55 protein-coding genes and 1 other RNA gene (1 of these 56 cut by a window edge) are annotated in these 54,967 nt (G+C 69.1%); 31 read left to right on the plus strand and 25 right to left on the minus strand.

All coding sequences use genetic code 11. The annotated features are described in order from the left end of the window. Positions 1-155: 155 nt before the first annotated feature. Entirely contained in the window at positions 156-2,222 is a 2,067-nt protein-coding gene (glyS, locus tag IBX53_RS01330; RefSeq protein WP_290904157.1) for a glycine--tRNA ligase subunit beta, read from the minus strand. A 2-nt stretch (positions 2,223-2,224) separates the two neighbouring features. Continuing rightward, complete coding sequence (glyQ, locus tag IBX53_RS01335) at positions 2,225-3,205, minus strand: glycine--tRNA ligase subunit alpha (RefSeq protein WP_290904161.1); 981 nt, start codon at positions 3,203-3,205, stop codon at positions 2,225-2,227. Positions 3,206-3,303: 98 nt separating this feature from the next. Here glyQ and rfaD point away from each other — a divergent pair, with 98 nt between their 5' ends. Together rfaD and waaF are read left to right on the plus strand one after the other, a co-directional pair. Next, positions 3,304-4,260 carry an ADP-glyceromanno-heptose 6-epimerase gene (gene rfaD / locus IBX53_RS01340; protein WP_290904163.1) on the plus strand — a complete coding sequence of 319 codons (957 nt, stop codon included), beginning with the start codon at positions 3,304-3,306 and terminating at the stop codon, positions 4,258-4,260. Next, positions 4,253-5,350, plus strand: a complete 1,098-nt coding sequence (gene waaF / locus IBX53_RS01345) for a lipopolysaccharide heptosyltransferase II (RefSeq protein WP_290904166.1) — start codon at positions 4,253-4,255, stop codon at positions 5,348-5,350. The genes rfaD and waaF overlap by 8 nt, the downstream gene beginning before the upstream one ends. Before the next feature lie 6 nt (positions 5,351-5,356). Here the strand turns inward: waaF and IBX53_RS01350 are convergent, their stop codons facing one another. After that, a complete protein-coding gene (locus IBX53_RS01350; RefSeq protein ID WP_290904168.1) occupies positions 5,357-7,054 on the minus strand; it encodes a sulfatase-like hydrolase/transferase in 1,698 nt (565 codons plus the stop codon). Positions 7,055-7,185: 131 nt separating this feature from the next. Here IBX53_RS01350 and IBX53_RS01355 point away from each other — a divergent pair, with 131 nt between their 5' ends. Further along, a complete protein-coding gene (locus IBX53_RS01355; RefSeq protein ID WP_290904170.1) occupies positions 7,186-7,968 on the plus strand; it encodes a glycosyltransferase family 2 protein in 783 nt (260 codons plus the stop codon). Here the strand turns inward: IBX53_RS01355 and IBX53_RS01360 are convergent. Then, positions 7,919-9,013: a glycosyltransferase family 9 protein gene (locus IBX53_RS01360; RefSeq protein WP_290904173.1), complete on the minus strand. Its 1,095-nt coding sequence runs from the start codon at positions 9,011-9,013 to the stop codon at positions 7,919-7,921. The genes IBX53_RS01355 and IBX53_RS01360 overlap by 50 nt on opposite strands. A gap of 38 nt (positions 9,014-9,051) precedes the next feature. Between IBX53_RS01360 and IBX53_RS01365 the strand changes: the two genes are divergently transcribed. Beyond that, positions 9,052-10,191 (plus strand): glycosyltransferase family 4 protein, encoded by a 1,140-nt coding sequence (locus IBX53_RS01365; protein WP_290904176.1) that lies wholly within the window; start codon positions 9,052-9,054, stop codon positions 10,189-10,191. Here IBX53_RS01365 and IBX53_RS01370 read toward each other — a convergent pair. Then, complete coding sequence (locus IBX53_RS01370) at positions 10,176-10,886, minus strand: 3-deoxy-D-manno-octulosonic acid kinase (RefSeq protein WP_290904179.1); 711 nt, start codon at positions 10,884-10,886, stop codon at positions 10,176-10,178. The two genes, IBX53_RS01365 and IBX53_RS01370, sit on opposite strands and share 16 nt — an antisense overlap. Between IBX53_RS01370 and IBX53_RS01375 the strand changes: the two genes are divergently transcribed. From IBX53_RS01375 to waaA, 3 genes are read left to right on the plus strand one after another with little or no spacing between them, the layout of a single operon-like run. Continuing rightward, positions 10,885-11,988: a glycosyltransferase family 9 protein gene (locus IBX53_RS01375; protein WP_290904182.1), complete on the plus strand. Its 1,104-nt coding sequence runs from the start codon at positions 10,885-10,887 to the stop codon at positions 11,986-11,988. The genes IBX53_RS01370 and IBX53_RS01375 overlap by 2 nt on opposite strands. Then, complete coding sequence (hldE, locus tag IBX53_RS01380; RefSeq protein WP_290904185.1) at positions 11,978-13,408, plus strand: bifunctional D-glycero-beta-D-manno-heptose-7-phosphate kinase/D-glycero-beta-D-manno-heptose 1-phosphate adenylyltransferase HldE; 1,431 nt, start codon at positions 11,978-11,980, stop codon at positions 13,406-13,408. Before IBX53_RS01375 ends, hldE begins: the two co-directional genes overlap by 11 nt. Next, positions 13,408-14,709: a lipid IV(A) 3-deoxy-D-manno-octulosonic acid transferase gene (gene waaA / locus IBX53_RS01385; RefSeq protein WP_290904187.1), complete on the plus strand. Its 1,302-nt coding sequence runs from the start codon at positions 13,408-13,410 to the stop codon at positions 14,707-14,709. The genes hldE and waaA overlap by 1 nt, the downstream gene beginning before the upstream one ends. Positions 14,710-14,734: 25 nt before the next feature. Here the strand turns inward: waaA and rpiA are convergent, their stop codons facing one another. Then, positions 14,735-15,424 carry a ribose-5-phosphate isomerase RpiA gene (gene rpiA, locus IBX53_RS01390; RefSeq protein ID WP_290904190.1) on the minus strand — a complete coding sequence of 230 codons (690 nt, stop codon included), beginning with the start codon at positions 15,422-15,424 and terminating at the stop codon, positions 14,735-14,737. Positions 15,425-15,615: 191 nt separating this feature from the next. Here rpiA and ilvA point away from each other — a divergent pair, with 191 nt between their 5' ends. After that, positions 15,616-17,130 (plus strand): threonine ammonia-lyase, biosynthetic, encoded by a 1,515-nt coding sequence (gene ilvA, locus IBX53_RS01395; RefSeq protein WP_290904192.1) that lies wholly within the window; start codon positions 15,616-15,618, stop codon positions 17,128-17,130. A 340-nt stretch (positions 17,131-17,470) separates the two neighbouring features. Here ilvA and IBX53_RS01400 read toward each other — a convergent pair whose 3' ends face one another. The 3 genes from IBX53_RS01400 to IBX53_RS01410 form a co-directional block, all read right to left on the minus strand. Continuing rightward, on the minus strand, positions 17,471-18,103 hold the full coding sequence (locus tag IBX53_RS01400; RefSeq protein ID WP_290904195.1) for a 5-formyltetrahydrofolate cyclo-ligase: 633 nt from the start codon (positions 18,101-18,103) through the stop codon (positions 17,471-17,473). A 20-nt stretch (positions 18,104-18,123) separates the two neighbouring features. After that, positions 18,124-18,308, minus strand: a non-coding RNA gene (gene ssrS, locus IBX53_RS01405) — 6S RNA. A 51-nt stretch (positions 18,309-18,359) separates the two neighbouring features. Next, positions 18,360-18,659 carry a cell division protein ZapA gene (locus IBX53_RS01410; protein WP_290904198.1) on the minus strand — a complete coding sequence of 100 codons (300 nt, stop codon included), beginning with the start codon at positions 18,657-18,659 and terminating at the stop codon, positions 18,360-18,362. A gap of 176 nt (positions 18,660-18,835) precedes the next feature. Here IBX53_RS01410 and IBX53_RS01415 point away from each other — a divergent pair, with 176 nt between their 5' ends. From IBX53_RS01415 to IBX53_RS01430, 4 genes are all read left to right on the plus strand, one after another. Continuing rightward, positions 18,836-19,414 (plus strand): UPF0149 family protein, encoded by a 579-nt coding sequence (locus IBX53_RS01415; protein WP_290904201.1) that lies wholly within the window; start codon positions 18,836-18,838, stop codon positions 19,412-19,414. A 49-nt stretch (positions 19,415-19,463) separates the two neighbouring features. Then, positions 19,464-20,801 carry a Xaa-Pro aminopeptidase gene (pepP, locus tag IBX53_RS01420; RefSeq protein WP_290904204.1) on the plus strand — a complete coding sequence of 446 codons (1,338 nt, stop codon included), beginning with the start codon at positions 19,464-19,466 and terminating at the stop codon, positions 20,799-20,801. A gap of 152 nt (positions 20,802-20,953) precedes the next feature. Then, the gene (gene ubiH, locus IBX53_RS01425) at positions 20,954-22,141 is read left to right on the plus strand and encodes a 2-octaprenyl-6-methoxyphenyl hydroxylase (protein WP_290904354.1); all 1,188 of its coding nucleotides are present in this window, start codon (positions 20,954-20,956) and stop codon (positions 22,139-22,141) included. A gap of 26 nt (positions 22,142-22,167) precedes the next feature. Beyond that, positions 22,168-23,469 (plus strand): UbiH/UbiF/VisC/COQ6 family ubiquinone biosynthesis hydroxylase, encoded by a 1,302-nt coding sequence (locus IBX53_RS01430; RefSeq protein WP_290904206.1) that lies wholly within the window; start codon positions 22,168-22,170, stop codon positions 23,467-23,469. On the opposite strand, the gene IBX53_RS01435 is transcribed toward IBX53_RS01430, so the two are convergent. The 3 genes from IBX53_RS01435 to gpmI all read right to left on the minus strand — a co-directional run bounded on the left by IBX53_RS01435 (position 23,466) and on the right by gpmI (position 27,609). Next, positions 23,466-24,761: a S41 family peptidase gene (locus IBX53_RS01435; protein WP_290904210.1), complete on the minus strand. Its 1,296-nt coding sequence runs from the start codon at positions 24,759-24,761 to the stop codon at positions 23,466-23,468. The genes IBX53_RS01430 and IBX53_RS01435 overlap by 4 nt on opposite strands. A 74-nt stretch (positions 24,762-24,835) precedes the next feature. Then, on the minus strand, positions 24,836-25,996 hold the full coding sequence (locus tag IBX53_RS01440) for a peptidoglycan DD-metalloendopeptidase family protein (RefSeq protein ID WP_290904213.1): 1,161 nt from the start codon (positions 25,994-25,996) through the stop codon (positions 24,836-24,838). 14 nt (positions 25,997-26,010) lie between these two features. Continuing rightward, positions 26,011-27,609: a 2,3-bisphosphoglycerate-independent phosphoglycerate mutase gene (gene gpmI, locus IBX53_RS01445; RefSeq protein WP_290904216.1), complete on the minus strand. Its 1,599-nt coding sequence runs from the start codon at positions 27,607-27,609 to the stop codon at positions 26,011-26,013. Positions 27,610-27,882: 273 nt separating this feature from the next. On the opposite strand from gpmI, the gene IBX53_RS01450 reads away from it, so the two are divergent. The 8 genes from IBX53_RS01450 to ruvX all read left to right on the plus strand — a co-directional run bounded on the left by IBX53_RS01450 (position 27,883) and on the right by ruvX (position 33,418). Continuing rightward, positions 27,883-28,305, plus strand: a complete 423-nt coding sequence (locus IBX53_RS01450) for a rhodanese-like domain-containing protein (RefSeq protein ID WP_290904219.1) — start codon at positions 27,883-27,885, stop codon at positions 28,303-28,305. 48 nt (positions 28,306-28,353) lie between these two features. After that, on the plus strand, positions 28,354-28,869 hold the full coding sequence (gene secB / locus IBX53_RS01455) for a protein-export chaperone SecB (protein ID WP_290904221.1): 516 nt from the start codon (positions 28,354-28,356) through the stop codon (positions 28,867-28,869). A gap of 24 nt (positions 28,870-28,893) precedes the next feature. Then, positions 28,894-29,643, plus strand: coding sequence for a 16S rRNA (uracil(1498)-N(3))-methyltransferase (locus tag IBX53_RS01460; protein WP_290904225.1), 750 nt, complete (start codon positions 28,894-28,896; stop codon positions 29,641-29,643). 28 nt (positions 29,644-29,671) lie between these two features. Further along, on the plus strand, positions 29,672-30,376 hold the full coding sequence (locus IBX53_RS01465; protein ID WP_290904229.1) for a S1-like domain-containing RNA-binding protein: 705 nt from the start codon (positions 29,672-29,674) through the stop codon (positions 30,374-30,376). Between the two features lie 67 nt (positions 30,377-30,443). Then, entirely contained in the window at positions 30,444-31,412 is a 969-nt protein-coding gene (gene gshB / locus IBX53_RS01470; protein ID WP_290904232.1) for a glutathione synthase, read from the plus strand. A gap of 23 nt (positions 31,413-31,435) precedes the next feature. After that, positions 31,436-32,359 carry a TonB family protein gene (locus IBX53_RS01475; protein WP_290904235.1) on the plus strand — a complete coding sequence of 308 codons (924 nt, stop codon included), beginning with the start codon at positions 31,436-31,438 and terminating at the stop codon, positions 32,357-32,359. Between the two features lie 18 nt (positions 32,360-32,377). Next, complete coding sequence (locus tag IBX53_RS01480; protein WP_290904238.1) at positions 32,378-32,941, plus strand: YqgE/AlgH family protein; 564 nt, start codon at positions 32,378-32,380, stop codon at positions 32,939-32,941. A gap of 33 nt (positions 32,942-32,974) precedes the next feature. Then, positions 32,975-33,418 carry a Holliday junction resolvase RuvX gene (gene ruvX / locus IBX53_RS01485; RefSeq protein WP_290904240.1) on the plus strand — a complete coding sequence of 148 codons (444 nt, stop codon included), beginning with the start codon at positions 32,975-32,977 and terminating at the stop codon, positions 33,416-33,418. A gap of 9 nt (positions 33,419-33,427) precedes the next feature. Here ruvX and IBX53_RS01490 read toward each other — a convergent pair whose 3' ends face one another. The 5 genes from IBX53_RS01490 to serA all read right to left on the minus strand — a co-directional run bounded on the left by IBX53_RS01490 (position 33,428) and on the right by serA (position 38,369). Beyond that, positions 33,428-34,057, minus strand: a complete 630-nt coding sequence (locus IBX53_RS01490; RefSeq protein ID WP_290904245.1) for a hypothetical protein — start codon at positions 34,055-34,057, stop codon at positions 33,428-33,430. 65 nt (positions 34,058-34,122) lie between these two features. After that, positions 34,123-35,151 carry an aspartate carbamoyltransferase gene (locus IBX53_RS01495; protein WP_290904248.1) on the minus strand — a complete coding sequence of 343 codons (1,029 nt, stop codon included), beginning with the start codon at positions 35,149-35,151 and terminating at the stop codon, positions 34,123-34,125. A 78-nt stretch (positions 35,152-35,229) separates the two neighbouring features. Next, positions 35,230-36,057, minus strand: coding sequence for an IclR family transcriptional regulator C-terminal domain-containing protein (locus IBX53_RS01500; RefSeq protein ID WP_290904253.1), 828 nt, complete (start codon positions 36,055-36,057; stop codon positions 35,230-35,232). Between the two features lie 106 nt (positions 36,058-36,163). Then, positions 36,164-36,949 carry an enoyl-CoA hydratase gene (locus tag IBX53_RS01505; protein WP_290904256.1) on the minus strand — a complete coding sequence of 262 codons (786 nt, stop codon included), beginning with the start codon at positions 36,947-36,949 and terminating at the stop codon, positions 36,164-36,166. Positions 36,950-37,118: 169 nt separating this feature from the next. Then, positions 37,119-38,369, minus strand: a complete 1,251-nt coding sequence (gene serA, locus IBX53_RS01510; protein WP_290904258.1) for a phosphoglycerate dehydrogenase — start codon at positions 38,367-38,369, stop codon at positions 37,119-37,121. Positions 38,370-38,598: 229 nt separating this feature from the next. On the opposite strand from serA, the gene IBX53_RS01515 reads away from it, so the two are divergent. The 3 genes from IBX53_RS01515 to dxs are packed head-to-tail and all read left to right on the plus strand — an operon-like array spanning position 38,599 to position 41,705. After that, the gene (locus IBX53_RS01515; RefSeq protein ID WP_290904260.1) at positions 38,599-38,889 is read left to right on the plus strand and encodes an exodeoxyribonuclease VII small subunit; all 291 of its coding nucleotides are present in this window, start codon (positions 38,599-38,601) and stop codon (positions 38,887-38,889) included. Then, on the plus strand, positions 38,879-39,763 hold the full coding sequence (locus IBX53_RS01520; RefSeq protein ID WP_290904263.1) for a farnesyl diphosphate synthase: 885 nt from the start codon (positions 38,879-38,881) through the stop codon (positions 39,761-39,763). The genes IBX53_RS01515 and IBX53_RS01520 overlap by 11 nt, the downstream gene beginning before the upstream one ends. 16 nt (positions 39,764-39,779) lie before the next feature. Next, entirely contained in the window at positions 39,780-41,705 is a 1,926-nt protein-coding gene (gene dxs, locus IBX53_RS01525) for a 1-deoxy-D-xylulose-5-phosphate synthase (protein ID WP_290904266.1), read from the plus strand. A gap of 94 nt (positions 41,706-41,799) precedes the next feature. On the opposite strand, the gene IBX53_RS01530 is transcribed toward dxs, so the two are convergent. Further along, positions 41,800-42,471, minus strand: coding sequence for a hemolysin III family protein (locus IBX53_RS01530; RefSeq protein WP_290904269.1), 672 nt, complete (start codon positions 42,469-42,471; stop codon positions 41,800-41,802). A 52-nt stretch (positions 42,472-42,523) separates the two neighbouring features. After that, complete coding sequence (gene ribA, locus IBX53_RS01535; RefSeq protein ID WP_290904272.1) at positions 42,524-43,159, minus strand: GTP cyclohydrolase II; 636 nt, start codon at positions 43,157-43,159, stop codon at positions 42,524-42,526. A gap of 158 nt (positions 43,160-43,317) precedes the next feature. Between ribA and hemE the strand changes: the two genes are divergently transcribed. From hemE to IBX53_RS01565, 6 genes are all read left to right on the plus strand, one after another. Beyond that, the gene (gene hemE / locus IBX53_RS01540) at positions 43,318-44,394 is read left to right on the plus strand and encodes a uroporphyrinogen decarboxylase (protein WP_290904275.1); all 1,077 of its coding nucleotides are present in this window, start codon (positions 43,318-43,320) and stop codon (positions 44,392-44,394) included. Beyond that, a complete protein-coding gene (locus IBX53_RS01545) occupies positions 44,387-44,764 on the plus strand; it encodes a VanZ family protein (protein ID WP_290904277.1) in 378 nt (125 codons plus the stop codon). The genes hemE and IBX53_RS01545 overlap by 8 nt, the downstream gene beginning before the upstream one ends. 222 nt (positions 44,765-44,986) lie before the next feature. Continuing rightward, a complete protein-coding gene (locus tag IBX53_RS01550) occupies positions 44,987-46,015 on the plus strand; it encodes an amino acid ABC transporter substrate-binding protein (protein ID WP_290904280.1) in 1,029 nt (342 codons plus the stop codon). Between the two features lie 113 nt (positions 46,016-46,128). Continuing rightward, a complete protein-coding gene (locus tag IBX53_RS01555; RefSeq protein ID WP_290904284.1) occupies positions 46,129-47,322 on the plus strand; it encodes an amino acid ABC transporter permease in 1,194 nt (397 codons plus the stop codon). 10 nt (positions 47,323-47,332) lie between these two features. Next, positions 47,333-48,433, plus strand: coding sequence for an amino acid ABC transporter permease (locus tag IBX53_RS01560; RefSeq protein ID WP_290904287.1), 1,101 nt, complete (start codon positions 47,333-47,335; stop codon positions 48,431-48,433). 79 nt (positions 48,434-48,512) lie between these two features. After that, positions 48,513-49,241 (plus strand): amino acid ABC transporter ATP-binding protein, encoded by a 729-nt coding sequence (locus tag IBX53_RS01565; protein ID WP_290904357.1) that lies wholly within the window; start codon positions 48,513-48,515, stop codon positions 49,239-49,241. Positions 49,242-49,255: 14 nt separating this feature from the next. On the opposite strand, the gene IBX53_RS01570 is transcribed toward IBX53_RS01565, so the two are convergent. Both IBX53_RS01570 and IBX53_RS01575 read right to left on the minus strand, forming a co-directional pair. After that, positions 49,256-49,717 (minus strand): hypothetical protein, encoded by a 462-nt coding sequence (locus IBX53_RS01570; RefSeq protein WP_290904290.1) that lies wholly within the window; start codon positions 49,715-49,717, stop codon positions 49,256-49,258. A gap of 140 nt (positions 49,718-49,857) precedes the next feature. Further along, complete coding sequence (locus tag IBX53_RS01575; RefSeq protein ID WP_290904293.1) at positions 49,858-50,448, minus strand: histidine phosphatase family protein; 591 nt, start codon at positions 50,446-50,448, stop codon at positions 49,858-49,860. A 192-nt stretch (positions 50,449-50,640) separates the two neighbouring features. On the opposite strand from IBX53_RS01575, the gene IBX53_RS01580 reads away from it, so the two are divergent. Continuing rightward, positions 50,641-51,069: a host attachment protein gene (locus IBX53_RS01580; RefSeq protein WP_290904296.1), complete on the plus strand. Its 429-nt coding sequence runs from the start codon at positions 50,641-50,643 to the stop codon at positions 51,067-51,069. A gap of 90 nt (positions 51,070-51,159) precedes the next feature. Here the strand turns inward: IBX53_RS01580 and IBX53_RS01585 are convergent, their stop codons facing one another. Beyond that, positions 51,160-52,086: a LysR family transcriptional regulator gene (locus IBX53_RS01585; protein WP_290904299.1), complete on the minus strand. Its 927-nt coding sequence runs from the start codon at positions 52,084-52,086 to the stop codon at positions 51,160-51,162. A gap of 159 nt (positions 52,087-52,245) precedes the next feature. Between IBX53_RS01585 and IBX53_RS01590 the strand changes: the two genes are divergently transcribed. Next, a complete protein-coding gene (locus IBX53_RS01590; protein ID WP_290904301.1) occupies positions 52,246-53,022 on the plus strand; it encodes a ferredoxin--NADP reductase in 777 nt (258 codons plus the stop codon). Between the two features lie 102 nt (positions 53,023-53,124). Here the strand turns inward: IBX53_RS01590 and glnK are convergent, their stop codons facing one another. From glnK to IBX53_RS01605, 3 genes are all read right to left on the minus strand, one after another. After that, a complete protein-coding gene (glnK, locus tag IBX53_RS01595) occupies positions 53,125-53,463 on the minus strand; it encodes a P-II family nitrogen regulator (protein WP_089677271.1) in 339 nt (112 codons plus the stop codon). Between the two features lie 147 nt (positions 53,464-53,610). After that, positions 53,611-54,861, minus strand: a complete 1,251-nt coding sequence (locus IBX53_RS01600; protein ID WP_290904327.1) for an ammonium transporter — start codon at positions 54,859-54,861, stop codon at positions 53,611-53,613. Between the two features lie 27 nt (positions 54,862-54,888). Next, positions 54,889-54,967, minus strand: the 3' end of a protein-coding gene (locus IBX53_RS01605; RefSeq protein WP_119023403.1) for a P-II family nitrogen regulator. Its footprint extends 260 nt past the window's final position; 79 of the gene's 339 nt are visible here — the last part of the coding sequence; its start codon lies off the right edge, out of view; its stop codon occupies positions 54,889-54,891.

Consider the following 54,967-nt stretch of genomic DNA (forward strand, 5'->3'; position numbering starts at 1 on the left):
CAAGCGGCCAAGCGGCCAAGCGGCCAAGCGGCCAAGCGGCCAAGCGGCCAAGCGGCCAAGCGGTTGTGAGCGTTCCACGTGAAACATCGGAACGTGGTTCGGGCATGAAAAAGGCCGGCAGCGCTGGGCTACCGGCCTCCGTTGGCTTGATGTGTTTACTGCTGAAGCTGAGCGATGTCGGCCACTTCCAGGAAGAGTCCACGCAGGCTGACCAGCAGCGCCAGGCGGTTGGCGCGAATGACCGGGTCGTCGGCCATCACCATCACCTGGTCGAAGAAAGCGTCCACCGGCTCGCGCAGGCCGGCCAGGGCGTCCAGCGCCTCGGCGTAGCGGCCCTGGCCGAACAGCGGCATGCACCGTTCTCGCTGGGCGCGGACAGCCTCGTACAGGGCCCGCTCGGCGGCCTCCTGCAGCAGGCCGATTTCAACCTCCTTGCCTACCTCGCCTGCCTGCTTGGCGAGGATATTGGAGACGCGTTTGTTGGCGGCGGCCAGGGCGGCGGCCTCCTCGCGGCCGGAGAAGGCCTGCACGGCACGCAGGCGGCGGGCGAAATCCAGCGGCCGAGTGACCGGGCGGGCGCGCACGGCCAGGTAGGCCTCGGCAGAGATGCCCTCGTCCTGGCCCCAGGCGCGGAAGCGGTCGAGCATGTAGCCGAGCACCTCGTCCACCAGCGTGTCGGCATAGGGCAGCTCCTGGTGCTGGGCGGCGGCCAGCTCGAGCAGCTCGCGCAGGTCCAGGTTGAGCTCGCCCTTGACCAGGATGTTGAGGACACCGATGGAGGCACGACGCAGGGCGAAGGGGTCCTTGGTGCCGGTAGGACGCTGACCGATACCGAAGATGCCGGTCAGAGTGTCCAGGCGGTCGGCCAGGGCCAGGGCCAGGCCGGTGCGGCTGTGGGGGATGGCGTCGGTGGCAAAGCGCGGCAGGTACTGCTCCTCCAGCGCCTGGGCGACGTCGGCGGGCTCGCCGTCATGCTCGGCGTAGTAGCGACCCATGATGCCCTGCAGCTCGGGGAACTCCAGCACCATCTCGGTGACCAGGTCGCACTTGGCCAGCTCCGCGGCGCGGCGGGCATGGCCCACGTCGCCGCCGATCTGGCCGGCGATGAAGGCGGCCACGGCGGCGCTGCGGTGGGCCTTGTCGGCCAGGGTGCCGAGCTGCTTCTGGAACACCACGCCGGCGAGCTCGTCGATGCGCGAGGCGAGGGGCCGCTTGCGGTCCGTGTCGTAGAAGAAGGCGGCGTCGGCCAGGCGGGGGCGGATCACCTTCTCGTTTCCCTCTATCACCTGTTGCGGGTCGGTGCTGTCGATGTTGGCGATGGTGATGAACAGCGGCTTGAGGTGCCCCTCGTCATCCAGCAGGTGGAAGTACTTCTGATTGGCCTTCATGGAGGAGATCAGGCACTCGGCGGGCACGTCGAGGAAACGCTCGTCGAAGCTGCCGGTCAGGGCTACCGGCCACTCCACCAGGCCACTGACCTCGACCAGCAGCGCCTCGTCGATGACCGCGGTGGCCTCCTGGACCTCGGCCTCGGCCAGCACCTGCTCGCGGATGCGCTCCCGACGGCGGTCGCGGTCGCCCAGCACCCAGGCCTGCTCCAGCGCCTCGAGGTAGTCATCGGCATGGGCCAGTTCGATGGCGGCGGGAGCGTGGAAGCGGTGGCCATAAGTGGTGCGGCCCGCCGTCAGGCCCAGGGCCTCGGCCTCGACCACCTCGCCGCCGAACAGCACGACCAGCCAGTGTACCGGACGGGAGAACTCCACCCGGGAGGCGCCCCAGCGCATGTTCTTGGGGACCGGCAGGGCGGCGACGGCCTTCTGCAGGATGGCAGGCAGCAGCGCAGAGGTGGATTCCCCCTGCTGCTGCTCGCGATAGCCCAGCCAGGTGCCCTTGTCCGTCTCCAGGTGGATCAGGTCGTCCACGGTAACGCCGCAGGAGCGCGCGAAGCCCTCGGCGGCTCGGGTGGGTTGCCCATCCTTGAAGGCGGCGGCCAGTGCCGGACCGCGCTTTTCCACCTCACGGTCGGGCTGGCTGTCTGCCAGGGTGTCCACCTGCACCGCCAGGCGGCGGGGTGTGGCGTAGGCGTGCACCTCGCCGTGGGATACCTCGGCGTCGGCCAGGCCGCGGCGCATGCCATCGGCCAGTGCGTCGGAGAGGGCATCGATGGCGCCGGGCGGAAGCTCCTCGACGCCCAGTTCGATCAGTAGGGTGTTGGCAGCCATGCTCAGGCGTCTCCCTGTTCAAGCAGTTCTCGGCGCAGGGCCTCGGGGGCCAGCGGGAAGCCGGCGGCCTTGCGTGATTCAAAGTAGGCGTGGGCAACGTCTCGGGCCATGGTGCGGACGCGCAGAATGAAGCGCTGACGTTCGGTGACCGAGATGGCGTGGCGGGCGTCGAGCAGGTTGAAGGTGTGGGAGGCCTTGAGCACCTGCTCGTAGGCGGGCAGCGGCAGGCCGGCCTCGAGCAGTCGGGTGCAGTCGCGCTCCTGCTGGTCGAAGGCGCCGAACAGGAAATCGACGTCGGCATACTCGAAGTTGTAGGCGGACTGCTCGCGCTCGTTCTGCAGGTAGACATCGCCGTAGGTGACCTTCGAGCCGTCCGGAGCCACGGTCCACACCAGGTCGTAGACACTGTCCACGCCCTGCAGGTACATGGCGATGCGCTCCAGGCCGTAGGTCAGTTCGCCGGTCACCGGGTAGCACTCGATGCCGCCGGCCTGTTGGAAGTAGGTGAACTGGGTGACCTCCATGCCGTTGAGCCAGATCTCCCATCCCAGGCCCCAGGCGCCGAGGGTGGGGGATTCCCAGTTGTCCTCGACGAAGCGGATGTCATGCACCAGGGGGTCGAGGCCGAGTCTCTCCAGAGAACCGAGATAGAGCGCCTGGAAGTCGGCGGGGGAGGGCTTCATCACCACCTGGAACTGGTAGTAGTGCTGCAGCCGGTTGGGGTTCTCGCCATAGCGGCCGTCGGTGGGACGCCTGGACGGCTGCACGTAGGCGGCATTCCATGTCTCGGGGCCGATGGCACGCAGGAAGGTGGCCGGATGGAAGGTGCCGGCACCGACCTCCATGTCGAGGGGCTGCAGGACCACACAGCCTTGTTCGGCCCAGTACTGCTGCAGGGCCAGGATCAACCCCTGAAAGGTCGAGGCGTCAGGCGCCGACCCGGAGGTCGAGGTCGGCGCGGGTGTCGAGGACGAGAGAGTCATTGCGTAAAGCACCGTTGGCCATGAATTCACAGGTCGTCAAGTATACAATCACCGGAAGATCGGTTATAGGCGCACGCCCCAGACAGAGGATTCTCCCCATGATCGTAGTGACAGGCGGGGCCGGCTTCATCGGCTCGAATCTGGTCAAGGCTCTCAATGCCCGCGGCCGTCAGGATGTGATGGTGGTCGATGATCTTTCCGACGGCACCAAGTTCATCAACCTGGCCGATTGCACCCTCGGCGACTACCTGGACAAGGACGACTTTCGCCGTCGGGTGGAAGCGGAGCTGCGCGGCGAGCCTGCCCGGCTGCCCGAGATCGAGGCCATCTTCCATGAGGGGGCCTGCTCGGATACCACCGAGTGGGATGGCCGCTTCATGCTCGACAACAATTTCGAGTATTCCAAGGTGCTGCTGCACTTCTGTCAGAAGCGTGGAATTCCCTTCCTCTACGCCTCCTCGGCGGCTACCTACGGTGGCAGCGAGGTGTTCGTGGAGGCGCCGGAACACGAGAAGCCACTCAACGTCTACGGCTACTCCAAGCTGCTCTTCGACCAGTACGTGCGCGCCCGCTGGGATGAGTTCCAGAGCCAGGTGGTGGGCTTCCGCTACTTCAACGTCTACGGTCCCCGCGAGCAACACAAGGGCAAGATGGCCAGCGTCGCCTATCACCATCACACCCAGATCAGCGCCGGCCAGGACCTCAAGCTGTTCGGCGCCTGGGATGGCTATGAGGCCGGCATGCAGAGCCGCGACTTCGTCTATGTGGGCGACGTAGTGAGCGTGAATCTGTGGTTCCTCGACAACCCCGGGGTGTCCGGCATCTTCAACCTGGGTAGCGGCCGCGCCGAGCCCTTCAAGGCGATCGGCGAGGCGTTGATCGACCACTATGGCCGCGGCAGCATCGAGTACATCGACTTTCCCGAGGAGCTCAAGGGGCGCTACCAGAGCTATACCCGCGCCGATATCGGCAGCCTGCGCCGGGCGGGCTATGACCGTGAGTTTCGCACCGTGGCCGAGGGGGTGCGCGAGTACCTGGAGTGGCTGAATGGCTGAGCGGTCCGCGCCGGACGCCGGCGAATGCATCCCCGCTGGGTCGGCCCCCTCGGGAGAGGAGGGCGGAGAGCGGATCCTGGTGGTTGGCCCCTCCTGGGTCGGCGACATGGTGATGGCCCAGAGCCTGTTCATGACGCTCAAGGCGCGTTACCCAGGCTGCCGCATCGGGGTTCTGGCGCCGGCCTGGTCGCTGCCGGTCCTCGAACGCATGGCGGAGGTGGATGAGGGGGTGGCCCTGGACGTGGGCCATGGCGAATTCGGCTGGTCTACCCGCCGCCGGGTCGCCCGCTCGCTGCGCGGTCGCTTCGATCGCGCCATCGTGCTGCCGCGTTCCTGGAAGTCGGCGCTGGTACCCTTCCTGGCGGGCATCTCGCGGCGGACCGGCTTCACCGGCGAACAGCGCTATGGCCTGCTCAACGATCGCCGGCGGCTCGACAAGGCCGTGCTCGACCAGACGGTGAAGCGTTTCGTGGCGCTGGGGCTGCCCGCCGAGGAGGCGGCCGCGGGGGGCTTCCCGGTTCCGCGACCGCAGCTTGCCGTGGATGGCGGCAATCTCGCCGAGCTGCGCCGGGTCCATGGGCTCTCGTCGCGCTCGGCCATCGGCCTGATGCCGGGTGCCGAGTATGGTCCCGCCAAGCAGTGGCCGCTCGAGCACTTTCGCACCCTGGCCGGGGCGCTGGTGGCCGAGGGGTTCGAGGTGCGGGTGCTGGGCGGCCCCAAGGATGATGAGGCCGGCAGGACCATCGCCGAGGGGCTGGCACAGGTGCACAACCTCTGTGGAAGGACGCGACTGGCCGATGCCGTGGACCTGCTGGCCGACTGCCGCCAGGTGGTGACCAACGACTCGGGGCTGATGCACGTGGCGGCGGCGGCGGGCACCCGGGTGCACGCCCTCTATGGCTCCTCCTCACCGGCCTACACGCCGCCCTTGACCGACAGCGCCGAGATCCATTATCTGGCCCTCGACTGTTCCCCCTGCTTCGCGCGGACCTGCCCGCTGGGCCATACCCGCTGTCTCGTCGAGCTTTCTCCCGAGCGGCTGCTGGCGTCAGTACTGGGCGCCGGGCGGCGCCTCGCCGTCGAGGAGTAGACTGGCCTACTGGACGCTGGCCGGCGTCTCGCCGGTGGCGTCATAGGGCGACTCCACCACCTGCTCGTCGGCCGGTGGCGTTTCCTCCCCTTCGTGATCCTCCGGCCGGTCCGGCACCAGGCCCTCCCAGAGGCGCTGCTGCAGGGCACTCTCCTCGCGCATGCGGGCATTGAGCGACTCCAGCCCGTGGCGCTCCACCAGCGTCTGCTCATAGCGCCCGGCCAGCAGGGAAACGCCCAGGCCCGCCCGGTGCTCGGCGATGGTGAAGCCCATGGCCTCCAGCAGGGTCGGGAAGAGGTCGATCATGGAGGCCTCCCGGCGGGTACGACTGCCGCCCTCGATGCCTGCGCCGAGCAGCATGAAGGTGTTGTCGCGTTCGTCGGCGGTGAGTTGATCCCACACCGAGACCCGCATGGTCAGATGGTCGCTGGCCATCACCACCAGGGTGTTCTCCAGCAGCCCCTCCGCCTCCAGGCGCTCCACCAGATCCCGCGCGAGCCAGGCGGAGCACTCCACCGAGTAGAGGATATCCACGCCATCGAACTCGCCCTGGCGATCGAGGCAGGCCTGGGCCGGGTAGCCGTTGGGAGCATGGCCGGCGATGGTGAGGTTGACGACTCCCCAGGGGCCGTCGCCCTCGGCTTCCAGGCGGCGGATCTCCTCCAGGGTGAAGTCGTAGAGGGAGTCATCGAAGAGTCCCCAGTCGTTGATGTAGTCGGGGTCTTCCAGCCGCGGCTCGAGTTCGGCACGGCCGACCACCTCGGTGAAGCCATGGCCCTCGTAGAACAGCCCCTTGCCGGCGAAGGCGGTGCTGGCGCCCCCCAGGTAGCTGAGCCGATAGCCTTGTTCGTACAGGAGGTCACCCAGGCAGTCCACGCCGGGGACCACGCGGCCAAGCGGCTCGAACTGGCGGTCGTGGAGCAGGCCGGCGGGCATCAGGGGAGTACCGCACTGGCTGGCAATCTTGCCGGCCATGGTCCAGCCGGTGTTGTCGAGCTGGCGCACGCCCTCGAAGACATGGCCGCGCTGGCCCAGGGCATCCAGATGGGCATAGGCGTCGCCGAAGCGCTCTTGGTCGGCATAGGTACGCTCGATGCTCTCCAGATAGAGCACCAGCAGGTTGGGGGGATCCGGCGGGGCCTCCTCAATGACCGGCGCCACGTAGCGGCGATCCAGCCAGGCACCGTCGTCGGTGACGATGGCCGCGCCGCGCTGGGTCATGCCGTAGAGCAGCGGGTTACTGGCCAGCAGCACCAGGGCCAGCACTCCCTCGCCCTGTCGCCAGCGGTGATCGACCCGTACCAGCCAGGTGAAGGACGCGAGCAGGGCGAACATGCTGAGGGTATAGAGCACGGCGGCCACCAGGCGTTCGCCACCGCCGTGGTCGGACATGCCCGCCTGGAGGTGGAAGAAGATCGCCCCCAGGTCGACGATGCCGAAGCTGTCGTTGAGGTAGACATAAATGCCCAGCAGCACGATGGGCAGCAGCGACCAGGGCCACACCCTGGTGCCGGGGCGAGGATGCCGAGGCGCTCCCCAGCGCAGCAGCCAGCCGGCGACGAGCCAGGCGCCGGCGACGGCCGGCAGGGCCCAGACGGACAGCCGACTCACGGTGACGACGGCATAGCCCAGGCATAGCCCGATGGCGAGCAGGGCCCACCAGCGGGGGTGGCGAAGGACAGCGGACACTTGGCGACGGGACATGAGCATCATCGGTCAGGGGGCGATCATCAGAGCTTATCAAGCCTTGGGAAGCGTCACACGCCCGGCCGGGTGGTGCCGGTGGCAGGGCCGCCTTACACTGGGCCACGCCACTTTGCTGACAGGGAATAGCGATGTCGATTGCCGCCGTGCTCATCGTCAAGAACGAGCAGGACCACCTGCGTGCCTGCCTCGAGACCCTCTTCTGGGTCGACGAGGTCGTGGTGGTGGATGCCGGCAGCACCGACGGGACCCGCGAGATCGCCCGCGAGTTTACCGACAGGGTGGTGGTGGAGGATGACTGGCAGGGCTTCGGCATCCAGCGCCGGCGCGCCGAGGCGCTGGTGACCAGCGACTGGATCCTGATGGTGGATGCCGACGAGCGAGTGACGCCAGCGCTGCGAGAGAGCATTCAGGCGGCCTTGTCCGAGGGGGCAATGGCGATCTATACGCTGCCGCGCCTCTCCTGGTGCTTCGGCGCCTTCATCCGCCATTCGGGCTGGTACCCGGATCGGGTGGCGCGCCTCTACCCCCGCAGCCGCGCCGGCTACAATGCAGCGCTGGTCCACGAGAAGCTGGAAAACCCCGAGGACCTGCCGGTACGGCCCCTCGAGGGCGACCTGCTGCACTATACCTACCGCGATCTGCGCCACTACCTCGAGAAGTCGGCCCACTACGCCCAGGCCTGGGCCGAGCAGCGGGCGGCCCGGGGCAAGCGCGGCAGCCTCGCCGCGGGTATCGGTCACGGTATCGGCTGCTTCCTGCGCATGTACCTGCTCAAGGCGGGCTTCCTCGATGGCCGCCAGGGGCTGCTGCTGGCGCTGCTCTCGGCCCACTCCACCTTCGCCAAGTACGCCGACCTGTGGATCAGGACCCGGACGTCACCTCCGCCGGAAGACGGCGTAACAGATCGCTGATCGCCTCGGCCGCCGCGGAGATATCGATAGTCGCCATATCCTGCTCGCCGGCGCCGTCGGGTGGGCAGAAGTCCAGGCGATGCTCGGCGCGGTTGCAGGTCTGCCAGCGCAGTGGGGTGGCGGAACGGCGAGCCGGATAGAAGCCGGCGGTGGCGATATCCAGGCAGCCGGCAATATGCAGCGGCCCGGTGGAGCCGGCGATAAAGAGGTCTGCCGCCGCCAGCCCCTTCGCAAACTCCGCCAGGTTCGCTCGGGGCGGCAGGCGATACGCCGTCACCCCGGCCTCATTGAGCGGCGAGAGAATCGCCGCGGCGGTGGCCTCCTCGCCGGGGCCTGCGGTCAGCACCCACTCGGCTCGTCGCTCCCCCGGCAGGCGGGCGTTCACCTCCTGCACCAGCCGGGCGTAGCGTTCGGGAGAGAGGTTGACCGCCGAGCCGCCGCTGCCCCCGTGCAGGAAGACCCAGGGCCGCGCCGGGTCCAGGCCGAGCTCCTCGGCGAGGCGCCGGCGCTGGGCCAGGCGCTCACCTTCCGGGAGGGGCCAGTAGGGGGGCTCGGGGGCGGTGGCCGGGGCAAGGCCGAGCTCGCCCAGCAGCGCCTCGGCCAGGTCGACGTTGTAGCGGTATTCCGGCTTTTCCGAGCGCGACCTGCGCTGCACGACCCTTCGGTTGTAGAATAGCTGCGCCCACTTGGTGGCCGGGGCCAGGCGCAGCGGGATGCCCGCCCGCCAGCCCAGCCAGCCGATGCGCGGCGTGGAGAAGAGCGTGAGCAGGGCATCGAAGCGCGCCGCCTTCACCTCGGCGAGCAGTCGCCGGCGCGCGTTGCGGTCGGCATCCTCGCCGGGGTCGATCAGCACCCGGTCGATCCAGGGGCAGAGCCGCGCCATGGGCGCCGTATAGGCCGGCACCAGCACGCTGATGTGGGGGGCCGGGCGGGCCGCCTTCAGGCAGGCCAGCGCCGGCCACGCCAGCATGAAGTCGCCAAGCTTGTCGTTGCGAACCACCAGCAGGCGCGAGGACGCGCCCGGGGCAGCGGAAGTAGCAGTCATCCGGGCTCCCGAGCCCCGAGATACCGAAGGAGTCAGCCTTGTCGCACAAGGTCCTGCATATCTGCCTCTCCAGCGGCTGGGGCGGACTGGAAATGTATCCGTCACGGATTATACCCGAGCTGGCCCGCCAGGGGTGGCAGAGCCACGGCCTGGCCCTGGCCGGCTCCCGGGTCGCCGAGAGCTTCCGCGAGGCCGGCGTCGAGCCGCTGACCCTGGCCTCGAAGGGGCGGGCGCTGCTGGCCATGGGCCGCGTGCTGGCCTATCTGAAGGCTCACGACATCGGTGTGATCCACTGCCACAAGTCCAGCGACCTGCGCCTGGGGGCCCTGCTGGCGAGTCTCAGGCCGTCGCTCAGGCTCTTCTTCACCGACCATATGGGGGTCACCCGGCCCAAGAAGGATCCCTACCATCGCTGGGCCTACGGGCGAGTGACCCGGCTCTTCTCCATCAGCGAGGCGACCCGCCAGCGCAACCTGGCGGCCTTCCCGCTGCCCGCCGAGCGCATCCGCCGCCTCTACCTGGGCATCGACCCCGCTCCCTATGCGCCACGCCTCGATGATGAGGCGCGTGCCGCGCTGCGCCGCGAGCTGGGGGTGCCCGAGGGGGCCGTGGCCATCGGCCTGCCGGGGCGGTTGACGCCGGGCAAGGGCCAGGAAGTTTGGATAGAGGCGCTGGCTCGCCTGGCCGCGATGAATCCCGAGCTTGCCTGGCACGGGGTGCTCATCGGCGGCCTGACGGCAGAGGAGGGCAGCGACGAGGCCCATGTGGCTGCCCTGCGCCGGCGCATCGATGAACTGGGGCTCGCGTCACGCATCGCCTTCACCGGCTTTCGCCGCGACCTGCCGCGGCTGTTCGAGGCGCTGGACATCGTCTGCGTGCCCTCGCGCAACGAGGCCTTCGGCCTGACGGTGATCGAGGCCATGGCGGCCGGCAAGGCGGTCATCGGCAGCGACAGCGGGGCGATTCCCGAGCTGCTCGATGCCGAGACGGGGCGCCTGGCGGCCCCCGAGGACGCCGCGGCCTGGGCCGCCGCCCTGGCCGAGCTGGCCGGTGACGACGACCTGCGCCAGCGCCTGGGGCAGGCGGCAAGGCACCGTGTCGAGTGCGACTTTACCCTGGCGGCCCATGTGGCCAGCCTGGTCGAGGAGTATGCCGGACCGGCTCAGGCCTCCCCGTAGCCCCGCCGTATGAAGGTCATGGCATCACTGGCGCCGAACTTCACCAGCGAGCGTTCGAGGCGTGCCAGGTTGGCGGCCTGCCAGGCGCCCTTCGGGCGCAGCCGACAGCGGTCCAGGTCGATCAGCCAGACGCGCGGCGCCTCGTCCACCAGCAGGTTGCGGGCGTTGAGGTCCACGTGGTCGAGGCCGGCGTCGTGAAAGCGGCGGAGCGTCCGGCCCACCTCGGCGAGCAGCGCCTCGCTTGCCCGGCGAGTCTCGAGCAGGTCGGCCAGGGCACGGGCGCCGGGAATGCGTTCGGTGATCAGGGCGGCCTCGTAGGTGAGGCCATGACGGGTGACGGCGGCCGCCACCGGCCGGGGCACCGGCAGGCCGCGCTCGTGAAGGGTGGCGGTCAGGCGCAGTTCGCGAAAGGCGCGGGTCTGCTCGAGACCGGTCCACAGGTAGCGCCTCGCGCTGAGCCGGGCGATCAGGCCGCCGCGGCGGTAGGGGCGCAGCACCCACTCGTGGCCGTTGCCGGCGTCCAGGAAGAGGCTGGCGCCACGCCCCGGCGCCTCGCCGGTGACGCGCCCCTGGCCCTGCCAGTGGTCGGGGTCGGCGAGCAGCGGGCCGGGGGGCGCGTCGGCGGCGGCGTCACATAAACGCTCCGCATCATATAGAATGAAAACCTTTCCCGCTCGACACGTTGCCAACCCCATGAAGCATCCTCTGCCTGCTCAACCCCGGCACATCGGCGTGCTGCGACTCTCCGCTCTGGGCGATGTCTGCAACCTGGTACCGACGGTTCGCGCCCTGCAGCGCCAGTGGCCCGAGGCGCGCATCACCTGGATCATCGGCAAGGGCGAGCACAGTCTACTGGCCGGCCTCTCCGGGGTCGAGTTCGTGGTCTACGACAAGGCCACCGGGCTTGCCGGCATGCGTGCGCTGTGGCGTGAGCTGGCCGACACCCGTTTCGACGTGCTGCTGCACATGCAGCAGGCGCTGCGCGCCAGCGTGCTCTCGCTCGGCCTCAAGGCCGAGGTGCGGGTGGGCTATGACAGGGCGCGCGCCAAGGACGCCCAGCACTGGTTCACCCATCGCCAGCTGGCGCCCCACTCCCGGGCCCACGTGCTGGACTCCTTCCTGGACTTCGCCCGCCTGCTGGGGGTGGAGGACCTCTCCCTGGCGTGGGACCTGCCGGTGCCCGATGCGGCCTTCGACGAGGCCCGGACGCTGACCGGGGACGCCCCCTACTTGCTGATGAGCCCCTGCGCCAACCCGCGGCTGCGCAACTTCCGCAACTGGTCCGCCGAGGGCTATGCGGCAGTGATCCAGCACGCCTGGCAGCAGCGCGGCCTGCCGACCCTGCTCACCGGCGGCGGCAGCACCGAGGAGCGCGAGATGGGCGAGCGGATCCAGTCGCTGTGCGAGCCCGGCTCGGTGATCGACGCCATCGGCGGCACCTCCCTGAAGGGACTGCTGGCGCTGATTGCCCGGGCCCGCGCCGTCATCGCCCCGGACTCCGGGCCGGTGCACATGGCCAACGCCATGGGCACGCCGGTGGTGGGGCTCTTCGCCACCACCAACCTCGACCGTTCCGGACCCTACTGCTGGCGGGAGTTTGTGGTCAATCGCTACCCGGATGCCGTGCGCACCTACCTGCACAAGTCCCTGGAGGAGGTCTCCTGGGGACAGCGGGTGCGCCACCCCGACGCCATGTCGCTGATCCACGCCGAGGATGTGATCGAGCGCCTGGAGGCGGTGCTCGACCACGCCGCCGCCACCCACCCGGAAAGGGAGCTGCCCGACGATGAAACTTGATCTGACCGCCCTGGAGCGCTCACGCCTGCTGGTGGTGGGTGACGTCATGCTCGACCGCTACTGGCACGGCGGCACCTCGCGGATCTCCCCCGAGGCGCCGGTGCCGGTGGTGCGGGTAGAGCAGAGCGAGGACCGCCCCGGCGGCGCCGCCAACGTGGCGCTCAACATCGCCTCCCTGGGCGCCCGGGCCGACCTGGCCGGGCTGGTAGGAGACGACGACAACGCCGACCGCCTGGTGTCCCGCCTGGAAGATGCCGGAGTGGGCACTCACTTCGCGCGCAGCCCCGGCATTCCCACCATCACCAAGCTGCGGGTGATGAGCCGCAACCAGCAGTTGATCCGCCTCGACTTCGAGGAGGGTCTTGGCGAGGTGGATACCTCGGCCCTGCTGGCCCTGGTCGAGGCAGCGCTGCCCGAGGCCGACCTGGTGATCCTCTCCGACTACGGCAAGGGCACCCTGAACCGCGTCCAGGAGCTGATCCGCCTGGTGCGCGCCAGCGGCAAGCGGGTACTGGTGGATCCCAAGGGCAGCGACTTCTCCCGCTACCGCGGGGCCAGCGTGATCACCCCCAACCTGGCGGAGTTCGAGGCGGTCATGGGCCACTGCCGCGACGACGCCGAGCTGGCCGAACGCGGCGAGGCGCTGCGCGTCGAGCTCGAGCTCGAGGCACTGCTGATCACCCGCAGCGAGAAGGGCATGACCCTGATCCGCGAGGGACACGAGCCGCTGCACCTGCCGACCCGGGCACGGGAGGTCTATGACGTCACCGGCGCCGGCGACACCGTGATCGGCGTGCTGGGCCTGGCGCTGGCCGCCGGCCACGCCTTCCCCGAGGCGATGACCCTGGCCAACCTGGCCGCCGGCCTGGTGGTGGCCAAGCAGGGCACCGCGACCCTCTCGATCGCCGAGCTCTACACCGCCCTGCACGGCGACAAGCTGGCCGAGTTCGGGGTGATCGAGGAGGCGCCGCTGATCGAGGCGGTACGCGCCGCCCAGGCCCGCGGCGAGCGGGTGGTGATGACCAACGGCTGCTTCGACATCCTCCATGCCGGCCACGTGGCCTACCTGGAGCAGGCGCGCCGGCTCGGCGACCGGCTGATCGTGGCGGTCAATGACGACGCCTCCATCGCCCGCCTCAAGGGGCCCAAGCGCCCCATCAACCCCCTGGCGCGGCGCATGCAGGTGCTGGCCGGTCTCGGCGCCGTGGACTGGGTGGTGCCCTTCGCCGAGGATACCCCCCAGCGGCTGATCGAGGCGGTGCTGCCCGACGTCCTCGTCAAGGGCGGCGACTACCGCCCCGAGCAGATCGCCGGCGGTGAGGCGGTGCGCCAGGCCGGCGGCGAGGTGAAGGTGCTGGGCTTCGAGGATGGCGTCTCCACTACGGCGATGATCTCCACCATCCTCGACCGCGAGGCCTGATGGGCTGGCCCCGGGCCCTCTACTCGGCGGCGCTGCTGGCCCTGGCGCCGCTGGTCTGGCGGCGCATACGACGTGAGCATGCGCTCACTGACGCCCGCGGGGGGGCTGGCGAGAGTCCCCGGACCCTGCGCCTGGGGCGCATTCCCCCGACGCCGCCCGGCGAGCCCATGCTGTGGCTGCACTGCGCCTCCGTGGGCGAGGTGCTGGCGGCCCGCCCGCTGCTCGAGGCGCTGCTCGAGCGCTACCCCGGGCACCGCCTCACCCTCACCACCATGACCGCCACCGGGGCCGAGCGCGCCCGGGCCCTGGCGGCATCCCGGGACGACGGGCGCCTCGTCCACCGCTTCGTGCCGCTGGACTTTCCCGCCGCGGCGGCGCGTTTTGTCACCCGGCTGCGCCCGGCGCTGGCGCTCTTCTTCGAGACCGAGCTGTGGCCCAACCTGCTCCACGCCTGCCACCGGCAGGGGGTACCGGTGGCGGTGGTCAACGGCCGGCTCTCGCCCGGGGCCTTCCGCGGCTATCGTCGCCTGCGCCCGCTGATGCACGAGGCGCTGGCCTGCGTCGACTGGCTGGCGGCCAAGTCGAGCGCCGACGCCGAGCGCTTCCGGGGACTCGGCATGGCGGCCGAGCGCACCGCCGTGGTGGGCTCGCTCAAGTTCGACATCGGGACGGATGACGTGGCTCGTGAGGTGAGTGAGCGCTTGCGCACCCGGTTCGGCGATCGCCCGGTGTGGGTGGCCGGCTCCACCCACGAGGGGGAGGAGGCGGCGCTGCTGGCCGCCCATGCGCGACTTCGCGAAGCTCATCCCGAGGTGCTGCTGGTGCTGGTGCCACGACATCCCCAGCGCTTCGATGCCGTGGCGGTGCTCTGCGAGCAGGCGGGCATGCCAGCGGCTCGCCGCTCCCGGGACGAATGGCCCACGGCCACCACGGCCGTCTACCTGGGCGACACTATGGGAGAGCTGCTGGCGCTCTATGGCGCGGCGGATCTCGCCTTCGTGGGGGGAAGCCTGGTGCCGATCGGCGGCCACAACCTGCTGGAGCCCGCGGCGCTGGGCGTGCCGGTGCTCACCGGGCCGGCGCTTGCCAACTTCGAGGAGGTGGCCGAGGTGCTGCGCGAGGCCGAAGCCCTGGTGGAGGTGGCCGACGAGGCGGCGCTGGCCGCCGCCCTGGCGGCGCTCTTCGCCGACCCCGCCGAGCAGCGCCGGCTCGGCGAGGCGGGCCGCGCCGTGGTGGCGGCCAACCGCGGCGCGCTGGTGCGCACACTCGAGGGCCTGGCGCGGCTGCTGCCGGTGAAGTGAGGGCTCGCTTCGCCGGCGGGGCAGATCAGGCGGGGGTCAGTCGCTCCACGCCGCTCTCCGCTCCCAGCAGCAGCACGTCGGCGCCGCGGGCAGCGAACAGGCCGTTGGTGACCACGCCGACGATGGCGTTGATCCTGGCCTCCATGGCCACCGGGTCGTCGATCATGAACTCGAAGCAGTCGATGATCTGGTTGCCGTTGTCGGTCACCACCCCCTCGCGATAGACCGGATCGGCGCCCAGCTTGACCAGTTCCCGGGCCACGTAGGAGCGCGCCATGGGGATCACCTCCACCGGGAGCGGGAACTCGCCCAGCCGCTCGACCTTCTTGGAGGCGTCGGCGATGCAGATGAACTTCTCGGCGCAGGCGGCGACGATCTTCTCCCGGGTCAGAGCCGCGCCGCCGCCCTTGATCATGTGAAGGTGAGCGTTCACTTCGTCGGCGCCGTCGATGTAGAAGGGCACGGTGCCCACGCTGTTGAGCTCGAACACCTCGATGCCGTGGCCGCGCAGCCGCTCGGCACTGGCCTCGGAGCTCGCCACCGCGCCCTTGAAGTCGTCGCGCAGGGCGGCCAGCCTGTCGATGAACAGATTGGCGGTGGAGCCGGTGCCGATGCCGAGCACGGTGCTGCGCGAAAGCCAGGGGGTGATCTCGTCGATGGCGGCCGCGGCCACGGCGTCCTTCAGCTGATCTTGGGATAGGCCGGCCTGGGTCATGGGGCGCTCTCCTTGGGTGGGGTGAATCGGCGGAATGGATGGGACAGTAAACCGGGCGCCATTATAGGCCAGCCGAGCCCGTCTGCCGATGGCGCGCGCTGGACGCCATGTGGGCCGGGATGCTACCAATAGGGGTTCTCTGCAGTGCAGCAACCGTCTGGCGCCCCGCGTCACGCCTCTGGGATATCAGGATGCTCGAAGCTACCGTCAAGAAGATTCTCCAGGCCCGGGTTTACGAAGCCGCCCGGGAAACGCCGATCTCCCCGGCTCCCTTCCTCTCCCGCCGCTTCAACAACACCATTCTGATCAAGCGCGAGGACCTCCAGCCGGTCTACTCCTTCAAGATTCGTGGCGCCTACAACAAGATGGCCCAGCTCAGCGAGGCCCAGAAGGCCAATGGCGTGATCGCGGCATCCGCCGGCAACCACGCTCAGGGGCTGGCCATGGCGGCGAAGCAGATGGGCGTCAAGGCGGTGATCGTGATGCCTCGCATCACCCCGGAGATCAAGGTCCAGGCGGTGCGCGCCCGTGGCGCCAAGGTGGTGCTCAAGGGCGATGCCTTCTCCGCGGCCGCCGAGCATGCTCAGGAGCTGGTTCGTGAGCACGGTTACACCTATATCCCGCCCTTCGACGACATCGACGTGATCGCCGGCCAGGGCACCGTGGCCGTGGAGATCCTGCGCCAGCACGCCGGCCCGTTGGACGCCATCTTCGTGCCGGTGGGCGGCGGCGGCCTGATCGCCGGGGTGGCCGCCTACGTCAAGTACCTGCGCCCGGACATCAAGGTGATCGGCGTCGAATCCGAGGACAGCGCCTGCCTCAAGGCGGCCATGGAGGCCGGCCGGCGAGTAACCCTGGAGCAGGTCGGGGTGTTCGCCGAGGGGGTGGCCGTGGCGCAGATCGGCAAGGTGCCCTTCTCCATCATTCGCGACCTGATCGATGATGTCATCACCGTCAACACCGACGAGATGTGTGCCGCGGTGAAGGACATCTTCGAGGATACCCGGGCGGTTGCGGAGACCTCCGGCGCCCTGTCGCTGGCGGGCCTCAAGAAGTACGTGCAGCAGACCGGCGCCGAGGAACAGACCCTGCTGTGCATCAACTCCGGCGCCAACACCAACTTCGACCGCCTGCAGCACATCGCCGAGCGCACCGAACTCGGCGAGCAGCGCGAGGCGATCCTCGCCGTGACCATTCCCGAGAAGCCCGGCAGCTTCAAGAAGTTCTGCAAGATCATCGGCAAGCGCATGGTCACCGAGTTCAACTACCGTTATGCGGACCCGGAAAACGCCCATATCTTCGTCGGTGTCCAGGTCAAGCCGGGAGGCGAGGATCGTCAGGCGGTGACCGACCGGCTGCGGGAGGCGGGCTACCCTGTGGAGGACCTCACCGACAACGAGCTGGCCAAGCTGCATATCCGCCATCTGGGGGGCGGCCGCCCCAAGGAGCACTTCGATGAGGAGGTCTACCGCTTCGAGTTTCCGGAACGCCCCGGGGCGCTGATGAACTTCCTCACCCACCTGCCCCACGACTGGAACATCTCGCTGTTTCATTACCGTAATCATGGCGCCGCCTATGGGCGGGTGCTGGTGGGCATGCAGATCCCCAACGGCGACCGCTCCCACGTCGAGGAGCACTTCGACGAGATCGGCTATCGCTACTGGAAGGAAACCGACAACGCCGCCTACCGGCTGTTCATGGCCTGATCGGGCGTCGCTGCATGGGTAAGCGCTGACTCGCGCCCTGTGCCATGGCCGCCGGGTGTTTCAAACTGTAAGCGTTGGGGAAGGGTGGTTGTCGAGGACGTGGAATGGTCCTATAGTCTCGGCCAGTTCTACCCCCTACGGAGTCGATGATGAAGCGCAAGCCCGATCTGGTCATGGCACTGGTGCTGCTGTTCGGTATCGGCCTGGTGGCAACCGGTTACGCCCAGGCACTGGCGGGAAGCTGAGCCCGGCGAGGCGGCCGTCAGCGCCATGACCCGAGACTGCCAGCAAACGGGGCGATGCCGAGAGGCATCGCCCCGTTTGTCGTTGTGGGGCGGCGTCAGGGCCGAATGACCCGGGCATCGCTGACGATGGCATCCAGCGGCACGTCCCAGGGCTCCACCGGCAGGGAGGCGACCCGCTGGCATTCGTGGGCCAGGCCGATAAGCCTTGGCCGCGGGCCGGGGCGGCGGGTGAAGGCCAGGCTGCGGTCGTAGAAGCCGCCGCCCATGCCCATGCGCTGCCCTGCCTCGTCGAAGCCCACCAGCGGCAGCAGGATCAGGTCCAGAGCCCAGGCGGGAAGGCGCCTGGCGCGGTGGGCGCCGTGGCGTGTCTCGGGCTCCGGGATGCCGTAGCGGTTGGTCGCCATGGGGGTGTCGGGGTGGTAGTGGACGAACCACAGCCGGTTGCGGGAGAGCGGCCGCAGCACCGGCAGGTGGACGCGGGCGCCGCGACAACGCAGCCAGCCGATCAGCGGCGTCGGGTCGATCTCGGCATCGTTGGGCAGGTAGAGGGCGACACGCCGGGCGCGCTGCACCTCCGGCAGCCGGCGCAGCCGGCGGCACAGGCGTTCACTGGCCGCCTGGCGCTGCTGCGGGGTCAGGCCACGACGACGTCGACGTAGCTCGCGGCGCAGGGCCTGTCGAGAACCGTCGAAGGATTCGATAAGAAGGGTTGCGGCTGGTGTCGTCATGAGGTGGGTCATGGCAGACGAGGTTCCCCAGAGTGCCGCTGTCGTTCTGGCCCTTGAACCCAGTGGTTCAAGGTGGGTGGCCGCAGCCGAACCGTCAGGCTTTCCGACGCGCGGACATGCACACGGGTCCGGCTAGCATGTGGCCCCCTGGGTACTGCGCATAGGCTCGAGGGACGATAACGACTGGCAAACACCCCAGGGAACACATTCATCCTAACAGAGCCATTCGACCCGTCCAACGGATTCTGCGGTGGCTTCAGCGCTGAGGGGTATCGGCCAGGGCGCGCTCCAGGCGGGTGCTCAGCGCGTCCAGGCTGCTTTCTGAAGCGCGCTGGGCGTCCAGTGCCTCGAGGAGTTCGTGGGTGATATTGAGGGCCGCCATGATGGCGATGCGCTCGGTACCCAGCAGGTTGTTCTGGGCGTGGATGCCGCCCATGGCGCGATCCAGGTAGCGGGCGGCGCGCTCCAGCTTGTCCTGTTCGTCGGGCGGGCAGGCAATGACATAGCCTCGCCCCAGCAGGGTGATTTCGGTGGTCGGACGCGAGGCGTCGGTCATCGGAAGACTCCGGGTCGGCCTGCCGGGGGGCGCTGCCGCGCGCCCCGGTGGCCCGATGCGTTAACATCCATGGCAGGAAAGGTTTCGGACCTCACTATAAGAGAGCCCTTCCGGGGCGGTCAACGCGCCGCCCTCGGCGAGGCCCTTTCATGCCCGCACCCGTCACGGATCTTCACATGTCACTGATCAACGAACGCCAGGACTTCTCCACCATCGCCGATCTCTTCCTGCTTCACGGCAGCATGCAGTCGCCGGCCTTTCTCGATGGCCGCCTGTGCGCCGGCCTGGCCATGCACGGCCTCTCCGCCGAGGCATGGCTCGAGGAGGTCTGTCTGGCCCTGAGCATCGAGCAGCCCCGCGACGAGCCCAGTGCCGAACGCTTCCTGGGCTGGCGGCGCCAGGCCCTCGACGCCCTGGCCGGCAGCGAGCTCGGCTTCGAGCCGCTGCTGCCCGACGACCTCTTCTCCCTGGCCGAGCGCGCCCGGGGGCTCCAGGAGTGGACCCTGGGCTTCCTGGAGGTGGTCAGGGACGCCGGTGAAGGCCCCCGCGATGGCTGGTCGCCTGCCCTGCGCGAAGCCCTGGACGATCTGGAGGGGGTCGCCGCCATGGAGGTCGAGCTCGAGGAGAGCGCCGAGAACGAGGGGGACCTCTTCGCCCTCACCGAACATGTCCGCATGGCCGCCATGCTGCTCTACACCGAGCAGCATCCCGGCAGGCCCCAGGTCGAGGATGCCGGGAACGACACCCGCCACTGACCCTGTGCCTGCCTGAGCCCAGCCGCCGACCGAACCCAGAGGAGCCTCCATGTTGCCCGAGATCCTGCCCCGCCCCGCCCCCATCACCAACGACGAGTACCTGACGCGGCGCCGCGCCCTGATGGCGGCACTGCCCGCCGACAGCGCCGTGCTGCTGCCCGGCGCCTCCCTGGTCACCCGCTCCCGGGACAGCGAGTTTCCCTTCCGCCAGGACAGCGACTTCCACTACCTGACGGGATTCCCGGAGCCCGACGCCCTGCTGGTGCTGCTGCCGGGGCGCCCCGAGGGCGAGTGCGTGCTGTTCTGCCAGGATCGCCATCCGCTGATGGAGGCCTGGACCGGCATCCGGCTGGGTGCCGAGGGGGCGGTGCGCGAGCACGCGGTGGACCAGGCCTTCGAGAACGCCGAGCGCGACGAGCGGCTCGAGGCGATGCTGGACGGCCGCCGCACCCTCTACCTGCCCCTGAACAGCCCCGAGGCCATGGCCATCGCCGAGGAGGTACGCAGCGCCCTGACGGCCAGGGTCCGCCATGGCGCCTCGCCCCCGACGGCGTTGGCGGACGTGGCGCCGCTGCTTCACGAGGCGCGGCTGATCAAGAGCGAGGCGGAGCTTTCGCTGCTGCGCCATGCCGCGCAGATCTCCGCCAGGGCCCATCTGCGGGCCATGCGGGCGGCGCGCCCGGGGCTCAGCGAGTATCACCTCCAGGCCGAGCTGGAGCACGAGTTCCACTGGCAGGGGGGCAGCGGGCCGGCCTACGCCAGCATCGTCGGTGGCGGCGCCAATGCCTGTGTGCTGCACTATATCGAGAATCGCGGTCTACTGAGAGACGGCGAACTGGTGCTGATCGACGCTGGTGCCGAGTTCGACCTCTATGCCGGCGACATCACCCGTACCTTCCCGGTGAACGGCCGCTTCAGCGAGGCCCAGCGGGCCCTCTACGCCCTGGTGCTGGAGGTTCAGGAGCGGGCCGTGGCGGCGATCGCGCCCGGGGTGACCCTGGTCGAGCTCCATGACGGCGTGGTTCGGGGCCTGACCGAGGGGCTGGTCGGCCTGGGGCTGCTCGAGGGCGAGGTGCAGGCGCGTATCGATGACGAGAGCTACCGGCGTTTCTACCTGCACTCCACCTCCCACTGGCTGGGGCTCGACGTCCATGACGTGGGGGCCTATCGCCAGGCGGGTGAGCCACGCCCCCTGGCGCCGGGCATGGTGCTGACCGTGGAGCCCGGCCTCTATATCCCCGCCGATGATGACATCCCCGCGGCCTTTCGCGGCATCGGTATCCGTATCGAGGACGATGTGGCGGTCACCGCCAGCGGGCACGAGGTGCTCACCGCCGGCGTGCCCAAGGGGGTCGACGAGATCGAGGCGCTGATGGCGGAGAAGTGATCGCTCCATCAGGCGATGAATTCACCGTTATGTAAATTACATTACGCAATATCCTGTCCGGAGGTGCCGTGAACCAACCCCGATCCTCTGCCCGCCCTGGCCGGGCGAGCGAACCCGAGACCGCCCCGGGCGGCGCCCGGACCCCGCGCCGTGTGGATATCGCCATCGTCGGCGGCGGCCTGGTGGGGGCCAGCCTGGCCTGCGCCCTGGCGCCGCTGATCGAGCGGGCCGGCCTGTCGGTCGCGGTCATCGAGGCCGCCCCCCTTCTCGAGGGAACCGATGCCCCCTTCCAGCCCAGCTTCGATGCCCGGGCCAGCGCCATCGCCCAGGGATCGGCAGACCACTTCGCCGACATGGGGCTGTGGCAGGCCATGGCGGAGCATGCCGCGCCCATCCGGCGCATCCACATCAGCGAGCGCGGCCGCTTCGGCGCCACCCGGCTCTCAGGCGAGGAGCTGGGAGTGGCGGCCCTGGGGCATGTGATCCCCAACGGCTGGATGGGCCGGGTGCTGCACCGTCGCCTGGCCGAGCTGCCGATCGCCTGGCACTGCCCGGCCAGGGTCGAGGAGATCGTGCCGGTGGCGAATGGCCACGCCCTCACCCTCTCGGATGGGAAACGCCTCGGGGTCGGGCTCACCGTGCTGGCCGACGGCGGCCGCTCGGGGCTCAAGGAGCGGCTCGGCATCGAGAGCGACCGTCACCCCTATGACCAGGTGGCGCTGATCGCCAGCGTCGAGCTGAGCCGGCCCCACGGTGGCGAGGCCTGGGAGCGCTTCACCGCCGAGGGCCCCATCGCCCTGCTGCCGCTGAGTGGCCAGGCCATGGAACTGGTCTGGACTCATCCGCTGGGGGCGGAGCAGCGTCGAATGGCCCTCGGCGACGGCGACTTCCTGGCCGAGCTGCAGCGGGCCTTCGGTGACCGCGCCGGCCGCTTTCGCCGGGTGGGCAGTCGCCATGCCTATCCGCTCAGCCTGGTGACCGCTCGGGAGACCACGCGCCCGGGCCTGGCGGTGCTGGGCAACGCGGCCCATGCGCTGCATCCGGTGGCAGGGCAGGGCTTCAACCTGGCGCTGCGCGGGGTGATGGACCTGGTGACCGCCATGCAGGCCGGGCGGGAGCGCGGCGAGGCGCCGGGCAGCGCCGGGGTGCTGGCCGACTTCGAGGCGCGCCGCCACGCCGACCGCCGCAACGTGATTCGCTTCAGCGATGGCCTGGTGCGGCTGTTCGGCATCGACAGCGCGCTGCTCTCCCGTGCACGTGCGGCGGGGCTGGTCGGCCTCAATCTGGCCGGCCCGCTGCGCCGGGGCCTGGCACGGCGCGCCATGGGCCTGGAGCGCTAGAGAAAAACCATGATGAGGACGCGACCATGAGTGCAGCGAGCGAGAGCAGGTCGATAGAACAGGCGGCGGAACCTGGCGAGACCCTCGAGCGGCCGGCGGGCATCGAGGAGCGCTCGGAGGTGGTGGTGGTCGGCGCAGGCATGGTGGGTGCGGCCCTGGCCTGCCTGTTGGGCGGGGCGGGTGTCGAGGTGACCCTGGTGGATGCCCGCGAGTCGCTGCTGGACCCCGAAGCGGTGGGTCGTGGGCAGCCTGGCATGCGGGTCAGCGCGCTGACACCGGTCTCCCAGCGGCTGCTGGAACGGCTTGGCGTCTGGGAGTGGATGGCGGCGCGGCGAGTGAGCCCCTACCGCCACATGCAGGTGTGGGACGCCGAGGGCAGCGGCGAGGTGAGCTTCTCCTCCGAGCAGGCCGGGGTGGCGAAGCTGGGCCATATCGTCGAGAACGACGTGACCCAGGCGGCACTGGAGCAGCGACTGGTGTCGCTGCCTTCGGTGCGGCTGCTGCTGGGAGCCCGGGTGACCGCGCTGGAAGCGACCGACGGCCGTCGCTACCTGCGCCTGGCGGATGGCCGCCGACTGGTGGCGCCCCTGGTGGTGGCCGCCGATGGGGCGCGCTCGCCGCTGCGCGAGCTCGCCGGCATCGAGACCCGCGAGCGCGACACGGGCCACCGGGCGGTGGTAACCACGGTGAAGGTCGAACGGCCCCACGGCGAAGTGGCCCGCCAGGCCTTCCTGCCCACCGGCCCCCTGGCCTTCCTGCCGCTGCGCATTGACGGTGAGCGTCATCACTGCTCCATCGTCTGGTCCACCTCGCCGGAGGAGGCCGAGCGCCTGATGGGTCTTGCGCCCGAGGCGCTGGGGAATGAGCTGGCCGGGGGCATCGACCATCGCCTCGGCGAGGTGACGGTGGTGGACAGGGCAGTGGCCTTTCCGCTGGTGCAGCGCCATGCGCAGCGATACGTGCTGCCGGGCCTGGCGCTGGTGGGGGATGCCGCGCACAGCATTCACCCCCTGGCTGGCCAGGGGGTGAATCTGGGGCTGATGGATGCGGCCGTGCTGGCGGAGGAGCTGCTGGCGGCACGCAGCCGAGGCGTGTCGCTGGGTGACGAACGCTGGCTGGCCCGCTACGCACGGCGCCGGCGCGGCGACAACGCCGGCATGCTGGCACTGATGGACGGCTTCCGGCTGCTGTTCGGCGCGAGCCACCCGGCACTGGCCTTGGCGCGCAACCTGGGGCTGGGGGCCGTGGATCGCCTCACCCCGCTCAAGCGCCTGATGATGCAGCAGGCCATCGGCCATCGGGGGCGACTGCCGGCCTCCTGTCGCTAGCGCCTGCTCAGCACGTTGAGCGCCTTGAGCAGGTTGAGCGCCTCGCCGAGTTGGTAGTCCTCGCGCAGGCGTTCGCTCAGCTCGGCGCGCTCCCGCGGCGCCTCCCGCGATCGAAGATGCCCCTCGAGGTCCGCCTCGCGCACCTCGCGGCCCGTCTCCGTCACCTCCACCCGGCCGCGCACCACCTCCACGTCGGGCTCGATGCCCCGGGCCTGGATCGAGCGGCCGTTGGGGGTGTAGTAGAGCGCCGTGGTGAGCTTGAGCCCCTCGCCATTGCCCAGCGGCATGATCTGCTGCACCGAGCCCTTGCCGAAGCTTTCGGTGCCCATCACCACCGCGCGGCGCTGGTCCTGCAGGGCGCCGGCGACGATCTCCGCCGCCGAGGCGCTGCCGCCGTTGATCAGTACCACCAGGGGCACCTCCGGCGCGGCGCTGCCCGGGCTGGCGCTGAACTGCATCTCGGTGTCCGACAGGCGCCCCTCGGTATAGACGATCAGCCCGTCGTCGAGGAAGGCGTCGGCCACGGCCACGGCGGCCTGCAGTACTCCGCCGGGGTTGTTGCGCAGGTCGAGCACCAGGCCGCTCAGCGGGGCGTCGCGCTCCAGGCGGCGGAGCTGCTCGCTGACCTGGTCGCCGGTGCGGGTCTGGAACTGGCTGATCCGTAGGTAGCCGTAGCCCGGTTCCAGCAGTTCGCTGCGCACGCTCTCGGTACGGATCGCCTCGCGGGTCAGGGTGACGGTGCGCGGTGAGCTCTCGCCGCGGCGCAGGATGGTGAGCTCGATGCGGGTGCCCGGCTCGCCGCGCATCAGATTGACCGCTTCCTGCAGCGAGAGACCCTCGGTGGGCGTGTCGTCGATGCGCAGGATCTGGTCACGGGCCTGCAGCCCGGCCCGGGAGGCCGGGGTGTCATCGATGGGGGTGATCACCGTCAATTGGCCGTCCTCCAGCCCCACCTCGATGCCGACTCCGCCGAACTCGCCCTGGGTCGATTCGCGCAGGCTCTGGAACGCCTCCCGGTCCAGAAAGGTGGAGTGGGGGTCGAGCTCGCTGAGCATGCCGCGCATGGCGTTGCGCAGCAGGGTGGCGTCGTCCACCTCCTCCACATAGGCGCGCTTGATGCGCTCGAACACCTCGGCGAAGGTCTGGATCTCCTCGATTGGCAGGTCGTCGTTCACCGCGCCGATGGCGGGAAGGGGGAGCGCCAGGAGGGCGACGGGCAGCAGCGAGGCCAGCAGGCGTCGCGGCGAGAGGGCGAGGCCGGCCCTGCCAGGCATGGGAAGCGCTGGGGTCATGCGATCTCCGCTGTTCCGGGACGGTGGAGTCCCAGCATAGCCCGCCGGCCCCGGGCAGGGAAATAGCGTGCCCCTCAGCGCGCGGCGATCCACGCCTGGGGATCGATGGGATCACCGCCGCGGCGCACCTCGAAGTAGAGCGCCGGGCGCTGGTGGCCGCCGCTGGTGCCCACCGCGCCCAGCACGTCATCCCGGGAGACCGCCTGCCCCACCTGCACGGCGAAGTGCTGCAGATGGGCGTGAAGGGTCATCACCTGGTCGCCATGGTCGATGATCAGCAGGTTGCCGAAGCCGCGCATCCAGTCGGCGAACACCACCCGGCCGGCGTGCACCGCCCGGATCGGCGTGCCCTCGGCGGCCTGGATCAGGATGCCGTTGCGGTGTACGCCGTCGCCGGCACGGAAGCGCGAGGCGACGCTGCCCTGCACCGGCCAGGGCAGGTCGCCCCGGGTCTGCTCGATGGCGGTGGAGGGGGGCGGGCGCTCGAGCCTGGCCAGCTCCTCCTGTACCTGGCGCAGCACCCGCTCGGCCTCGGTGCGGTCCTGCTCCAGCGCCGTCAGGCGGGCCTGCTCGCTGGCGTGGCGGCCGTCCAGGTCGGCCACCAGCGCAGCGCGCTCGCGCATCTGGATGGCCAGGTCGCTGGAGCGCTCGGCGAGCTCCGCGGCCAGGGCGTCCAGGCGCTCGCCGCGGGCCTCGAGCTCACGCCGGGTCTCGCCAAGGGCGGTATCGAGCCTCGCCAGCTCATCGAGGCGCGCGTTGCGGGCCCGGGAGAGCTGGTTGAGGTAGTGCTGCAGGCGGTCGAGGCGGGCGGGGTCGTCCTGGTTGAGCAGCAGCTTGAGCTGGGGGCTCCGGCCCAGGCGGTAGAGGGCATCGAGCTGGAGGCTCAGGGCCTCGACCTGATCGGCGCGCTCCGCCTCCAGCAGGTCGCGGTGCCGCTCCAGGGTGGCGATCTCGTCGCCGAGTTCACTGCGCTCGCCCTGCAGGAGGTCGAGGCGACGATGGGTCTCGGCCAGGGCGGTCTCCACCCGGCGCAGCCCCTCGCTGGCCTCCGCCTGGGCCTCTCGCGTGGTGGAGAGGCGTCGCGCGGCGCCCTGGATCTCGCTGCCGATGGCGTCGAGGCGTTCCTGAGCCGCCCGCTCGCTGGGCTGGGCGGCCAGCGGCGCGGCCAGACAGAGTGCCAGCAGCGCCAAAACGAGCCGGCCTGCCCGCCGGGGCAGGCGGCGTGGGCTGGCCATGGGGCCGACCCGCTTCAGGAGGCCGTGTCGAAATCGACCAGCACCCGCCCGGTCATCTCCTCCGGCACCGGCTGGTCCATCAGGGTCAGCAGGGTCGGGGCGATGTCGCACAGGCTGCCGTCGTCCTCCAGCCGCGCCGGGCGCGGACCCACGTAGACCAGCGGTACCTCGAAGGTGGTGTGGGCGGTCTGGGGGTTGCCGGTCTCCGGGTTGACCATCTGCTCGGCGTTGCCGTGGTCGGCGGTGACCAGGCAGGCACCGCCCACCTTCTCGATCGCCTCCACCACGCGGCCCACGCAGCCGTCCACCGTCTCGATGGCCTTCACCGCGGCGTCGAAGTCACCGGTGTGGCCGACCATGTCGCCGTTGGCGTAGTTGCAGACGATCAGGTCGTAGTCGCCGGACTCGATGGCCGCCACCAGGCGGTCGGTGACCTCTACGGCGCTCATCTCCGGCTTCTCGTCGTAGGTCCTGACCTCCTGGGGGGAGGGCACCAGGATCCGGGTCTCGCCCTGGTACTCGGCCTCGCGGCCGCCGGAGAAGAAGAAGGTGACGTGGGCGTACTTCTCGGTCTCGGCGATGCGCAGCTGGGTCAGGCCGCGGCGCTCCATCACCTCGCCCAGGGTGTTGGTGAGCGCCCCCGGCGGGAAGGCCGCGGGGGCGGGAATGTCGGCGGCATACTGGGTCAGCATCACCAGGCCGTCGGCGGCGAGGCGCGGGCAGACGCGGCGCTCGAAGCCGCCGAAGGCGTCCTCGACGAAGGCGCGGGTCAGCTCCCGGGCGCGGTCGGCACGGAAGTTCATGAAGATGGCGGCGTCGCCGTCCTCGAGCACCACCGGCACGCCGGTGGGGCGGATGCTGGTGGCGGCCACGAACTCGTCGGTCTCGCCGCGCTCGTAGGCGGCGCGCAGGCCCTCCTCGGCGCTCACCGCCTTGAACTCGCCGACGCCCTCGGTGAGCAGGCGGTAGGCCTTCTCGACGCGATCCCAGCGGTTGTCGCGGTCCATGGCGTAGTAGCGGCCGATGAGGGAGGCGACGAAGCCGTTGTCGGCGCCGACCAGCTCGGAGAGGCGCTCGTTGGAGCGCTCGATGGAGGCCAGGGCGCTCTTGGGCGGCATGTCGCGACCGTCCAGGAAGCCGTGGAAGAAGATGCGCTGCGCGCCGCGGCGGGCGGCCAGCTCGGCCATGGCGATGAAGTGGTCGTCGTGGCTGTGCACGCCGCCCGGGGAGAGCAGGCCCAGCAGGTGCACCGCCCGGCCCGCCGCCACGGCGGCATCGATGGGCGCGGTCAGGGCGTCGATGAGATCCAGGTCGCCCTCCTCGATCGCCTTGGTGATGCGGGTGAAGTCCTGGTACACCACGCGGCCGGCGCCGAGGTTCATGTGGCCCACCTCGGAGTTGCCCATCTGGCCCTCCGGCAGGCCCACGTGGCGGCCGTCGGTGTGGATCAGGGTCGCCGGATGCTCCTGCTGCAGGCGATCCATCACCGGGGTGCGGGCGGCCAGCACGGCGTTGTGGGCGGCGTCCGGGTTATGGCCGTAGCCGTCCAGGATGATCAGGGCGACAGGGCGTGGCGCGCTCTGGTTTGCGGGCTGGCTGGCGGGATTCGTCATGGGGCTGTCCTCGAAGCGTGGCTGGCGACACCTTAATGCCCTGGCCGGCTCGCGGCGCAGGTGCGGTACCGGGGGGCTGCTCCAAAGGGGCCGGCGGAGGAGGGCAGGGTCGCAGCAGGTGGCGGTTTGCGGCATGATATCGCATGGCGCCGCCGGGCGTCATTGCCGGCCTCAGCCCTTGGGACGTCGTGTATACTGAGCGGCGTTCAATCGGCGGGCCTGCCTGGCCTCGGCCTTCCCCTTCGTGCACCGAGACAAGAGTTATCTGGACCCATGATCGATCAGCTGTTTGAATTCGTGCAGAACCACCCGCTGCTGGTGGGCGCCTTCCTCCTGGTGCTGACCGCCTGGATCCTCTACGAGGTCCGCAACAGCAGCGCCAACGGCGTGACCGCCAGCGAGGCGACTCAGCTGATCAACCGCGAGGATGCCGTGGTGGTGGATACCCGCGATGCCGACGCCTTCAAGGCCGGCCATATCGCCGGGGCCCGCAACATCCCCCAGAGCCGCATCGATGAGCGCATGGGCGAGCTCCAGAAGGTCAAGGACAAGCCGATCATCGTGGTCTGCAAGTCCGGCCAGACGGCGGGGATGACCGTGGCCAAGCTGGCCAAGGGCGGCTACCCTCGCGTGCTCAAGCTCAAGGGCGGCATGATGCAGTGGCAGGCCGATGGCCTGCCGGTCGTGCGCAAGTAACCTCACTCATCGCTTCAACTTCGTTCATCGAGTCAAAGGACCATTCCCATGGCGGAAGAGAACAACCAGAGCGCCGCTGCCGGCAACCCGGCGGCCGGCCAGCAGGACAAGCCCCAGCTGCAGTTCTCCGTGCAGCGCATCTACGTCAAGGACATCTCCTTCGAGGCGCCCAACTCGCCGGCGGTCTTCCAGCAGCCCTTCAAGCCCAAGGTCGGCCTGGACCTCAACACCTCCAGCCAGCAGGTGGGCGAGGGCCTGTATGAGGTGGTGATCAAGGTGACCGCCCAGGTGACCCACAGCGAGGAGGGCACCACCTCCTTCCTGGCCGAGATCGAGCAGGCCGGCCTGTTCCGTATCGCCGGCATCGAGGGGGCCCAGCTGGAGCACACCCTGGGCGCCTTCTGCCCCAACGTGCTGTTCCCCTACGCCCGCGAGTGCGTCGACAACCTGGTCAACCGCGGTGGCTTCCCGCCCCTGATGCTGGCGCCGGTCAACTTCGAGGCGATCTTCGCCCAGAAGAAGAAGCGCGAGGCCGAGCAGGCCCAGGCCCAGACCACCCAGTAAGGAAAAGCCGGTGGCCCCGTGGTGATGATAAAGAAAGCACCGCGCATCCACGTCGCCGCCGACTTCATCGTCGGCGGCGACGTCGTTCTGCCCGAGGGCCCGGCCCGGCACGTGGCGCGGGTGCTGCGCCTGGGCGAAGGGGCCGCGCTGTGCCTCTTCGACGGCGCCGGTCAGGAAGCCTGCGCCGTGCTGGTGGAAGCCTCGCGCAAGCGGGTGCTGGCGCGCATCGAGTCCGTCGAAACGGGCGGCGGCGAGTCGCCGCTGGCCGTGCACCTGGGCCAGGCGATCTCCAAGGGCGATCGCATGGACTACGCCATCCAGAAGGCCGTGGAGCTGGGGGTGGCGGCGATCACGCCGCTCTACACCGAGCACGGCGACGTGCGCCTCAGGGGCGAGCGCGAGGCGAAGAAGCTCGCCCACTGGCAGGCGGTGGCGGTCAGCGCCTGCGAGCAGTGTGGCCGCGCGGTGGTGCCGCCGGTGCACCCGCCGCTGGCGCTGGCCGACTGGCTCGCCGAACGCGACGAGGCGCTGCGCCTGGTGCTGCATCCGGCCACCGACGCCCTGGGCGGGCTCGAGCGCGAGGCGGCCCCGGCCGGCGTGGCCCTGCTGATCGGCCCCGAGGGGGGCCTCGCCGAGGGCGAGGTCGAGGCCGCCCGGGCCGCCGGCTTCGCCACGCTCACCCTGGGGCCGCGCATCCTGCGCACCGAGACCGCCCCGGTGGTGGCGCTGAGCCTGCTGCAGTACCGCTTCGGCGACCTGTCACCCTCACCCTAGTCCTTTCCCATCTCCCAGGGAGCCCGTCATGTCCGATTCACGTGAACCGCGCACTCCGCGTCCCGCCGCCGGCCGGCGCTACCGTGCCCCGAAGTGTGCGGTGGGCGAGGTGGCCTACCTGGAGGTGGTTACCGTCAACGAGACCGGCGCCTTCCTCGACTGGGGGCATCCCAAGGACCTGCTGCTGCCCTACGGCGAGCAGCGCTTCCGGCCCAGCGTGGGCAAGCGGGTGCTGGTGAGGATCTACGAGGACCAGCAGGGGCGGCCGGTGGCCTCCCAGAAGCTCGATCGCTTCGTTGCCGACGAGGCCGACGGCCTCGCCCCGGGCGATGAGGTGACCCTGGTGATCGCCGAGCAGACCGATCTCGGCCTCAAGGCGGTGGTTGACCATCGCTGCTGGGGGCTGCTCTATCGCGACGACATCACCCGGCCGCTGCGCCGGGGACAGCGCCTCACCGGTTACGTGAAACGCCTGCGCGAGGATGGCCGCCTGGACCTCTCGCTGCTGCCGCCGGGCGTGGCGCGCCTGGATGTGGTGGGCGAGGCGGTGCTCAAGGCGCTGCGCGAGAGCGGCGGCTATCTGCCGCTGGGCGACAAGAGCGACGCCGCCGAGATCAAGGCGCGGCTGGGGGTGAGCAAGAGTGCCTTCAAGCAGGCCATCGGCCGGCTCTACAAGCGTCGCCTGATCACCCTGGAGGCGACCGGTATCCGGCTGGCGCCCCGCGGGGAGTAGCCTGTTGGTGCGCCCGCGGGCCATGCGGCATACTGGCGTCACTCCCCCTAAGCGGATTTTCGACACCATGAGCGAACGCGCCCTGCAGATCGGCGTGGTGATGGACCCCATCGCCGACATCGCCTACAAGAAGGACACCACCCTGGCCATGCTGTGGGCCGCCCAGGACCGCGGCGCCTCGCTGCACTACCTGGAGCAGGAGGACCTCTTCCTGCGCGACGGCCGCGCCTTCGGCCGGCTGCGCGAGCTGGCCGTGCACCGCGACCCCGCCCACTGGTACGACCTCGGCGAGCCCGAGCCGCGGCCCCTGGCCGAGCTCGACGTGATCCTGATGCGCAAGGACCCGCCGGTGGACGCCCACTTCCTCAACGCCGTGCACCTGCTGGGTTTCGCCGAGCGCGAGGGGGTCCTGGTGGTCAACCCCACCCGGGCGCTGCTCGAGTGCAACGAGAAGCTCTTCGCCCAGCAGTTCCCCCAGTGCTGCACGCCGACCCTGGTCTCCTGCAGCGAACCCGAGTTGCGCGCCTTCCATGCCGAGCACCAGGACGTGATCTACAAGCCCCTGGACGGCATGGGCGGCAGCGGGATCTTCCATGTGGGCCCCGATGGCCGCAACCTCGGTGCCATCATCGAGACCCTCACCGAGCGCGGCCGCCGGCAGATCATGGCTCAGCGCTACATTCCCGAGATCACCGAGGGCGACACCCGCATCCTGCTGGTGGATGGCGAGCCGGTGCCCTATGGCCTCGCCCGAGTGCCCATGGCCGGTGAGACCCGCGGCAACCTGGCCGCCGGCGGCACCGGGGTGAGCCGCGAGCTCACCGAGCGCGACCACTGGCTGATCGGCCAGGTGCAGCCGATGATCCGTGACAAGGGGCTGATGTTCGTCGGCCTCGACGTGATCGGCGACTACATCACCGAGATCAACGTGACGAGCCCCACCTGCGTGCGCGAGATCGACGACCAGCGCGGCACCGATATCGCCGGGCTGCTGCTCGACGCCATCGAGCGCCGGCTCGCCGGGCAGCGGGCCTAGCACACGGAGCCGGGAGACCGCCCATGAGCGCCTTTGTCAGCGATCCCATCCAGTATGCGCCGGTGACCCGGCCCTACCGGCGCTGGCTGGCCTGGTCGCTGGCGCTGCTGCTGCATCTGGCGGTGATCGGCGTGGTGGCCAGCTGGCAGTTCGCCGCTCCCCCGGCGCCGCGCTCGAGCCTCGACGTGGTGCTGGTCACCCGCCCGGCCCAGGCGCCGGTGACGGCCGATGCCATCGCCGAGGCCGATCAGCAGGCCGCCGGTGAACAGCAGGAGGAGGCGCCGGCGGAGTCCCTCGCGGCGCCCATGGAGGAGCTGCCGCCGGTGCAGGAGAGCGTCAGCGACGTGGACCCGGCCACCCCGGCCGAGCCGGAGCAGGCCGCCCGGGTCGAGCCCGAGGCGCTGCCCGACGAACGGGCGCCGCCCGCCGCCGAGAGCGAGCAGGCGCTGGAGACGCCCCCCGAGCCCCGCGAGAGCGCCCCCCAGGCGGCGGATGCCGCCGCCCCGCCCAGCGTCACCGCACCCTCCGCCTCGGGTCGCGACCTGCTTGCCCAGGCCACCCGCAGCATCCGTGAGCAGGGCCTCAGTCCGGAGGCGGCGGGCCCCGCAGGCGACAGCCCGCAGCTGGCCGCCCAGCGCGCCGCCGAGGCGCGCTATATCGACGACTGGACCCGCCGGGTGGAGGACTACGGCAACCGCGTGCATCCGGCGCCGCGCCATCTGCAGGGCCAGCTGCGTATCCGCGTGGTGATCGGCCGTGACGGCGAGCTTCGCCAGGCGGAGGTGGTACAATCCTCGGGACATGCCGAACTCGACCAGGCCGCGCTGGATACCGTGCGCGGAGCCGCTCCCTATCGCCCCTTCGATGCGGGCATGGGCAGCCTGGACAGCCTCTCCATCACCCGCGTCTGGCGGTTCGGCCAAGGCAATCACTACGGCGTGCGATAGGACCCGCCGGGGAGTCTCATGCAACATTTCGGTTTGAAGGACCACTTCCTGTTGGCGATGCCGCACCTGGAAGACCCCAACTTCGCCGGTAGCCTCAGCTATCTGTGCGACCATGACGAGAAGGGCACCATGGGGGTGATCGTCAATCGGCCGCTGGAGCTGACCCTGGAGGCGCTCTTCGAGCAGTTGGAGCTCGGCGGCGAGGAAAGCCCCCATCGAAACGCGCCGGTCTATTACGGCGGGCCGGTGCACAAGGATCGCGGCTTCATCCTGCATCGCGGCATCAGTACCCCCTGGGACTCCAGCATCCAGGTCACCGAGGAGCTGGCCCTGACCACCTCCATGGACATGCTCCAGGCGCTGGCCGCCGGCGAGGGCCCCGATGACTTCCTGGTCTGCCTGGGTTGCGCCGGCTGGGAGGCTGGCCAGCTGGAGCAGGAGATCCTCGACAACGCCTGGCTCACCGTGGAGGGGCGCAGCGATATCCTCTTCGAGGTGCCGCCCGAGCAGCGCCTGGGGGCAGCCGCCGGCATCCTCGGCGTCGACCTCAACCTGATGACCCGCGAGGCGGGGCACTCCTGATGCAGGGGCGTGGGTGATGGAAGGCCAAGCCTGATGGCCAGGGCAGGCGAGCGGCTGGTGCTGGGCTTCGATTTCGGCACCCGGCGCATCGGCGTGGCGGTGGGCAACGAGCTGCTGGCCAGCGCCCGTGAGCTCGCCCCCCTGCCGGCCCGGGACGGGATCCCTGACTGGACCCGGGTGGCGCGGCTGGTGGAGGAGTGGCAGCCCGACCTCTTCGTGGTGGGGCTGCCGCTGACCGCTGCGGGCGAGGAGCAGCCGATGAGTGCCCGCGCCCGCAAGTTCGGCAATCGTCTGTTCGGGCGTTTCGGCGTCCCCTGCGAGATGGTCGACGAGCGCGGCTCCACCGGCGAGGCCAAGGTGATCGCCCGGGCACTCGGGCATCGCGGCAACTACCGGGAGGAGAGCGTCGATGGCATCAGCGCGGTGCTGATCGTCGAGCGCTGGTTCGCCTCCCGGGAAGGGCTGCCTGGCCGCTGAGCGGTAGTCTCAGGCCGGATCGGCCCGGTTGAAGTCATCGACCGAGAGGTCGGTGAACTTCTCCAGGAAGTACACCAGGGTGGCCGGGTGGTGGAAGCGCTCCTCGAAGCTCTCCTGCTGCCCATCGCGGCGGCGCGTGACGCTGGCGCGATACTCGCTGCCCGCCTTCACCACCTGCGCAGTGTCCTCCCGGCCATCCTTGCGCTTCTGCGCCGCGAGCCGTGGCTGCCCCTCCAGCAGTGTCTCCAGCCGTCGACCGGCCTCGAGCTCCTCGGGCGTGGCCCAGTGTGCCTGGTCGCGGTCACCGTAGTGGTACAGAAGCACCGCCAGCAGTGCCGCGAAGACGGCGCTGGTCAGCATCCAGGTCAGGGTGACGCCGTCCAGGGGGGTCGACAGCAGCGCGACCAACTGCACCACTGCTCCTACGGCGAGCGCGACGGCCAGCGGCCGCCACATCCGCGGCCCCATGAAGCCACGCCCCAGGAAGTATCCCCACAGCCCCAGCACCCCCAGCCCCCCCACCACCAGGTGCACCAGGGCCAGGGCAGTGCCGCCGCCGGCGAGCAGGGCGATCACCCCGATCAGCAGCAGCAGGGTATAGAACACCGCCAGAAGGCGGTAGGCGCGTTGCAGGTTCATGTGTCTCTCCTTCGGGACTGATATCAGACATCAAGCATAGGCGAAGCACGCCGAAGCGCATCCCCTCATGGCTCGCGGTCGTCAACGCCTACGCGGGTCGGCACGAACCAGCGCACCGGGCGCAGCTCCTGTTCGATCAGCTCGTCCACCTCGAGCAGGGTGGCGAAGATTGCCATGCGCACCGGAATGCCGTTGTCGGTCTGGCGGAAGATCGCCAGGCGCGGGTCACCGTTGAGGTCCACGTCCAGGTCGTTGGCGTCCGGGCGGCTATCCCGGGGCAGCGGGTGCATGACGAGGGTGTCGCCACCGCAGCGCCGGTCCAGGAAGGCGCGGTCCACGGTGAAGTCCCGCGACAGGCTGAAGCCTTCGCTCATCTCCTCGGTGAAGCGTTCCTTCTGGATGCGGGTGGTGTAGACCACATCCACGTCGCTGAAGTCGTTGGCCAGGCTGTCACGCTGTTCCACGCGGTGGCCGCGGGAGGTCACCAGGTCGACCAGGTGGCCCGGCATCTCCAGCCCCGGCGGGGCCACCAGGGTGATGCGCAGGGGCTCGTAGAGGGAGAGCAGCTTGATCAGCGAGTGCACGGTGCGGCCGTACTTCAGATCGCCGGTCATCAGCACGTGGGCGCCGGCCAGCCGCTTGCCCTGCCGGATGAACTCCTTGTCGATGGTGTAGAAGTCGAGCAGCGCCTGGCTGGGGTGCTCGCCGGGGCCGTCGCCGCCGTTGATCACCGGCACGTTGGTGGCGGCGGCGAACTCCGCCACCGAGCCCAGCTCGGGATGGCGCATCACGATGGCGTCGCAGTAGCCGCTCATCACCCGGCTGGTGTCGTAAAGCGACTCGCCCTTGGCCATGGAGGAGAAGGTGAAGCCGGTGGTGTCACAGACGCTGCCGCCCAGCCGGCAGAAGGCCGCGTTGAAGCTGACACGGGTGCGGGTGCTGGCCTCGAAGAAGAGGTTGCCGAGCACGGCCCCCTCCAGCACGCGGGTGATCTGGCGCCGCTGGGCGATGGGTTCCATGCGGGCAGCGACCCGCATCAGGTGGTCGACATAGTCACGGGTCAGGGAATCGACGGAGAGCAGGTGGGAACTCATCGGCGCGGCCTCGGCTGGCGGGGGAGTGGACGGCCGCTAGTGTACTCCGCCGCGGCGCCGGCTTCACTCGGCCGTGCGTCACCAGGGCGCGGGTGCCTTGCCGCCCAGCCGGGCGGTGATCTCTGCGGCGGTGTCACGCACCAGCGCGCCCAGCTCCAGCAGGCGTGCCTCGGGGATGCGCGCCACGGGCCCGGAGACCGAGATGGCGGCCAGCGGGATGCCGTGCTCGTCGTGGAGGCAGGCGGCCACGCAGTGCAGGCCGATGGCGTGCTCCTCGCGGTCGCAGGCGAAGCCCTGGCGACGGATCTCGGCCAGCCCCGCGCGCAGCGAGTCGGGGGTGTGCAGGGTGTTCTCGGTGACCCGGGCCAGGCCCCGGTCGGCGAGGATGCGCTCGAGCTCGTCGTCGGGCAGCCAGGCCATCAGCGCCTTGCCGACGCCGGAGGCGTGCAGCGGCGCCCGGGAGCCGAGTCGGGTGATCATGCGCATCATCTGCGACGATTCACTCTGGGCCAGGAACACCGCGGTGCCGTCGTCGCGGATGCCCAGGTTGGCGGTCTCGCCGGTCAGGGCGGTGAGGCGGCGCAGGAAGGGGCGGCTGGTGGCCACGAAGTCGCGGGCCTCGAGGAAGCTGTTGCCGATGCGGAAGGTCTTGACGTCGATCTTCCAGACGCCGAGTTCGCTGTCCTGGGTGACGAAGCCCTGGCCCTGCAGCGCCTGAAGCAGGCGATGGGTCGTCGAGGGAGCGAGGTCCGCCTGCTCGGCCAGTTCCGAGAGCGCCAGGCCCCCCGGGCTCGCCGAGAGGCGCTCGAGCAGGTTGAGCCCGCGCACCAGCGATTGGCTGTGGCCGCCGGTGGCCTTCCCCGATCCAGCGGGGCGTCCCGCCGTCCTGCGCTTGACCTCGCTCACCCTCGACTCTCCTCGTGTCGTCTGCCTGCTGTCGGGCACAGGATACCCTGTCGGCCGCGGGCTGTCGCGCCTGCGGAAATCGCTTCCATTCTCCTTGGGCGGTGGCTCAGCGATGTCGCCAGTGGGGTTCACGCTTCTCGATGAAGGCGTCGATGCCCTCGCCGGCATCCTCGGCCATCATGTTGCAGGCCATTACCTCGCCGGCGAAGGCGTAGGCCTCGTCCAGAGGCATCTGCAGCTGGCGCTGGAACATCGCCTTGCCGGTGCGCACCGCCACTGCGCTCTTGGCGCAGATGCTGGCGGTGAGCTCGGCCACGGCGGCGTCGAGGGACTCCTCGTCGGCGATCCGGTTGATCAGCCCCCAGTCCCGCGCCGTCTCGGCGTCGATGAACTCGCCGGTGAGCAGTAGCTCCATGGCGCGCTTGCGGCTGACGTTGCGCGACAGCGCCACTGCCGGGGTGGAGCAGAACAGCCCGGCATTGATGCCGGAGACGGCAAAGCGCGCCGTGCGCGCGGCCACGGCGAGGTCGCAGCTGGCCACCAGCTGGCAGCCGGCGGCGGTGGCGATGCCCTGCACCCGGGCGATCACCGGCACCGGCAGCTCGACGATGGCCTGCATCACCCGGCCGCAGCGGGCGAAGAGCTCCTGGTAGTAGGCCTTGTCGGGATGGGCGCGCATCTGCTTGAGGTCGTGGCCGGCGCAGAAGGCGCGCCCCTCGGCGGCGATCACCACGCAGCGCACGTCGCCGTCATTGGCGAGCCGGCCGAGCTCCTCCTTGAGGGCCACCAGCACCTCCTCGGAGAGGGCGTTGAAGCTCTCCGGGCGGCTGAGGGTCAGGGTGGCCACGCCACCGTCGTCGCGGCGCCGCAGGGGCGGGGTCGAGTCGCTCATCAGGGTCTCCCGGTTGTTGTCGATGTGGAGGCGTCCGCCGCCAGCCTAGCGTGTTCGGCAGAGCGCGTGCACTTCGACCATGGATAGCGGGTCCGTTGCCTTGCCCACCAACGCAAACCGCCGCGTCGAGTGACGCGGCGGCTGGCCTGGCGTGGGCTGGCAAGAGAGGTCAGGCGTCCTGGCCGGTCTGTGAGTAGAGTACCCTCACCTTGAGGGTGTGCTCCACCTGACGCAGGGCGTCCAGGGCCTGGGGCCCATAGGCCTTGTCCACATCGATCACCACGTAGCCGACCTTCTCGTTGGTCTGCAGGTACTGGCCGGCGATGTTGATGCCGTTCTCGGAGAGCACCCGGTTGATCTCGGAGAGCACGCCCGGCACGTTGTCATGGATGTGCAGCAGGCGGTGCTTGTCCGGGTGGCCCGGCAGCGCCACCTCGGGGAAGTTGACCGAGGTGACGGTGGTGCCGTTGTCGGAGTAGGTGATCAGCTTCTCGGAGACCTCGATGCCGATGTTCTCCTGGGCCTCCAGGGTGGAGCCACCGACGTGCGGGGTGAGGATCACGTTGTCCAGGCCGCGCAGCGGGCTCTCGAACTCCTCGTTGTTGCCCTTGGGCTCCACCGGGAAGACATCCACGGCGGCGCCGTTGAGCTTGCCGGCCTGGATCGCCTCGGCCAGGGCCTCGATCACCACCACGGTGCCTCGGGAGGCATTCATCAGGATGGCCCCCTGCTTCATGCGGGCGATCTGTTCGGCCCCGATCATCCACTTGGTGGAGGGCAGTTCCGGCACGTGCAGGCTGACCACGTCGGCGCGGGCCAGCAGCTCGTTCAGGCTGGCCACCTGGCGGGCGTTGCCCATGCCCAGCTTGGCCACCACGTCATAGAAGATGACGTCGAAGCCCAGCGACTCGGCCAGCACCGAGAGCTGCGAGCCGATGCTGCCATAGCCGACAATGCCCAGAGTCTTGCCGCGGGCCTCGTGGGAGTTCTTGGCACTCTTCTGCCAGCCGCCGCGGTGGGCCAGGGCATTCTTCTCGGGGATGCCGCGCAGCAGCATGATCGCCTCGGCCAGCACCAGTTCGGCCACCGAGCGGGTGTTGGAGTAGGGCGCATTGAAGACCGGGATGCCGCGTACCAGCGCCGCGGTGAGGTCGACCTGGTTGGTGCCGATGCAGAAGCAACCCACCGCCACCAGCTTCTCGGCGGCGGCGAAGACGCGCTCGTTGAGCTGGGTGCGGGAGCGAATGCCGATGAAGTGCACGTCGCGGATCTTCTCGATCAGCGCCGCCTCGTCCAGCGAGGTGGGCAGGTGCTCGATGTTCGAGTACCCGGCGTTGCGCAGATTGTCCACCGCGCTCTGGTGGACCCCCTCGAGCAGCAGGACCTTGATCTTGCTCTTGTCCAGGGACGTCTTGGCCATTGTCGAATCAACCCCTTCCGGCGCGAGCCGCATGCAGTGTCAGGTGTGGTAAAGAGGCGATATCCTAGCACAGGCCGGCTATGAGCCAGGATGAAAATGCTGCGCTGCCATGATGAACGCCATGCAAGTCAAGGTCCTCAGGCCGCGGGGCAGACGACCCCGGGGGGGGAGTGTGTATACTGTCACCTTTCGAGATGCCGGATCAGGCGCAAGCGAGGCGAGGAGATCGATGGCTGAGCGCAGGAAGCGGCCCGATGGCCAACAGGGCGAAGAGGCGCAAGCGGTCGACTTCGCTTGCACCGTCGAGCGCCTGGAGCGCCTGGTGGAGCGCCTGGAGTCCGGTGAACTCACGCTCGAGGCGTCCCTGGCCGCCTTCGAGGAGGGCATCCGACTGACCCGCGACGCCCAGCGCCGCCTTGACGAGGCCGAGCTCAGGGTGCGTACCCTGACCGAGGGTGCCGAGGGCGGCATGGCCCTGGCGCCCTTCGCGTCGCCCGTGGAGGACGAGAGTGAACCCTGAGACCCTGGCTGCCGGCCTGTCCGTGGATCGCGCCCGGGTGAATGCCCGGCTGCAGGCGCTGTTCGGCGAGCGAGGTGCTGCGGTGCCGCGGCTGGATGCCGCCATGCGCCACGGCGTGCTGGTGGGCGGCAAGCGGCTGCGGCCGGTGCTGGTCTATGCCGCCGGTCGCGCCCTGGGGGCCGAGGACGCCGCCCTCGACGCCCCGGCCATGGCCATCGAGCTGGTACACGCCTACTCTCTGGTCCACGATGACCTGCCGGCCATGGACGATGACGACCTGCGCCGCGGCCAGCCTACGGTGCACAAGGCCTTCGACGAGGCCACGGCGATCCTGGCCGGCGACGCCCTTCAGGCACTGGCCTTCGAGGTGCTGGCGTGCGCCAGCCACCCGCACCTGCCGGCGATGATCCGCACGCTGGCCCAGGCCGCCGGCCGCGACGGCATGGTGGCCGGCCAGGCGCTGGACCTGGCCGCCGTGGGGGGCCACCCTGATGCCGAGGCGCTGGCCACCATGCATGGCCACAAGACCGGTGCGCTGATTCGCGCCTCGGTGCGTCTCGGCGGCCTGGCCGCCGCGGCCGAAGGCGATCCGCGACTGGCCGCCCTGGACGACTACGCCCGGGCCATCGGCCTGGCCTTCCAGATCCACGACGATGTGCTTGATGTGACCGGCGATACCGCCACCCTGGGCAAGGCCTCCGGGGCGGACGCCGCCCGCGACAAGCCCACCTATCCGAGCCTGCTGGGCCTTGTGGGCGCCCGAGCCCGCGCCCGCGCCCTGGTGGAGGAGGGCGTGGCGGCCCTCGCCCCGCTGGGCGAAGGCGCCGCTCCATTGAAGGCCCTGGCTCGCTACATGATCGAGCGCGACCACTGACACGACAGATGACTCCATGAAGCTGTTCGACGAGATTCCCGCCGAGCGTCCGGCCACGCCGCTGCTCGACACCCTGGACACTCCGGCCGCGCTGCGCGCCATGTCCACCGCGCAGCTGGCGCAGGTGGCCGACGAGCTGCGTGCCTACCTGCTCTACAGCGTGGGGGTCTCCGGGGGGCACTTCGGGGCCGGCCTCGGCGTCGTGGAGCTCACCGTGGCCCTGCACCAGGCGCTGGAGACCCCCCATGACCGCCTGGTGTGGGACGTGGGCCACCAGGCCTATCCTCACAAGATCCTCACCGGGCGCCGCGAGGCGATGACGAATATTCGGCACTACGGTGGCCTGGCGGCCTTTCCACGGCGCGGAGAGTCGGAGTACGACACCTTCGGGGTGGGCCACTCCAGCACCTCCATCTCGGCGGCGCTGGGCATGGCGCTGGCTTCCCGCGCCAAGGGCGAGCAGCGCCGCACCTGTGCGGTGATCGGCGACGGTGCCCTGACCGCGGGCATGGCCTTCGAGGCCCTGGCCCACGCCGGCCATGTGGACGCCAACCTGCTGGTGGTGCTCAACGACAACGAGATGTCGATCTCGGAGAATGTCGGCGGCATCGCCAGCTACCTGGCGCGGATCCTGGTCAGCACGCCCTACCTCACCATGCGCGAGGGCGGCAAGAAGGTGCTCTCCCATCTGCCCGGGGCCCTGGAACTGGCGCGGCGCACCGAGGAGCACATGAAGGGCATGGTCAGTCCGGCCACGCTGTTCGAGGAGATGGGCTTCAACTACATCGGCCCCATCGACGGCCACGACCTGCCGCTGCTGGTCGAGACCCTGCATAACATGCGTGACCTGCAGGGTCCGCAGTTCCTGCATGTAAAGACCCGCAAGGGCAAGGGCTTCATGCCCGCCGAGGCGGACCCCATCGGCTACCACGCCATCACCAAGCTCGAGAAGAATGGCGACATGCCGCCGCCGCTCAAGCCCGCCAGCCCGCCGGCAAGCAAGCCCTCCCCACCGAAGAAGAAGTACTGCAACGTGTTCGGCGACTGGCTGTGCGACATGGCGGCCGCCGACCCGCGTCTGATCGGCATCACCCCGGCCATGCGCGAAGGCTCCGATCTGATCCGCTTCTCGCGGGAGTACCCGGAGCGCTACTTCGACGTGGCCATCGCCGAACAGCACGCCGTGACCCTGGCCGCCGGCATGGCCTGCGAGGGCATGAAGCCGGTGGTGGCGATCTACTCGACCTTCCTGCAGCGCGGCTACGACCAGCTGATCCACGATGTGGCCGTTCAGGCACTCGACGTCACCTTCGCCATCGACCGCGCCGGCCTGGTCGGCGAGGACGGCCCGACCCACCATGGTGCCCTGGATCTCTCCTATCTACGCTGTATCCCGGGAATGGTGGTGATGGCGCCGGCCGATGAGGCGGAGTGCCGCGCCATGCTTAGCGCCGCCTATCACCACCCCGGCCCCGCCGCGGTGCGCTATCCCCGGGGCACCGGCCCGGGTGTCGAGATCCCCGCCCACCTGGAGCCCATCGCCATCGGCCAGGCCGAGAGGCGCCGCGAGAGCGGCGCCGAGACGGGGCATCGCGTGGCCCTGCTGGCCTTCGGGAGCCTCAATACCCCGGCCGCCCGGGTGGCCGAGGCACTGGATGCCAGCCACCTCAATATGCGCTCGGTGAAGCCGCTGGACCGCGAGGCGGTGCTGGCCGCGGCGGCGGACCACGACCTGCTGGTGACCCTGGAGGAGAATGTGGTGGCCGGCGGTGCGGGCAGCGCGGTCAATGAGCTGCTGGCCGCCGAGGGGGTGAAGGCGGAGGTGCTCAACCTGGGTCTGCCCGACGCCTTCGTCGAGCATGGCAAGCCCGCCGAACTGCTGGCCGAATGCGGCCTGGATGCCGAGGGCATCCAGGCGGCGATCCGCGCCCGGCTGGGCTGAAGCTCTCTCGCCGACGCTCCTCGCCTGATGCATCGGCGCCATCACTCCGCCCCGTCTCCTCGACAATAGGAACGGGGCGGTCGCCTGTCCGGGGTCAGGCGCCGAAGGGCAGTACGGCGGTATAGACCGCGAAGTAGTGGCAGGCGCTGCCGCCAAGCACGAACAGGTGCCAGATGACGTGGTTGAAGGGGATCGCGCGGATCGCGTAGAAGAGCACGCCGAGGGTGTAGGTGAGGCCGCCGGCGACCAGCAGGAGCAGGCCGGTGGTCGGCAGTCGCTCGGTCATATCGCCGCCGGCGAAGAGGATCAGCCAGCCCATCAGCAGGTAGATGCCGACACGGAGCGCCGCGAAGCGGTGAGGCCAGAGCAGCTTGCAGGCGATGCCCCCGAGCGCCAGGGTCCATACCACGGCGAACAGCGTCCAGCCGGTGGGGCCCCGCAGGTTGACCAGCAGGAAGGGGGTGTAGGTGCCGGCGATCAGCAGGTAGATGGCGCAGTGGTCCAGCAGCTGGAACAGTCGCTTGAGGCGTGGATGGCGGACGCCGTGGTAGAGCGTCGAGGCGGTGTAGAGCAGCACCAGGCTGGTGCCATAGAGGCCGATGCCGGCGAGCTTCCAGGGGTCGACATGGGTGGCCAGGCTGGCCAGCACCAGCAGAACGGTGGCTCCGGCCAGGCTCAGCACCGCGCCGATGCCGTGGCTGATGCTGTGCAACCACTCCTCGGTGACGCTGAAGGGGGTGTCCGGTTCGCAGGATGGGCGGTTCATCGGATCTCCTCCCCGGTCAGGGGTGGCCCCGAGCGCGGCAAGGGAGCCATCCTCAGGGCTTGCGTTCGATGTCCACGTCGCTGGCCTGGGTGAAGTCGCCCAGCGCCATCATGTGGCCGAGCTTGCCGGCCTTGGTGGAGAGGTAGTGCTCGTTGTGGGGGTTCAGGCCGGTGGTCAGCGGGACCCGTTCCACGACCTGCACGCCGGCATCGGTCAGGGCCTCGACCTTGCGCGGGTTGTTGGTCATCAGTCTAAGCGATGCGACGCCCAGGTGCTCGAGCATCGGTACGCAGAGGTCATAGCGTCGCAGGTCGGCGCCGAAGCCGAGCTGCTCGTTGGCCTCCACGGTATCGGCGCCCAGATCCTGGAGATGGTAGGCGCGGATCTTGTTGAGCAGGCCGATGCCGCGTCCCTCCTGGCGCAGGTAGAGCAGCACCCCGCGGCCCTCGTCGGCGATGCGCTTGAGGGCCTCCTGGAGCTGGTAGCCGCAGTCGCAGCGCATGGAGAACAACGCATCGCCGGTCAGGCACTCGGAGTGGACCCGACCCAGCACCGGCTCGCCGTCGCTCAGGTCGCCCAGGCTCAGGGCAATATGATCCTTGCCGGTGGCCTCATCCTCGAAGCCATGCATGGTGAAGGTGGCCCAGGGGGTGGGCAGCCGGGAGGCGGCGATGAAGCGAATCGTCACGGGGTACCTCGGTGTCAGGACCTGCTATGGACACGGCAGGGCGGTGCCGGCGGGTGGGGGTCTATTCTAGCAGGAAGCCTGGCGCGTCTCACGACCGCAGCTCCGCGCGCGCCAATCGGGTACAATATGGACCACATTTCCCGTGGATGACCGCCTGCATGGAACTCAAGAATGATCGCTTTCTGCGCGCCCTGGCGCGTCAGCCTGTGGATCGGACCCCGGTGTGGATGATGCGTCAGGCCGGCCGCTACCTGCCGGAATATCGTGCCACGCGGGCCGAGGCCGGTAACTTCATGGATCTCTGCCGCAACCAGAACCTGGCCTGCGAGGTGACCCTGCAGCCCCTGGAGCGCTATCCGCTGGACGCCGCGATCCTCTTTTCGGATATCCTCACCATCCCCGACGCCATGGGGCTGGGACTCTACTTCGAGACCGGCGAGGGACCCAAGTTCCGCAAGCCGGTGCGCAGCGCCGAGGATGTGGCGGCGCTCGCCGTACCCGATGCCGAGCGTGATCTCGACTACGTGATGCGGGCGGTCTCCACCATCCGCCGCGAGCTGAACGGCAGAGTGCCGCTCATCGGCTTCTCCGGCAGTCCCTGGACGCTCGCCACCTACATGGTGGAGGGAAGCTCCAGCAAGGACTTTCGTCACGTCAAGACCATGCTCTACGACACGCCCAGCGTGATGCATGACCTGCTCGACACCCTGGCCGCGGCCGTCACCGAGTACCTCAACGCCCAGATCCGCGCCGGCGCCCAGGCCGTGCAGATCTTTGACACCTGGGGCGGCGCGCTCTCCACCCCGGCTTACCTGGAGTTCTCGCTGCGCTACATGGAGCAGATCGTCGCCGGCCTGATCCGCGAGCACGACGGCAGGCGCGTGCCGGTGATCCTGTTCACCAAGAACGGCGGCCAGTGGCTCGAGGACATCGCCCTGGCGGGCTCCGACGCCGTCGGTCTCGACTGGTCCACGGAGCTATCCGACGCCCGCGCTCGGGTCGGTCACAAGGTGGCCCTGCAGGGCAACCTGGACCCCAACGTGCTCTTCGCCCGTCCCGCGGCGATCCGCGCCGAGGTGGCGCGGATCCTCGACAGCTACGGCCAGGGGCCCGGCCATGTGTTCAACCTGGGCCACGGCATCAGCCAGTTCACCAACCCGGAGCGGGTCACCGCCTTCATGGAAGCGCTGCACGAGCTGAGCCCTGCCTACCACCGCCAGATCCAGCATGGCTGAGGTGGCCGGTGTCGGTTGGCTCCAGCGCCTGCATGACCGGCGCCGCCTGTGGGCGGCGCTGGCCGTGGTGGGGGCGCTGGCCATCGCCCTGGGCAGCCTGACGCCGGGCAGCCAGATGCCCTCGAACCTGCCCTGGGACAAGGCCAACCACTTCATCGGCTACGCGGGCCTGGCCGGCCTGATCGGCCTGGCCGGGGTGCGCCTGCCACTCGCCTTCCTGATCGCCGTGCTCTACGGCATCGCCATCGAAGTTGCCCAGATCCCGGTGCCGGGCCGCAGCGGAGGCGACTGGGCCGATATCCTGGCCAACTCCCTGGGTGCTGGGTTCGCGATGCTGCTGCTGGCCGGATTCCGGCGCTGGCTGCGCTGAGCCCCAGGCGACCCCGTCCGCTCATGCACCCGAATGGTGAATGGCCCCGCGGGGCCGCCCGAAACGGTGCGTGCCACCCGGGCGTGGCGGCTGCCGCTTGCGTTGAAATGGCGCGATCACGGTGGGCTAACCAGGTTGGAACGATCTTTGCTAGTGTCCAGTGACGTGCTCCTGCACGTCTTGATAATGGACAACGATTTCATCTAGCGAGGGACGATCCCCATGCTGAACAAGAAGAACAAGCTGATGCTGCTGGCCTCCGCCGGCGCCCTGACCCTGGCCGCGGCCGGCGTCGCTCAGGCCTCCACCCTGGAGGAGACTCGCAACCGGGGAGCGGTGCAGTGCGGCGTCAGTGACGGCCTGCCCGGCTTCTCGGCCCCGGATGACGCGGGCGAGTGGCAGGGCCTGGACGTCGACGTCTGCCGTGCCGTGGCGGCCGCGGTGTTCGGCGACGCCGAGGCGGTGCGCTACGTCTCGCTCAATGCCGTGGAGCGCTTTACCGCGCTGCAGTCCGGCGAGGTGGACATACTCTCCCGCAACACCACCTGGACCACCACCCGCGACACCACCCTGGGCCTCAACTTCGCCGGTGTGAACTTCTACGACGGCATCGGCTTCATGATCCACACCGAGATGGGCATCGACAGCGCCAAGGAGCTCGACGGGGCGGCGATCTGCGTGCAGTCCGGCACCACCACCGAGCTCAACGTGGCCGACTACTTCCGTGCCAACGGCATGGAGTTCGACCCCATCGTCTTCGATACCTCCGAGCAGACTGTGGGCGGCTACGAAGCCGGCCGCTGCGACGTGCTCACCTCAGATACCTCCCAGCTCGCCGCACTGCGCATCCAGCTTTCCGAGCCGGACGCCTCCATGATCCTGCCGGAAATCATCTCGAAAGAGCCGCTGGGCCCGGTGGTTCGCCAGGGCGATGACCAATGGTTCAACATCGTGAAGTGGTCGCTGTTCGCCATGCTCAATGCCGAGGAGATGGGCATCACCAGCGACAACGTCGACGAGATGCTCGAGTCCGAGGATCCCGATATCGCGCGCCTGCTCGGCCAGGACGGCAACTACGGCGAGGGCAAGGGCCTCTCCGCCGACTGGGCCTACCAGATCGTCAAGCAGGTGGGGAACTACGGCGAGAGCTTCGAGCGCAATGTCGGCCTGGACTCCCCGCTGGAGATCGAGCGCGGCATCAACGCGCTGTGGAGCGACGGCGGCATCCAGTACGCTCCGCCGATCCGCTGAGCCCGGAGGCCGGGGCGGCACCCCTCGCCCCGGCACCTTCCCCGCTGGCCGTCCCGGCAGATCCGGGGCGGCCGGCGTGAATCCTGCTTGACGGATCCAGGCGGAGACTTCCCATGTCCGTTCGACACCCGGCCCGCCGCCCCGCGGGCCCACGCCCCCCGTTCTGGCGCGATCGCGCCAAGCGGGCGCTGATCTTCCAGCTGCTGCTGGTGGCCGCCGTGGCCGCCTTCCTGATCTTCATCATCGGCAATACCCAGGCGAACCTCGCCCAGCGGGGGATCACCACCGGTTTCGGCTTTCTCAACAACACCGCGGGCTTCGGTATCGTCCAGAGCCTGATCGACTACTCCTCACAGAGCACCTACGGCCGTACCTTCCTGGTGGGGCTGCTCAATACCCTGCTGGTCTCGGCCCTCGGGGTGCTGGCGGCGACGATCATCGGCTTCACCGTTGGCATCGCCCGGCTGTCACCCAACTGGCTGATTGCCCGTCTGGCGAATGTCTATATCGAGACCTTCCGCAATATTCCTCTGCTGCTGCAGATCTTCTTCTGGTACTTCGCCGTGCTGCGGACCCTGCCGAGCCCCCGGGACAGCATCTCCCTGGGCGAGGCGGTGTTCATCAACGTGCGCGGCCTCTTCCTGCCGGAGCCGCTCTTCGAGTCCGGCTTCGGCCTGATCCCGCTGGCGCTGGCCGTCGCCGTGGTCGCCAGCATCGCCCTGGTGATCTGGAACCGGCGCCGCCACGCGGCCACCGGCCGGCGTCTGCCGGCAGGCTGGATCTCTCTGGCGCTGATCGTCGGGCTGCCGCTGGTGGTGCTGGTACTGACCGGGGTGCCGGTGACCTGGGACGTGCCGGAACTGCGCGGCTTCAACTTCAGCGGCGGCATCACGGTGATTCCGGAATTCCTGGCCCTGTGGCTGGCGCTCTCCATCTACACGGCCTCGTTCATCGCGGAGATCGTGCGCTCGGGGATCCAGGCGATCCCCCATGGCCAGACCGAAGCGGCCCAGTCGCTGAGCCTGCCCCAGGGGCTGGTGCTGCGGCTGGTGGTGATTCCCCAGGCCCTGCGGGTGATCATCCCGCCGCTCACCAGCCAGTACCTCAATCTGATCAAGAACTCCTCGCTGGCCACCGCCATCGGCTACCCGGATCTGGTCTCGGTCTTCGCCGGCACCACCCTCAACCAGACCGGGCAGGCCATCGAGGTGATCGCCATGACCATGGCGGTCTATCTCACCATCAGCCTGCTGGTGTCGACGTTCATGAACTGGTTCAACGCCCGCGTGGCGCTGGTCGAACGCTAGGAGAGGCGCCATGACGATTCGAGATAAGATGATCGAGGAGAGGCCGGCACCGGGACTGAGCATAGGCCCGCTGGCCTGGCTGCGAGCCAACCTGTTCAGCGGCCCGGTGAACACCGTGTTCACCCTGCTGGGCTTCTACCTGCTCTACGTGCTGCTGACGCCGACGATCCAGTGGGCCTTCATCAACGCCGACTGGATCGGTACCAGCCGTGACGACTGTTCCCGGGAGGGTGCCTGCTGGGTGTTCGTCAATGCCCGCCTGACCCAGTTCATCTACGGACTCTATCCCCGCGACGAACTGTGGCGGGTGAACATCGTCTTCGCCAGCTTCGCGGTGCTGATCGCCTGGCTGGCGATCCCGCGGCTGCCCTTCAAGCGCTGGGTCGCCGTCGTCACGCTGCTGGTCTTCCCGGTGGTCGCCTACGTGCTGCTCTACGGCGGCTATTTCGGCCTGCGGCTGGTGGAGACCCATCGCTGGGGCGGGCTGATGCTGACCCTGATCCTCGCCGTAGTGGGGATGGTGGCGGCCCTGCCCATCGGCATCCTGCTGGCGCTGGGTCGCCGTTCCGAGATGCCCATCGTCAAGAGTTTCTGCGTGGTCTTCATCGAGTTCTGGCGCGGCGTGCCGCTGATCACCATCCTATTCATGGCCTCGGTGATGCTGCCGCTGTTCCTGCCCACCGGGGTCAGCGTCGACCGCCTGGTGCGGGCGCTGATCGGCATCACCCTGTTCCAGAGCGCCTACATGGCGGAGGTGATCCGCGGGGGCCTGCAGGCGATTCCCCGGGGGCAGGAGGAGGCCGCCGCGGCGCTGGGGATGGGCTATTGGCAGCGCATGGGGCTGATCGTACTGCCCCAGGCGCTGAAGATGATGATCCCGGGCATCGTCAACACCTTCATCTCGCTGTTCAAGGACACCACCCTGGTGATGATCATCGGGCTCTTCGACCTGCTGGGCATCGTCCAGGCGGCGCTGTCCGATTCCCGCTGGCTGGGCTTCGCCCTGGAGGGCTACGTGTTTGCTGCGTTCATGTTCTGGATCTTCTGTTTCAGCATGTCGCGCTACAGCCAGTACCTGGAGAGGAAACTGCACACCGGCCACAAACGGTAGGCAGCGGCGCCACCCGAATCGAGGAATAACGACAATGAGTGAACAGGCAACCCAGTCCCAGGCCGGCGCCGAGACCCCGATGGTCGAGATGCGTGGCGTCAACAAGTGGTACGGCGACTTCCATGTGCTGCGGGATATCGACCTCACCGTGAAGCGCGGCGAGCGCATCGTCATCTGCGGCCCCTCGGGGTCCGGCAAGTCGACGCTTATCCGCTGCATCAACCACCTGGAGGAGCATCAGCAGGGCGAGATCGTGGTGGGTGGCGTGCCGCTGACCCAGGACGTGAAGCGCATCGAGCAGATCCGACGCAGCGTCGGCATGGTCTTCCAGCACTTCAACCTCTTCCCGCATCTGACGGTGCTGGAGAACTGCTGCCTCTCGCCCATGTGGGTGCAGAAGCGGCCTCGCCGCGAGGCCGAGGCCCAGGCGATGCAGTACCTGGAGCGGGTGCAGATCGCCGAGCAGGCACTGAAATACCCTGGCCAGCTCTCCGGTGGCCAGCAGCAGCGGGTGGCCATCGCCCGCTCGCTGTGCATGCACCCGGAGGTGATGCTCTTCGACGAGCCCACCTCGGCGCTGGACCCGGAGATGATCAAGGAGGTGCTCGACGTCATGGTCGAACTGGCCAGGGAGGGGATGACCATGCTCTGCGTGACTCACGAGATGGGCTTCGCCAAGACCGTGGCCGATCGGGTGATCTTCATGGACCAGGGTCAGATCATCGAGGAGAACGCCCCTGAGCCCTTCTTCAACGCTCCCCAGTCCGAGCGCACCCAGCTGTTTCTCAGCCAGATTCTCGGCCACTGAGCGTCGCGCTCAGGCTAGCGCTCGGACTCCCGCGGCATGCCCTCGCCGAGATCCAGCGAGGGCTCGCGGGGGCGCAGCCGCTCGGCGGGATGGCGCACCCTGGCCGTGCCGACCGTGCTGTCGTCGGTGTCCATCGCCCGTGCGTCGCTGGTCCAGGCGGCATTGGAATCATGCACCGCGGGGCGGCGTTCCCAGGAGCGGGTGATCACCGGCCCGGCGCCCAGGCTGCCTGCCAGGTGGTGGGGCAGCAGCAACAGCTCGGCGACCAGCCTCAGGGCCACCGTGGCCAGCAGCCACAGGCCGCCGCCCAGGGACAACGCTGGCCAGGCCTCGGCCCAGCCCAGCGGGGCGAGCCAGGGAGTCCGGGGCGCCAGCCAAAGGGCGGCACCGGCCGCGAGGCCGAGCTGCATCAGCAGGTGACAGAAGAGCAGGGTGCCGCGGGACAGCGGGCGGCGGGGAAACAGGAACTGTTGCATCGGGGTCCTCCCGGAAGCACATCTTGGCGATGAGGCGCGCCGGCATCCCTGCCGGTCCAGGTCGGATGCTACCCCAGATGGGGCTCGGCTGCAGCCATGGTGGCCATCGACCCGAGCGTCACGAGAGGATCACGAGAACGTCACGAAAGCATCGTGATGCTGGCCGGGGCGAGCGGTTCGCGGTCGCGATGGGCGCTCAGCGGGCGTTCCTCCAAAGCGGTGAGCAGGATCTGCAGCGGATCGCCGTGGCTCACCAGCAGGATGGTTTCCCCCTGAGTCTCGGCTTCCAGAGCTGCGATCACGGCAAGCATGCGATCCGCCACGCGGGTGACGCTCTCGACGCCGAAGGCCCGATGCCGCGGGTCGTTGGCGTCCAGGGCCCAGATGTCGGGATAGCGGTCGTCCGAGAGGCCTTCGAGGTCGCCGAAACTGCGCTCGCGAAGCCCGGCATGGGGAGCAAGAAGGAGGCCGAAGTGCCGGCCGATCCACTCGGCCGTCTCGGTGGTGCGGCGGAAATCGGAGTGCAGCAGGCGGTCGGGTAGCGGCCAGCGCCAGTCGGCCAGCAGGCCTTCGAGTTGGGCATGGCCTCGTGGCGAGAGCCCGAAGCCCGCGAGGCCCCGCTCCGGGCGGCTGATGATCAGGCCGTTGGCGTTGGCCTCGCTGTGGCCGTGGCGCATCAGCAGGTAGCGATTACGGCGAGGTTGTCGAGCGGTGAGGGGAGCGTTCGGCATGCGGTGACCGGTTCGATGACTACTTCGTATGCTACCCCAGATCATACGACGGTGCAGTTCCTCCTGCCGAGCAGGCCTGGCAGGTTGACCGGGCCCCGGTCGCTTGCCAATGTTGAGGGAGTGTTGTTCAGTGAGGTGTACGGCCGTGGCCCGTGGCCCCGGTTTCGGAAGAACCTGCATCAAGGAGTGGCTATGACGACCTATATCGTGGTGGCAGACGCCGCAAGGGCGCGGATCTTCACTCGCGACGCGCTCAAGCTGGTCGAGCAGGACAGCCTAGTGCATGCGGCCAGCCGTTTGCATGAGGGCGACCTGGTGACGGACCGTGGTGCCGATGTGCATGAATCGATGTCGACGACGTCGCGCTCCACCGGCGGTGAGAGCACCGCCCGCACCCATGAGGAGACGATCTTTGCCAAGGAGGTGGCCGAACGTCTCTACCGGGCCCGCGTCGACAACACCATGGCGAAGCTGATCCTGGTGGCGCCGCCGCGCTTCCTGGGTCAGCTGCGGGAGAAGCTCGACGGCCCTACGACCAAGCTGGTCATCCACTCCCTGGCCAAGGACCTTTCCAAGTCCAGCCTCGAAGACATCCAGGAGGCGGTCAGCGATATGCGCTGAGACCGCGCCCTCGTCTCGGCTTCCCCGCGGGCCCGGCAGAGATGCCGGGCCCGCTACCGTTGCTGACCCGGGTGGCCCCCAGCCGGTGGCTCAGGGCACCGGGGGCAGGGCAATCTGGTCGCTGCGGGTGATGCCCTCGGTCATCTGTCGGCACAGCTTGAGGAACTCACGCATGCCGGTGGCCAGGTACTTGTGGCGGTGCCAGATGAAGGCGAACTGGCGGCTCAGGTCCAGTTCCGGGGTGGGAATGGGCACCAGGCTGCCACGCCGGAAGGCGTCGCGCAGCGCCAGCTTCGACACGCAGCCGATCCCCAGTCCCGATTCCACGGCGCGCTTGATGCCCTCGGTGTGCTCCAGTTCCAGCAGCACGTTGAAGCGGCCGCGGCGGTGGCGGGCGGCCTGTTCCAGGGTCATGCGGGTCCCGGAGCCCTGCTCGCGCATGATCCAGGCCTCGCGCAGCAGTCGCTCCAGCTCTACCTCGCCGGCCCCGGCCAGGGGGTGGCGGGGCGAGCAGAAGACCGCCAGCTCGTCCTCCACCCAGGGCTGGGTGATAACGTCTTCCGCCTCGCAGTGGCCCTCGATCAGACCCAGATCGAGCTCATGGTGGCGTACCCCTTCGATGATGGCGCGGGTGTTGCGCACCGCCAGGCGCACCCGGCTGCCGGGGAAGCGCTGCATGAAGTCGCCGATCAGCAGGGTGGCCAGGTAGTTGCCGATGGTCAGGGTGGCGCCCACATCCAGGGTGCCGATGCCCTGGCGGCCGCGCAGCAGCCCCTCCACTTCCTCGGCGCGGTCGAGCAGGGCCACCGCCTTGGGCAGCAGTTGGAAGCCCAGGGCGTTGAGTTTCAGGCGCTTGCCGATGCGATCCAGCAGCTGGCAGTCGAACTGGCGCTCCAGCTCGGCCAGGGACGTGCTGGCCGCGGACTGGGAGAGCGACAGGACTCGGGCCGCCCGGGAGACGCTCTCGTGCTGGGCCACGGCGACGAAGACCTCCAGCTGGCGCAGGGTGAAACGCATCTCGAGGGCTCCAGTGATCTATATCAAGGTGATGAATAAGGGTTATCCATACAATCCATTTAACAGATAACGCGCCTTCCCTTAGAATTCAATGTAAATATTACCCAGTCATTTATTCCTTTTTGAACTATAGGTCTTTCGGGAATACAAGGAGTCGGCATGAGCAAGTTTGCCCTGGAAGAGGTGCTCAGTGTTCATCACTGGAATGACACCCTGTTCAGCTTCCGAACCACTCGCGAGCGCAGCCTGCGCTTCAAGAACGGCCAGTTCGTGATGATCGGCCTGGAAGTGGGCGGCAAGCCGCTGATGCGCGCCTACTCCATCGCCAGTCCCAACTACGAGGACCACCTCGAGTTCTTCAGCATCAAGGTGCCGGATGGCCCGCTCACCTCTCGGCTGCAGCACCTCAAGGTGGGCGACCAGATCATGGTCAGCCGCAAGCCCACCGGCACCCTGGTCACCGATGACCTGCTGCCGGGTCGCAACCTCTACATGCTCTCCACCGGTACGGGCCTGGCGCCCTTCATGAGCCTGATCCAGGATCCGGAGGTCTTCGAGCGCTTCGAGAAGGTGGTGCTGGTGCACGGCGTACGCAGTGTCAGCGAGCTGGCCTACGCCGATTTCATCCAGAGGGAGCTGCCGGCCCACGAGTACCTGGGCGACGATATCAAGGAAAAGTTGATCTACTACCCCACGGTGACCCGCGAGGCGTTCCCCACCATGGGGCGCCTCACCGACCATATCCGCAGCGGCAAGCTGTTCGAGGACACCGGCCTGCCGCCCATGGACCCCAAGCAGGATCGCGCCATGATCTGCGGCAGCCCGGCCATGCTCGACGAGACCAGCGCCGTGCTCGACGACCTGGGCTTCAAGATCTCCCCGCGCATGGGTGAGCCCGGCGACTACGTCATCGAGCGGGCCTTCGTGGAGAAATAGGTCGCGAGCGACAAGGCGCAAGCACCAGACAGAACCCCCGATGCCAGGGCATCGGGGGTTCTGTCTGGATGGGCCTGAGGATTGAGCCCTGGCTTGCAGCCGTCAGACGGCGTCCTTGCCGGTTTCACCTGTCCGGATGCGGATCACCTGCTCCAGCGGCGTGACGAAGATCTTGCCGTCGCCGATCTTCCCGGTGTTGGCGACGCTGGTGATGGCATCGATCACCTTCTCGGCCATGTCGTCGTCCACAGCCACCTCCAGCTTCACCTTGGGCAGGAAGTCCACCACATACTCGGCGCCGCGATAGAGCTCGGTGTGGCCCTTCTGGCGGCCGAAGCCCTTCACCTCGGTCACGGTGATACCCTGAACGCCGATCTCCGAGAGGGATTCCCTCACGTCGTCGAGCTTGAAGGGCTTGATGATGGCGGTCACCAGTTTCATGGTCGGACTCCTCGTCTGTTCGGTACGGTGGCCGAGCCACCCGCATGCGCCTGATCGCCCTCTAGCATACACCGCGTTGGCCGGGATGAAAAAAGGCCCCCGAAGGGGCCAGGAGGAGCACGCCAGCTCACTCGGTGGGCGCCGCCATCACTTCTTGGCGACGCTGAACTCGGGGTAGGCCTCCATGCCGCACTCGGCCAGGTCGACGCCCTCGTATTCCTCTTCCTCGCTGACGCGGATGCCCATCACCGCCTTGAGGATCACCCAGACGATCAGGCTGGCGATGAAGACCCAGGCGAAGATGCCGACGATGCCGAGCAGCTGGGCGCCGAAGGTGGCGTCGCCGTTGGTCAGCGGCACGGCCAGCAGGCCCCAGATGCCGACCACGCCGTGCACCGAGATGGCGCCCACCGGGTCGTCGAGCTTCAGCTTGTCCAGGCTCACGATGGCGACCACCACGATGACGCCACCCACGGCGCCGATCAGGGCGGCGCTCAACGCGGAGGGGGCCAGGGGTTCGGCGGTAATGGCCACCAGGCCGGCCAGGGCGCCGTTGAGGGTCATGGTCAGGTCGGCCTTGCGGAACCAGAGCTTGGCCAGGATCAGTGCGGCGATCACGCCACCGGCGGCCGCGGCGTTGGTGTTGACCAGCACCTGGGCGACGTTGTTGGCCGAGTCGATGTCGGAGACCTTGAGCTCCGAACCGCCATTGAAGCCGAACCAGCCCATCCACAGGATCAGGGTGCCCAGGGTGGCCAGCGGCAGGTTGGCGCCGGGGATGGCATAGATGCTGCCATCCTTGCCGTACTTGCCCTTGCGGGGTCCGAGGATCAGCACGCCGGCCAGGGCCGCGGCGGCGCCTGCCATGTGCACGATGCCGGAGCCGGCGAAGTCGGAGAAGCCGGCGGCGTCGAGCCAGCCGCCGCCCCAGGTCCAGAAACCGGAGACCGGGTAGATGACGGCGGTCATCACCACGGCGAAGGCCAGGAAGGCCCATAGCTTCATGCGCTCGGCCACTGCTCCGGAGACGATGGACATGGCGGTGGCCACGAACACCACCTGGAAGAAATAGTCGGCGCGCATGGAGTAGTAGGGGGCATCATCGCCGCCGGCCAGCACCGCATCGGCGCTGTTCTCGGCGCCCAGCAGGAAGCCCAGGTTGGGCAGGATGCCCCCCTCGGGGCTCGAGTACATGATGTAGTAGCCCACCAGCAGGTACATGGTGCAGGCAATGGCGAACAGGGCCACGTTCTTGATGAGGATCTCGGCGGTGTTCTTGGAGCGTACCAGGCCGGCCTCGAGCATCGAGAAGCCGGCGGCCATCCACATTACCAGGATGCCGCAGATCAGGAAGTAGAAGGTATCGAGCGCATAGCTCAGCTCGGTCAGTTCACTCATGGCAGTCTCTCCAGGGGCAGGAAACGATCAAACGGCGTCGGCGCCGCGTTCACCGGTGCGGATGCGAATGACGTCTTCCAGCGGCGTCACGAAGACCTTGCCGTCG

Source organism: Halomonas sp. (assembly GCF_014859505.1).
Taxonomy (GTDB): Bacteria; Pseudomonadota; Gammaproteobacteria; order Pseudomonadales; family Halomonadaceae; genus Halomonas.

Coding starts and splice junctions, on each gene's coding strand:
- glyS (WP_290904157.1), bottom strand. CDS start 2,222: ATGGCTGCCAACACCCTACTGATCGAACTGGGCGTCGAGGAGCTTCCG.
- glyQ (WP_290904161.1), bottom strand. CDS start 3,205: ATGACTCTCTCGTCCTCGACACCCGCGCCGACCTCGACCTCCGGGTCG.
- rfaD (WP_290904163.1), top strand. CDS start 3,304: ATGATCGTAGTGACAGGCGGGGCCGGCTTCATCGGCTCGAATCTGGTC.
- waaF (WP_290904166.1), top strand. CDS start 4,253: ATGGCTGAGCGGTCCGCGCCGGACGCCGGCGAATGCATCCCCGCTGGG.
- IBX53_RS01350 (WP_290904168.1), bottom strand. CDS start 7,054: ATGTCCCGTCGCCAAGTGTCCGCTGTCCTTCGCCACCCCCGCTGGTGG.
- IBX53_RS01355 (WP_290904170.1), top strand. CDS start 7,186: ATGTCGATTGCCGCCGTGCTCATCGTCAAGAACGAGCAGGACCACCTG.
- IBX53_RS01360 (WP_290904173.1), bottom strand. CDS start 9,013: ATGACTGCTACTTCCGCTGCCCCGGGCGCGTCCTCGCGCCTGCTGGTG.
- IBX53_RS01375 (WP_290904182.1), top strand. CDS start 10,885: ATGAAGCATCCTCTGCCTGCTCAACCCCGGCACATCGGCGTGCTGCGA.
- IBX53_RS01370 (WP_290904179.1), bottom strand. CDS start 10,886: ATGGGGTTGGCAACGTGTCGAGCGGGAAAGGTTTTCATTCTATATGAT.
- hldE (WP_290904185.1), top strand. CDS start 11,978: ATGAAACTTGATCTGACCGCCCTGGAGCGCTCACGCCTGCTGGTGGTG.
- waaA (WP_290904187.1), top strand. CDS start 13,408: ATGGGCTGGCCCCGGGCCCTCTACTCGGCGGCGCTGCTGGCCCTGGCG.
- rpiA (WP_290904190.1), bottom strand. CDS start 15,424: ATGACCCAGGCCGGCCTATCCCAAGATCAGCTGAAGGACGCCGTGGCC.
- ilvA (WP_290904192.1), top strand. CDS start 15,616: ATGCTCGAAGCTACCGTCAAGAAGATTCTCCAGGCCCGGGTTTACGAA.
- IBX53_RS01400 (WP_290904195.1), bottom strand. CDS start 18,103: ATGACGACACCAGCCGCAACCCTTCTTATCGAATCCTTCGACGGTTCT.
- IBX53_RS01410 (WP_290904198.1), bottom strand. CDS start 18,659: ATGACCGACGCCTCGCGTCCGACCACCGAAATCACCCTGCTGGGGCGA.
- IBX53_RS01415 (WP_290904201.1), top strand. CDS start 18,836: ATGTCACTGATCAACGAACGCCAGGACTTCTCCACCATCGCCGATCTC.
- pepP (WP_290904204.1), top strand. CDS start 19,464: ATGTTGCCCGAGATCCTGCCCCGCCCCGCCCCCATCACCAACGACGAG.
- IBX53_RS01430 (WP_290904206.1), top strand. CDS start 22,168: ATGAGTGCAGCGAGCGAGAGCAGGTCGATAGAACAGGCGGCGGAACCT.
- IBX53_RS01435 (WP_290904210.1), bottom strand. CDS start 24,761: ATGACCCCAGCGCTTCCCATGCCTGGCAGGGCCGGCCTCGCCCTCTCG.
- IBX53_RS01440 (WP_290904213.1), bottom strand. CDS start 25,996: ATGGCCAGCCCACGCCGCCTGCCCCGGCGGGCAGGCCGGCTCGTTTTG.
- gpmI (WP_290904216.1), bottom strand. CDS start 27,609: ATGACGAATCCCGCCAGCCAGCCCGCAAACCAGAGCGCGCCACGCCCT.
- IBX53_RS01450 (WP_290904219.1), top strand. CDS start 27,883: ATGATCGATCAGCTGTTTGAATTCGTGCAGAACCACCCGCTGCTGGTG.
- secB (WP_290904221.1), top strand. CDS start 28,354: ATGGCGGAAGAGAACAACCAGAGCGCCGCTGCCGGCAACCCGGCGGCC.
- IBX53_RS01460 (WP_290904225.1), top strand. CDS start 28,894: ATGATAAAGAAAGCACCGCGCATCCACGTCGCCGCCGACTTCATCGTC.
- IBX53_RS01465 (WP_290904229.1), top strand. CDS start 29,672: ATGTCCGATTCACGTGAACCGCGCACTCCGCGTCCCGCCGCCGGCCGG.
- gshB (WP_290904232.1), top strand. CDS start 30,444: ATGAGCGAACGCGCCCTGCAGATCGGCGTGGTGATGGACCCCATCGCC.
- IBX53_RS01475 (WP_290904235.1), top strand. CDS start 31,436: ATGAGCGCCTTTGTCAGCGATCCCATCCAGTATGCGCCGGTGACCCGG.
- IBX53_RS01480 (WP_290904238.1), top strand. CDS start 32,378: ATGCAACATTTCGGTTTGAAGGACCACTTCCTGTTGGCGATGCCGCAC.
- ruvX (WP_290904240.1), top strand. CDS start 32,975: ATGGCCAGGGCAGGCGAGCGGCTGGTGCTGGGCTTCGATTTCGGCACC.
- IBX53_RS01490 (WP_290904245.1), bottom strand. CDS start 34,057: ATGAACCTGCAACGCGCCTACCGCCTTCTGGCGGTGTTCTATACCCTG.
- IBX53_RS01495 (WP_290904248.1), bottom strand. CDS start 35,151: ATGAGTTCCCACCTGCTCTCCGTCGATTCCCTGACCCGTGACTATGTC.
- IBX53_RS01505 (WP_290904256.1), bottom strand. CDS start 36,949: ATGAGCGACTCGACCCCGCCCCTGCGGCGCCGCGACGACGGTGGCGTG.
- serA (WP_290904258.1), bottom strand. CDS start 38,369: ATGGCCAAGACGTCCCTGGACAAGAGCAAGATCAAGGTCCTGCTGCTC.
- IBX53_RS01515 (WP_290904260.1), top strand. CDS start 38,599: ATGGCTGAGCGCAGGAAGCGGCCCGATGGCCAACAGGGCGAAGAGGCG.
- dxs (WP_290904266.1), top strand. CDS start 39,780: ATGAAGCTGTTCGACGAGATTCCCGCCGAGCGTCCGGCCACGCCGCTG.
- IBX53_RS01530 (WP_290904269.1), bottom strand. CDS start 42,471: ATGAACCGCCCATCCTGCGAACCGGACACCCCCTTCAGCGTCACCGAG.
- hemE (WP_290904275.1), top strand. CDS start 43,318: ATGGAACTCAAGAATGATCGCTTTCTGCGCGCCCTGGCGCGTCAGCCT.
- IBX53_RS01545 (WP_290904277.1), top strand. CDS start 44,387: ATGGCTGAGGTGGCCGGTGTCGGTTGGCTCCAGCGCCTGCATGACCGG.
- IBX53_RS01550 (WP_290904280.1), top strand. CDS start 44,987: ATGCTGAACAAGAAGAACAAGCTGATGCTGCTGGCCTCCGCCGGCGCC.
- IBX53_RS01555 (WP_290904284.1), top strand. CDS start 46,129: ATGTCCGTTCGACACCCGGCCCGCCGCCCCGCGGGCCCACGCCCCCCG.
- IBX53_RS01560 (WP_290904287.1), top strand. CDS start 47,333: ATGACGATTCGAGATAAGATGATCGAGGAGAGGCCGGCACCGGGACTG.
- IBX53_RS01565 (WP_290904357.1), top strand. CDS start 48,513: ATGGTCGAGATGCGTGGCGTCAACAAGTGGTACGGCGACTTCCATGTG.
- IBX53_RS01570 (WP_290904290.1), bottom strand. CDS start 49,717: ATGCAACAGTTCCTGTTTCCCCGCCGCCCGCTGTCCCGCGGCACCCTG.
- IBX53_RS01575 (WP_290904293.1), bottom strand. CDS start 50,448: ATGCCGAACGCTCCCCTCACCGCTCGACAACCTCGCCGTAATCGCTAC.
- IBX53_RS01580 (WP_290904296.1), top strand. CDS start 50,641: ATGACGACCTATATCGTGGTGGCAGACGCCGCAAGGGCGCGGATCTTC.
- IBX53_RS01585 (WP_290904299.1), bottom strand. CDS start 52,086: ATGCGTTTCACCCTGCGCCAGCTGGAGGTCTTCGTCGCCGTGGCCCAG.
- IBX53_RS01590 (WP_290904301.1), top strand. CDS start 52,246: ATGAGCAAGTTTGCCCTGGAAGAGGTGCTCAGTGTTCATCACTGGAAT.
- glnK (WP_089677271.1), bottom strand. CDS start 53,463: ATGAAACTGGTGACCGCCATCATCAAGCCCTTCAAGCTCGACGACGTG.
- IBX53_RS01600 (WP_290904327.1), bottom strand. CDS start 54,861: ATGAGTGAACTGACCGAGCTGAGCTATGCGCTCGATACCTTCTACTTC.